This is a genomic window from Streptomyces sp. NPDC044003 (genome assembly GCF_056435185.1).
The window spans coordinates 1-56,407 of sequence record NZ_JBWKFA010000015.1 but is presented as its reverse complement, the minus strand read 5'-3'; the positions used below and the strand labels follow the sequence as shown (position 1 = coordinate 56,407).

50 protein-coding genes (1 of these 50 cut by a window edge) are annotated in these 56,407 nt (G+C 72.8%); 23 read left to right on the top strand and 27 right to left on the bottom strand.

All coding sequences use genetic code 11. The features are described from left to right. The 7 genes from AC07AW_RS37205 to AC07AW_RS37175 all read left to right on the top strand — a co-directional run. Positions 1-1,438 carry the 3' portion of a peptidoglycan D,D-transpeptidase FtsI family protein gene (locus AC07AW_RS37205; RefSeq protein WP_478819878.1) on the top strand. It extends 11 nt beyond the left edge of the window, so only the last 1,438 of its 1,449 coding nucleotides appear in the window; its start codon lies beyond the left edge, outside the window; its stop codon occupies positions 1,436-1,438. 169 nt (positions 1,439-1,607) lie between these two features. Next, complete coding sequence (locus AC07AW_RS37200) at positions 1,608-1,991, top strand: hypothetical protein (protein ID WP_478819958.1); 384 nt, start codon at positions 1,608-1,610, stop codon at positions 1,989-1,991. After that, positions 1,988-4,024 carry a hypothetical protein gene (locus tag AC07AW_RS37195; RefSeq protein WP_478819877.1) on the top strand — a complete coding sequence of 679 codons (2,037 nt, stop codon included), beginning with the start codon at positions 1,988-1,990 and terminating at the stop codon, positions 4,022-4,024. Before AC07AW_RS37200 ends, AC07AW_RS37195 begins: the two co-directional genes overlap by 4 nt. A gap of 48 nt (positions 4,025-4,072) precedes the next feature. Next, the gene (locus AC07AW_RS37190; protein ID WP_478819876.1) at positions 4,073-5,248 is read left to right on the top strand and encodes an MFS transporter; all 1,176 of its coding nucleotides are present in this window, start codon (positions 4,073-4,075) and stop codon (positions 5,246-5,248) included. A gap of 518 nt (positions 5,249-5,766) precedes the next feature. After that, a complete protein-coding gene (locus AC07AW_RS37185; RefSeq protein ID WP_478819875.1) occupies positions 5,767-7,833 on the top strand; it encodes a SpoIIE family protein phosphatase in 2,067 nt (688 codons plus the stop codon). Beyond that, on the top strand, positions 7,830-10,613 hold the full coding sequence (locus AC07AW_RS37180; protein WP_478819874.1) for a SpoIIE family protein phosphatase: 2,784 nt from the start codon (positions 7,830-7,832) through the stop codon (positions 10,611-10,613). Before AC07AW_RS37185 ends, AC07AW_RS37180 begins: the two co-directional genes overlap by 4 nt. A 199-nt stretch (positions 10,614-10,812) precedes the next feature. Then, complete coding sequence (locus tag AC07AW_RS37175) at positions 10,813-12,021, top strand: amidohydrolase (protein WP_478819873.1); 1,209 nt, start codon at positions 10,813-10,815, stop codon at positions 12,019-12,021. A gap of 42 nt (positions 12,022-12,063) precedes the next feature. Here the strand turns inward: AC07AW_RS37175 and AC07AW_RS37170 are convergent, their stop codons facing one another. Both AC07AW_RS37170 and AC07AW_RS37165 read right to left on the bottom strand, forming a co-directional pair. Beyond that, positions 12,064-13,536, bottom strand: coding sequence for an APC family permease (locus tag AC07AW_RS37170; protein WP_478819872.1), 1,473 nt, complete (start codon positions 13,534-13,536; stop codon positions 12,064-12,066). Continuing rightward, complete coding sequence (locus tag AC07AW_RS37165) at positions 13,533-14,774, bottom strand: amidohydrolase (RefSeq protein ID WP_478819871.1); 1,242 nt, start codon at positions 14,772-14,774, stop codon at positions 13,533-13,535. Before AC07AW_RS37165 ends, AC07AW_RS37170 begins: the two co-directional genes overlap by 4 nt. Positions 14,775-14,975: 201 nt before the next feature. On the opposite strand from AC07AW_RS37165, the gene AC07AW_RS37160 reads away from it, so the two are divergent. Then, positions 14,976-15,689, top strand: a complete 714-nt coding sequence (locus AC07AW_RS37160) for a GntR family transcriptional regulator (protein ID WP_478819870.1) — start codon at positions 14,976-14,978, stop codon at positions 15,687-15,689. On the opposite strand, the gene AC07AW_RS37155 is transcribed toward AC07AW_RS37160, so the two are convergent. Then, positions 15,686-16,825, bottom strand: a complete 1,140-nt coding sequence (locus tag AC07AW_RS37155) for a hypothetical protein (RefSeq protein ID WP_478819869.1) — start codon at positions 16,823-16,825, stop codon at positions 15,686-15,688. The genes AC07AW_RS37160 and AC07AW_RS37155 overlap by 4 nt on opposite strands. 74 nt (positions 16,826-16,899) lie before the next feature. After that, positions 16,900-17,832 (bottom strand): 5-dehydro-4-deoxyglucarate dehydratase, encoded by a 933-nt coding sequence (locus AC07AW_RS37150; RefSeq protein ID WP_478819868.1) that lies wholly within the window; start codon positions 17,830-17,832, stop codon positions 16,900-16,902. Positions 17,833-18,045: 213 nt separating this feature from the next. Here AC07AW_RS37150 and AC07AW_RS37145 point away from each other — a divergent pair, with 213 nt between their 5' ends. After that, entirely contained in the window at positions 18,046-18,855 is an 810-nt protein-coding gene (locus AC07AW_RS37145) for an NAD-dependent epimerase/dehydratase family protein (protein ID WP_478819867.1), read from the top strand. Positions 18,856-19,121: 266 nt separating this feature from the next. Here AC07AW_RS37145 and AC07AW_RS37140 read toward each other — a convergent pair whose 3' ends face one another. Beyond that, the gene (locus AC07AW_RS37140) at positions 19,122-20,126 is read right to left on the bottom strand and encodes an AraC family transcriptional regulator (RefSeq protein WP_478819866.1); all 1,005 of its coding nucleotides are present in this window, start codon (positions 20,124-20,126) and stop codon (positions 19,122-19,124) included. 55 nt (positions 20,127-20,181) lie between these two features. Between AC07AW_RS37140 and AC07AW_RS37135 the strand changes: the two genes are divergently transcribed. Next, positions 20,182-20,421, top strand: a complete 240-nt coding sequence (locus AC07AW_RS37135) for a hypothetical protein (protein WP_392153259.1) — start codon at positions 20,182-20,184, stop codon at positions 20,419-20,421. 36 nt (positions 20,422-20,457) lie between these two features. Then, complete coding sequence (locus AC07AW_RS37130) at positions 20,458-21,690, top strand: TerD family protein (protein WP_478819865.1); 1,233 nt, start codon at positions 20,458-20,460, stop codon at positions 21,688-21,690. 27 nt (positions 21,691-21,717) lie between these two features. Here the strand turns inward: AC07AW_RS37130 and AC07AW_RS37125 are convergent, their stop codons facing one another. The 4 genes from AC07AW_RS37125 to AC07AW_RS37110 all read right to left on the bottom strand — a co-directional run bounded on the left by AC07AW_RS37125 (position 21,718) and on the right by AC07AW_RS37110 (position 26,906). Beyond that, positions 21,718-22,734, bottom strand: a complete 1,017-nt coding sequence (locus AC07AW_RS37125; RefSeq protein WP_478819864.1) for a 1-aminocyclopropane-1-carboxylate deaminase — start codon at positions 22,732-22,734, stop codon at positions 21,718-21,720. Positions 22,735-22,787: 53 nt separating this feature from the next. After that, positions 22,788-23,720, bottom strand: coding sequence for a GntR family transcriptional regulator (locus AC07AW_RS37120; RefSeq protein ID WP_478819863.1), 933 nt, complete (start codon positions 23,718-23,720; stop codon positions 22,788-22,790). Positions 23,721-23,792: 72 nt separating this feature from the next. Continuing rightward, complete coding sequence (locus AC07AW_RS37115; RefSeq protein ID WP_478819862.1) at positions 23,793-25,217, bottom strand: alkaline phosphatase PhoX; 1,425 nt, start codon at positions 25,215-25,217, stop codon at positions 23,793-23,795. 219 nt (positions 25,218-25,436) lie between these two features. Then, positions 25,437-26,906, bottom strand: coding sequence for a hypothetical protein (locus tag AC07AW_RS37110; protein ID WP_478819861.1), 1,470 nt, complete (start codon positions 26,904-26,906; stop codon positions 25,437-25,439). A 219-nt stretch (positions 26,907-27,125) separates the two neighbouring features. On the opposite strand from AC07AW_RS37110, the gene AC07AW_RS37105 reads away from it, so the two are divergent. After that, positions 27,126-28,964 carry an endonuclease/exonuclease/phosphatase family protein gene (locus AC07AW_RS37105; protein WP_478819860.1) on the top strand — a complete coding sequence of 613 codons (1,839 nt, stop codon included), beginning with the start codon at positions 27,126-27,128 and terminating at the stop codon, positions 28,962-28,964. Positions 28,965-28,976: 12 nt separating this feature from the next. Here AC07AW_RS37105 and AC07AW_RS37100 read toward each other — a convergent pair whose 3' ends face one another. Next, the gene (locus AC07AW_RS37100) at positions 28,977-29,696 is read right to left on the bottom strand and encodes an antibiotic biosynthesis monooxygenase family protein (protein ID WP_478819859.1); all 720 of its coding nucleotides are present in this window, start codon (positions 29,694-29,696) and stop codon (positions 28,977-28,979) included. 88 nt (positions 29,697-29,784) lie between these two features. On the opposite strand from AC07AW_RS37100, the gene AC07AW_RS37095 reads away from it, so the two are divergent. After that, on the top strand, positions 29,785-30,228 hold the full coding sequence (locus AC07AW_RS37095) for an N-acetyltransferase family protein (protein ID WP_478819858.1): 444 nt from the start codon (positions 29,785-29,787) through the stop codon (positions 30,226-30,228). 5 nt (positions 30,229-30,233) lie between these two features. Here the strand turns inward: AC07AW_RS37095 and AC07AW_RS37090 are convergent, their stop codons facing one another. After that, entirely contained in the window at positions 30,234-30,989 is a 756-nt protein-coding gene (locus tag AC07AW_RS37090; protein ID WP_478819857.1) for an SDR family NAD(P)-dependent oxidoreductase, read from the bottom strand. Positions 30,990-31,122: 133 nt separating this feature from the next. On the opposite strand from AC07AW_RS37090, the gene AC07AW_RS37085 reads away from it, so the two are divergent. After that, complete coding sequence (locus AC07AW_RS37085) at positions 31,123-32,010, top strand: 4-hydroxy-tetrahydrodipicolinate synthase family protein (RefSeq protein ID WP_478819856.1); 888 nt, start codon at positions 31,123-31,125, stop codon at positions 32,008-32,010. Between the two features lie 15 nt (positions 32,011-32,025). Here AC07AW_RS37085 and dapD read toward each other — a convergent pair whose 3' ends face one another. The 3 genes from dapD to AC07AW_RS37070 are packed head-to-tail and all read right to left on the bottom strand — an operon-like array spanning position 32,026 to position 33,976. Next, positions 32,026-33,009, bottom strand: coding sequence for a 2,3,4,5-tetrahydropyridine-2,6-dicarboxylate N-succinyltransferase (dapD, locus tag AC07AW_RS37080; RefSeq protein WP_478819855.1), 984 nt, complete (start codon positions 33,007-33,009; stop codon positions 32,026-32,028). Positions 33,010-33,053: 44 nt separating this feature from the next. Beyond that, positions 33,054-33,656 carry a TetR/AcrR family transcriptional regulator gene (locus tag AC07AW_RS37075; protein WP_478819854.1) on the bottom strand — a complete coding sequence of 201 codons (603 nt, stop codon included), beginning with the start codon at positions 33,654-33,656 and terminating at the stop codon, positions 33,054-33,056. After that, a complete protein-coding gene (locus AC07AW_RS37070) occupies positions 33,656-33,976 on the bottom strand; it encodes a DMT family transporter (protein WP_392153237.1) in 321 nt (106 codons plus the stop codon). Before AC07AW_RS37070 ends, AC07AW_RS37075 begins: the two co-directional genes overlap by 1 nt. A gap of 63 nt (positions 33,977-34,039) precedes the next feature. Between AC07AW_RS37070 and AC07AW_RS37065 the strand changes: the two genes are divergently transcribed. Beyond that, entirely contained in the window at positions 34,040-35,089 is a 1,050-nt protein-coding gene (locus tag AC07AW_RS37065) for a DUF7847 domain-containing protein (protein ID WP_478819853.1), read from the top strand. A 76-nt stretch (positions 35,090-35,165) separates the two neighbouring features. Here the strand turns inward: AC07AW_RS37065 and AC07AW_RS37060 are convergent, their stop codons facing one another. The 8 genes from AC07AW_RS37060 to AC07AW_RS37025 all read right to left on the bottom strand — a co-directional run bounded on the left by AC07AW_RS37060 (position 35,166) and on the right by AC07AW_RS37025 (position 41,713). After that, positions 35,166-35,504: a metal-sulfur cluster assembly factor gene (locus tag AC07AW_RS37060; RefSeq protein ID WP_030205917.1), complete on the bottom strand. Its 339-nt coding sequence runs from the start codon at positions 35,502-35,504 to the stop codon at positions 35,166-35,168. Beyond that, positions 35,501-35,962, bottom strand: coding sequence for a Fe-S cluster assembly sulfur transfer protein SufU (gene sufU, locus AC07AW_RS37055; RefSeq protein WP_017238621.1), 462 nt, complete (start codon positions 35,960-35,962; stop codon positions 35,501-35,503). The genes AC07AW_RS37060 and sufU overlap by 4 nt, the downstream gene beginning before the upstream one ends. 11 nt (positions 35,963-35,973) lie before the next feature. Then, on the bottom strand, positions 35,974-37,242 hold the full coding sequence (locus tag AC07AW_RS37050; protein WP_478819852.1) for a cysteine desulfurase: 1,269 nt from the start codon (positions 37,240-37,242) through the stop codon (positions 35,974-35,976). Next, positions 37,239-38,003 carry a Fe-S cluster assembly ATPase SufC gene (gene sufC / locus AC07AW_RS37045; protein WP_478819851.1) on the bottom strand — a complete coding sequence of 255 codons (765 nt, stop codon included), beginning with the start codon at positions 38,001-38,003 and terminating at the stop codon, positions 37,239-37,241. The genes AC07AW_RS37050 and sufC overlap by 4 nt, the downstream gene beginning before the upstream one ends. Positions 38,004-38,010: 7 nt before the next feature. Beyond that, positions 38,011-38,328 (bottom strand): bifunctional 3-phenylpropionate/cinnamic acid dioxygenase ferredoxin subunit, encoded by a 318-nt coding sequence (locus AC07AW_RS37040; protein ID WP_030322524.1) that lies wholly within the window; start codon positions 38,326-38,328, stop codon positions 38,011-38,013. After that, a complete protein-coding gene (gene sufD / locus AC07AW_RS37035; protein WP_478819850.1) occupies positions 38,328-39,509 on the bottom strand; it encodes a Fe-S cluster assembly protein SufD in 1,182 nt (393 codons plus the stop codon). The genes AC07AW_RS37040 and sufD overlap by 1 nt, the downstream gene beginning before the upstream one ends. A gap of 66 nt (positions 39,510-39,575) precedes the next feature. After that, positions 39,576-40,991 (bottom strand): Fe-S cluster assembly protein SufB, encoded by a 1,416-nt coding sequence (gene sufB, locus AC07AW_RS37030; RefSeq protein ID WP_478819849.1) that lies wholly within the window; start codon positions 40,989-40,991, stop codon positions 39,576-39,578. Next, on the bottom strand, positions 40,988-41,713 hold the full coding sequence (locus tag AC07AW_RS37025) for a helix-turn-helix transcriptional regulator (RefSeq protein WP_478819848.1): 726 nt from the start codon (positions 41,711-41,713) through the stop codon (positions 40,988-40,990). Before AC07AW_RS37025 ends, sufB begins: the two co-directional genes overlap by 4 nt. Before the next feature lie 170 nt (positions 41,714-41,883). On the opposite strand from AC07AW_RS37025, the gene AC07AW_RS37020 reads away from it, so the two are divergent. The 3 genes from AC07AW_RS37020 (at position 41,884) to AC07AW_RS37010 (ending at position 44,616) form a co-directional block, all read left to right on the top strand. Beyond that, positions 41,884-42,819 carry an ABC transporter ATP-binding protein gene (locus AC07AW_RS37020; RefSeq protein WP_478819847.1) on the top strand — a complete coding sequence of 312 codons (936 nt, stop codon included), beginning with the start codon at positions 41,884-41,886 and terminating at the stop codon, positions 42,817-42,819. Then, positions 42,816-43,580, top strand: coding sequence for an ABC transporter permease (locus AC07AW_RS37015; protein ID WP_478819846.1), 765 nt, complete (start codon positions 42,816-42,818; stop codon positions 43,578-43,580). Before AC07AW_RS37020 ends, AC07AW_RS37015 begins: the two co-directional genes overlap by 4 nt. Positions 43,581-43,644: 64 nt before the next feature. Further along, the gene (locus tag AC07AW_RS37010; protein ID WP_478819957.1) at positions 43,645-44,616 is read left to right on the top strand and encodes a COX15/CtaA family protein; all 972 of its coding nucleotides are present in this window, start codon (positions 43,645-43,647) and stop codon (positions 44,614-44,616) included. Between the two features lie 119 nt (positions 44,617-44,735). On the opposite strand, the gene AC07AW_RS37005 is transcribed toward AC07AW_RS37010, so the two are convergent. The 3 genes from AC07AW_RS37005 to AC07AW_RS36995 all read right to left on the bottom strand — a co-directional run bounded on the left by AC07AW_RS37005 (position 44,736) and on the right by AC07AW_RS36995 (position 47,280). Continuing rightward, entirely contained in the window at positions 44,736-45,842 is a 1,107-nt protein-coding gene (locus tag AC07AW_RS37005) for an amidohydrolase (RefSeq protein WP_478819845.1), read from the bottom strand. A 70-nt stretch (positions 45,843-45,912) separates the two neighbouring features. Beyond that, positions 45,913-46,233: a hypothetical protein gene (locus AC07AW_RS37000; protein WP_478819844.1), complete on the bottom strand. Its 321-nt coding sequence runs from the start codon at positions 46,231-46,233 to the stop codon at positions 45,913-45,915. Between the two features lie 99 nt (positions 46,234-46,332). Continuing rightward, entirely contained in the window at positions 46,333-47,280 is a 948-nt protein-coding gene (locus AC07AW_RS36995; protein ID WP_478819843.1) for a heme o synthase, read from the bottom strand. A gap of 347 nt (positions 47,281-47,627) precedes the next feature. Here AC07AW_RS36995 and tkt point away from each other — a divergent pair, with 347 nt between their 5' ends. Genes tkt through pgl form a run of 5 tightly spaced genes read left to right on the top strand, consistent with a single transcriptional unit; the run spans position 47,628 to position 54,266 of the window. Then, positions 47,628-49,715, top strand: a complete 2,088-nt coding sequence (gene tkt / locus AC07AW_RS36990) for a transketolase (RefSeq protein ID WP_478819842.1) — start codon at positions 47,628-47,630, stop codon at positions 49,713-49,715. A 36-nt stretch (positions 49,716-49,751) separates the two neighbouring features. Beyond that, positions 49,752-50,870 carry a transaldolase gene (tal, locus tag AC07AW_RS36985; protein ID WP_478819841.1) on the top strand — a complete coding sequence of 373 codons (1,119 nt, stop codon included), beginning with the start codon at positions 49,752-49,754 and terminating at the stop codon, positions 50,868-50,870. Between the two features lie 5 nt (positions 50,871-50,875). Next, positions 50,876-52,408: a glucose-6-phosphate dehydrogenase gene (zwf, locus tag AC07AW_RS36980; RefSeq protein ID WP_369143601.1), complete on the top strand. Its 1,533-nt coding sequence runs from the start codon at positions 50,876-50,878 to the stop codon at positions 52,406-52,408. Then, positions 52,405-53,487: a glucose-6-phosphate dehydrogenase assembly protein OpcA gene (opcA, locus tag AC07AW_RS36975; protein ID WP_478819840.1), complete on the top strand. Its 1,083-nt coding sequence runs from the start codon at positions 52,405-52,407 to the stop codon at positions 53,485-53,487. The genes zwf and opcA overlap by 4 nt, the downstream gene beginning before the upstream one ends. Next, a complete protein-coding gene (gene pgl / locus AC07AW_RS36970) occupies positions 53,484-54,266 on the top strand; it encodes a 6-phosphogluconolactonase (protein ID WP_478819839.1) in 783 nt (260 codons plus the stop codon). The genes opcA and pgl overlap by 4 nt, the downstream gene beginning before the upstream one ends. A 22-nt stretch (positions 54,267-54,288) precedes the next feature. On the opposite strand, the gene AC07AW_RS36965 is transcribed toward pgl, so the two are convergent. Continuing rightward, positions 54,289-55,821 (bottom strand): PH domain-containing protein, encoded by a 1,533-nt coding sequence (locus AC07AW_RS36965; protein WP_478819838.1) that lies wholly within the window; start codon positions 55,819-55,821, stop codon positions 54,289-54,291. After that, a complete protein-coding gene (locus AC07AW_RS36960; protein WP_478819837.1) occupies positions 55,818-56,318 on the bottom strand; it encodes a PH domain-containing protein in 501 nt (166 codons plus the stop codon). Before AC07AW_RS36960 ends, AC07AW_RS36965 begins: the two co-directional genes overlap by 4 nt. Between the last annotated feature and the right edge of the window lie 89 nt (positions 56,319-56,407).

The window sequence follows — 56,407 nt, the reverse complement described above, 5'->3', positions numbered from 1 at the left end:
GATCAGGCACACGTCGGTCTTCGTCCTGATCCTGGTGCTCGCCCTCCTCGGACGGGCCACCTGGGTGCAGGCGTACGAAGGCAAGGCGCTCGCGGACGACTCGAAGAACCGGCGGAAGACCATCGCGCAGTACGCGCAGCCGCTCGGGAACATCGTCGTGGCCGGCTCCCCGGTCACCGGCTCGAAGAAGACGGAGGGCTCGGATCTCGCGTACAAGCGCACCTACACGGACGGCGAGCTGTACGCGGCGGTCACCGGCTACAGCTCGCAGGCATACGGCGCGACCCAGCTGGAGGGCATCTACTCCCCTGTCCTCGACGGCACCGACGACCGGCTGAAGAACCCCCTGGACGCCGTCACACGCAAGCAGCAGGAGCCGGGCACGGTCGTCACCACGATCGACCCGGACGTGCAGAAGGCCGCCTACCGGGCGCTCGGGAGCAAGAAGGGCGCGGCCGTCGCGATCGACCCGGCGACCGGCCGGATCCTCGCCATGGTCTCGACCCCGTCCTACGACCCGTCGAAGATCGCGGGGACGAACGACGGCGACGTCTGGAAGGAGCTGACCACCGACGAGGACAAGCCGCTGGTGAACCGCGCGCTCCGGCAGCCGCTGCCGCCCGGCTCCACCTTCAAGCTGGTCGTCGCGGCCGCCGCCCTGGAGGACGGTCTCTACGGATCCGTGGACACGGCGACGAAGAGCCCCGACCCGTACACCCTGCCGGGCACCCGGACCGTGCTGAGGAACGAGAACGCCTCCGCGCCCTGCGAGAACGCCACGATCCGCACCGCACTCCAGTACTCCTGCAACAACGTCTTCGCCAAGATGGCCGCCGACCTGGGGCAGGACAAGGTGAAGGCGATGGCGGAGAAGTTCGGCTTCAACGACGACGAGCTGGACGTCCCGGTCCGCGCCTACGCGAGCGTGTACCCCTCCGGCATGGACAAGGCGCAGACGGCCCTGACCGGCATCGGCCAGTTCGACGTGACCGCCACCCCGCTGCAGATGGCCATGGTGTCGGCCGCCATCGCCAACGACGGCCTGCTCGCCGCCCCGCACATGGTCTCGCAGGTCGTCGACTCCGACGGCGACACGCTGAACTCGTACGAGGACGGGGACACCGAGCGGATCGTCTCCTCCTCGACCGCCGAGCAGCTGCGCAGCGCGATGGTGACCGTCGTGGAGAAGGGCACCGGCACCAACGCGGCCGTGGACGGCGCCGAGGTGGGCGGCAAGACCGGCACCGCGCAACACGGCGAGAACAACAGCAAGACGCCGTACGCCTGGTTCACCTCCTACGCCAAGGACGCCTCGACCGGGAAGCAGGTCGCCGTCGCGGTGATGATCGAGGACTCGGGCGCGGCCCGCTCCGAGGTCAGCGGCAACGGCCTGGCGGCCCCGGTGGCGCAGAAGATGATGGAGGCGGCGCTGAAGTGACAGGGGGCGGGGGCCGATTGGCCGTCGGACCCCGTCACACGATATGCAGGGGCACACCCCATGATCCGATTACACATTCGAATCATGGGGTGTGCCCCTGCTCTTCGCCCCACCTCTCGTCCCACGGAGGACCGCCGTGCGCCTGCCCCGATCCCTGTCCGGCTGGACCATGGCGGTCTTCGGCGTGCTCGCCGCCGCCCTGGGGGTGGTGGGCCTGGTCGCCCCGGACGCCCTGCTCACCGTCATGGGCTTCGAGCCGGTGCCCGCGGGCCGGCGCGCGGACGGGGACCACACCCTGGTCTTCCTGACGGCCTCCTCGATGGCCGCGCTCAACATGGGCGTCTACTACGTGCTCGCCGCCCTCGCCGACTGGAAGCCGTTCTTCCGCTGGACGGTCCCCTTCCGGCTGCTCACCTGCGCCGTCTTCACCCTCGCGGTCGTCGGCGGCCGCGCCCCGGCCGGCTTCCTCGGCGTGGGCCTGTGGGAGGGGCTCGGCGCGGTGGTGACGGGGCTCGCGCTGCGGTACGAGAAGCGGGCGGCGGCCCCGGCATGAACGACGGCATCCTGGGCGGGCCCGACCCGCTCGCCGGGCTCCACGCCATCGACTGGGCGTCCCACCGTCACGCGTACGGACCGGCGGCGGACGTCCCCGGGCTGCTCCGCGCCCTGTACCGGCCGGACGAGGCCGCCGACGCGGCCGACACGCTCTTCATGAACGTGCACCACCAGGGCGGTTGCGTCGAGTCGGCCGCCGTGGCCGCCCTCCCGTTCCTCGTCCGCGCTGCCGCCGACCCCGCCGTCGCGGCGACGGTACGGATGGACCTGATCGATCTGGTCGCCTGCGTCGCCGCCGAGGGCAACCGGGTCGAGCCCCGCTGGATCGCGCCCGGCTGGGCCGAGGCCTGGGACGCGGCGGTCCCTCTTCTGCTGCCGCTGCTCCACGACCCCGACGCCGGGGTACGGACGGCGACCGTCTCCGCCCTCGGCGAGGCACACGGTCGGGCCGACGAGGTCCTCGCCGCTCTCTGGGCCCGCCAAGACTCGGAGACCGTGTCCCAGGTCCTGTACGGGATCGTGGAGGCGGCGGGCGAACTGACCCCGCACGCCGAACGGCAGCCGGAGCGGTCCGTGGCCCGGCTCCGGGAACTGACCGGCCCAGCTGCCCGGCCCGGGGAACGGCTGCGGGCGGTGGAGGCACTGCGCGCCGCCGCCCCGGGTGACGACGGTCCCGGCCACGACGTCCCTGGCATCGACGGCCCCGGCAGCCCCGGAGGCCATGCTGCCGATCACGCGCGCGTGGTCACCGAGGTGCTTGAAGGCGGCGACCTGGGCGGGCGCTCGGTGACCCAGGCCCTCGACCTCCTCGGCGACGACCGGGCCACCCGCACCACCCTCGTCACCCGGCTGCTCGGGCACCCCGACGCCCCGGTCCGGCGCGGCGCCATGGAGGCGGCGGCCGGGGAGCTGAGCCGCCGGCGCTCGACCGTGCCGCTGCTGCTGCCCGTCGTGGCGGAACTGCTCGACGACCCCGAGCCCGACAACCGGCTCTTCGCCGCCCGGGTCCTCGGCATGTGCGGAACCGCCGCCCTGCCGTGGGCGGACCGGCTGGCGGCCATGACCGGCGACGAGGGCGAGCCGTACCTGCCCGCCCAGGACCACGCCCTCTGGGCGCTCTCCCGGACCGGCGACCCGCGCTGCGCGGAGCCCCTGGCCCGCCGCCTCGCCGGGGAGCGGCTCGGCTTCGCCCTGTACTCGGTGCACTGCGAGGGCTGGTGGACGCACGAACTGAGTCTCCACGAGACGCTCGGTCCGCTCGCCGCCCACGCCGGGCTGCTGCTGCCGCCGCTGCGGGCCGCGCTCGCCGACGCCGGCTCCCTCGACGCCCGGCGCGCCCTCTGCCAGGTCCTGACGGACTGGGGGCCGGCCGCCGCGCCGGCGATTCCCGAGCTGATCGGCCTGCTGGAGACCGACGGCGCCGTCTGGGCGCTGGACGCGCTCGCGGCGATCGGCCCGGAGGCCGCGGCGGCCGTGGACCGGGCGCGGCTGCGGATCCTGCTGCGCGTCCGGCCCCCGGGCCAGCCGTTCGCGCCGGCCGCGCTGGCCATGGCGTACGGACGGCTGACGGGTGACCGGGAGCCGGCCCGCACGCTGCTGCTCCCGAGGCTCGCGGAGCCGTACGGGCAGGACCAGGCCCTGGCCCTGCTCGCCGAACTCGGCGCGGCGGGAGCGCCGTACACGGAACGGCTGCGGGAGCTGGTCCACCAGGACGGCACCGGCTGGCTGCCGCTGCGCGCCGGCGAGGCTCTGTGGCGGGTCACCGGCCGGGCCGACGAGGTGGTGCCGGCGCTGGTGGCGGCGATCGAGCCGTACATCGGCGGGGGCGCCACCCGGGCGGTCACCGAGACGGTGCGGCTGCTCGGCCGGATCGGCCCGGCGGCTGCGCCCGCCGTACCCGCCCTGCGCGCCCTCCTCGACGCCGACGAGCGGCCGGTGGAGCACGGCAGCTGGCGGTCCGTGCCCGACGACGACGCGCTGTGCGCGGCGGCGCGTAGGACACTGGGCGCCGTCTCCGGGGAAACGATCTAGGGCAACCGACCGATCCGGCCGGCCCGCCTCAGACGGCAGCCTTCGGCCATGCGTTGGTATCTGACAGGTGTCGTCGTGTCCGGATTCGGAACGACGGCGATGTGGCTGGTCTCCGGAATCTGGGTCAAGTCCCTCACGGGCTCGGACAGTCTGGCGGCCCTGGCCGCCTTCGCCCTCTGGGCGCCCGTGCTCCTCGGGCCGCTGCTCGGCACGCTCGCCGACCGCGTGCGGCGCAGGCCGCTGCTCGTCGTCCTGAACCTGGCGATGGCGGGCCTGCTGCCCGTCCTGCTGTGGGTGGAGTCGGCGGACAGGGTGTGGCTGCTCTTCGCGGTCCTCGTGCTGTACGGGGCGCAGGGCTCCGTCCATGACGCGGCCGAGCAGGCGCTGGTGGCCTCCGTGGTCGACGAGAAGCGGCTCGGCACGTTCAACGGGCTGCGGATGACCGCGAACGAGTCCATGAAGCTGATCGCCCCGCTGGTCGCCGCGGGCCTCTTCGCCGCGTACGGGGGCGGGCCCGTCGCCCTCCTCGACGCGGCGAGCTTCGCGGCCGCCGCGGTCCTGTTCGCCCTCATGCCGGTCCGGGAGGCGCGCCCCGCCCGGCCGGAGACCCGGAACTGGTGGCGGGAGACCGCCGAGGGCGTGCGGCTGCTCCGGGCCTCCCGGGTACTGCGGCCGCTGGTGGCGACGGGGGCGTTCACGATGCTGCTCGCCGGGGTGAACGGGGCCGCGATCTACGCCGTGGTGGACCGGGGGCTCGGGCACGCGCCCGCGTACGCGGGAGTCCTCTACGCGGTCCAGGGCGTGGGCTCGGTCCTCGCGGGCCTGGTCACCGGCCCGCTGCTCCGCCGGATCCCGGAGCGGGCCCTGGCCGCCGCCGGCCTCGCGCTGTTCGCCCTCGCCGTGGGCGTGCGGGGAGCGCTGCCGTACGAGGCGACGGCCCTGGCGGCAAGCGCGGTCATCGGCCTGGGAATGCCGTGGGTCCTGATCGCGGTGATGACGGCGGTCCAGAAGGAGGCCCCGGCGGAGGCGGTCGGACGGATGGCGGCGACCGCGAACACCCTGGTCATGGCGCCGAACGCGCTGGCCATCGCGCTCGGCGCGGGCCTGGTCGCGGTCACCGACATCCGCGTCCTGCTGCCGCTCCTCGCGGTGGCGGGCCTCGCCTGGGCGACGACGCTGGTACCGGGGGCGCGGCGCGTGCTCTTGACACGCAGCGACGGCTGAGGACGAAGCCCCACGTCACGGCTCCCCCTCCGACCCCTCGCGCGGGCCCGCGCCGTGCAGGGCGGCGCCCCCGCCCGTGTGCGCCCGCGCCCCGGCGGGGCGATACCCCCGCCCACCCGCCGTGTGGGCAGTCGTCCCGCACCCCACCCCCCGTGTGGGCAATCGTCCCGCTGGGGCGGGACGGGTGGGCACACGGGACGGCGCCCTCTAGCGGCGCCTCCGCCTTCCGCGCCCGGACCCGCACCACGTCGTGCGCCGTACCTGCGGGGTGCGGGTCCAGGCTCGGGAGCCTCTGGCGCCGGCAGGGCGCGGGTCCGTTGTGCCCACCCGTTCCGCCCCAGCGGAACGATTGCCCACAACGGGGTGGGCGGGGGCACCGCCCCGGCGGAACGACTGCCCGCAACGGGGTGGGCGGCGCCCGGCGGAGTCACTGGTCACAAGGCCCGGCCTCGCGGTGCGGTGCAGCCGGTGGGCGGGGAGCATGGAGACAGGCGCGCGGCGCGGCGGGAGGAGGCAGTGTGACGGCCGGTTCGTTCCCGGGGACCGCGGGGCGGGTCGGTGTGCCCCTGGACGGCAAGGGACTCCTCGACGTGCTCGGCGTCGCGGCCGTCGTCGTGGACGCCCGCGGCCGCATCGTGCTGTGGAGCCCGCAGGCGGAGACCCTCTTCGGTTTCCGCGCCGACGAGGCCCTCGGCCGCTACGTGGCCCGGCTGATCGTCGGCGAGGATCACCGCGAGGAGGCGAAGCGCCTCTTCGGCGAGGTGCTGCGCGGCGGCCAGGCCTGGGCCGGCACCTTCCCCGTACGGCACAAGGACGGCTCGGTCCGGCGGGTGGAGTTCCGGAACATGCGGCTCACCGACGACCTGGGCGATATGTACGCCCTGGGGATCGCCGCCGACGCCGCCGCCGTCGAGCGGATCGAGACCGAGCTCGCGCTCTCCGACCGGCTGGTCTCCCAGTCGCCGATCGGCCTCGCCGTACTCGACACCGAGCTGCGCTACGTCCTGGTGAACCCCGCCCTGGAACGGATCAACGGCATCCCGGCGGCGGAGCACCTCGGTCGGCGGATCGCCGACATGCTCCCGCAGGTCGACGCCGAGGCCCTGGAGGCGGCGCTGCGCGGGGTGCTGGCCACCGGGACGCCCGTCCTCGACCACTCCGCGGTGGGCCGGACCCCGGCGGATCCGGAGCACGAGCACAACTGGTCGCTCTCCTTCTACCGCCTGGAGGGATCCGACGGCCGCGTCCAGGGCGTCGCGGCCTCGGTGATCGACGTGACGGAACGGCACCGCGCGGACGCGGACGCCGACCGGTCCCGGCGGCGGCTCGCGCTCATCGCGGACGCCTCGGCCCGGGTGGGCACCACCCTGGAGGTGGAGCGGACGGCCGACGAGCTGGCCTCGGTGGTGGTGCCGGAGCTCGCGGACATCGCCGCCGTCGACGTCCTCGACTCCGTCCTGGCGCTGCGCAGGCCGGGCGCGCCCGAGGAGGGACCGGAGCTGTTCCGGGCGCTCGCGGTGAAGGCCGAGGGCCGCACGGACGCGCTCCCGGCGGCGGACCCGCCGGGGGAGGTCGCGATGTACGGCGCGGACCGGCTCGTCACCCGGTGCGTGCACACGGGTCTGCCGGTCCTGGTGGAGCACGTGGGCCCCGGCGACCTGTCGCGGATCGCGCGCAGCCCCGAGGCCGCGGAGCTCCTCGCGCGCGCGGGGGTCCACTCGTACCTGGCGGTGCCGCTGATCGCGCGCGGCGAGGTGCTCGGCGCGCTCGACCTCAAGCGGGACCGCAACGCGCTGCCCTTCGACGGGGACGACGTCCTGCTGGCGACGGAGCTGGCGGCCCGCGCGGCCGTCAGCATCGACAACGCCCGCTGGTACCAGAGCGTGCGGAACTCGGCGGTGACGCTCCAGCGCAGCCTGCTGCCGGGGTCTCCGCCGCAGCGGGCGGGCCTGGAGGTCGCCGCCCGCTACCAGCCGGCGCACGCGTCGAGCGAGGTCGGCGGCGACTGGTACGACGTGATCGCGCTGCCCGACGACAAGACGGCGCTGGTCGTCGGGGACGTGATGGGCAGCGGGATCGACGCGGCGGCGACGATGGGCCGGCTGCGGACGGCGACCTGCGCGTTCGCGGACCTCGACCTGTCCCCGGCGCAGGTCCTGCGGCATCTGGACCGGATCACGGCGGGCCTGGAGCACTACATCGCGACCTGTCTCTTCGCCGTGCACGACCCCGTGCGGCAGCGGTGCCGGATCGCGAACGCGGGCCATCTGCCGCCCGTCCGGGTCCCGGCGGACGGACCGGCCGAGCTGGTGCGGCTCTCCACGGGGGTGCCGCTGGGGGTCGGCGGCGGCGTCTTCCGGACGGCCCGGGTGCCGTTCCGGCCCGGTGACCTGCTCGTGCTGTACACGGACGGTCTGATCGAGACGCGTACGGAGTCGATCGACGAGCGGCTCGCCCTGCTCGTAAGCCTCCTCGACGAGGAGCGCGGACCGCTCGAGGAGACCTGCGACCGGCTCCTCCGGGCGCTGCGCCGGCCGGGCGCGCCGGACGACGTGGCGCTCCTGATCGCCCGGAGCACGGGATGACGGCGCGCGACCGGGGAACGGGGCGGGGTCGGCCCCAGGCGCAGGGCAAGGGACGTCGTACGGGGACGGGGCTGCGGAGCGTCGCCGGGCAGGTGTTCGCCCTGGAGGCGCTGATCGCGCTCCTGGTGATCGCCGCGGCCGTGTTCGTGACCTTCCATCAGGCGAGCCGGGACACCGATCGGGACGCCCGGATCCGTTCGCTCGCGGTCGCGGAGGCCTTCGCCCACGCGCCCGGCGTCGACGACGCCCTGACCTCGTCCGATCCGACGGCGCAGCTCCAGAGCCGGGCGGAGGCGACCCGGAGGGCCACGGGCGTGGACTTCATCGCGGTCCTGAGCCCCTCCGGGGTGCGCTACACCGACTCGCAGCCGGAGCTGATCGGCCAGAAGGCGACCGGGGACCTCTCGCGGGCGGCCGTGGACGGCGAGGCGTTCACGGAGCTCTTCCACGGCGCGCCGAACGACGCGGTGCGGGCGGTGGTCCCGGTGTTCGACGACCGGGGCCGGCTCGTCGGCATGGTCAGCAGCGGCATCGAGGTGGAGAGCATCTCGCACGCGGTGCAGGGCCGGCTGCCGCTGCTCATCGGAGCGGCGGGCGGCGCCCTGGCGGCGGCCGTGGGCGGGGCCGCGCTGGTGAGTCGGCGGCTGCGGCGGCAGACCCACGGGCTCGGTCCCGCGGAGATGACCCGGATGAAGGAGCACCACGAGGCGGTGCTGCACGCGGTGCGCGAAGGGGTCCTCATCGTGGACGCCGACCACCGGCTGCTGCTCGCCAACGACGAGGCGCGCCGGCTGCTCGGTCTGACGGCGGAGGCGGAGCGGCGGCACGTCTCGGAGCTCGGCCTCGATCCGCGGACGGTGGAGCTCCTGGAGTCGGGGCGGGCGGCGACCGACGAGGTGCACCGGGCGGGCGACCGGCTGCTCGCGGTGAGCGTGCGGCCCACCCTGCAGCACGGCTCGGAGTCCGGGTGCGTGATGACGATGCGGGACACCACCGAGCTGGCGGCGGTGACGGGCCGGGCGGCGGTGGCCCGGGGCCGGCTCCAGCTGCTGTACGAGGCGGGGGTGCGGATCGGGACCACGCTGGAGGTCGTACGGACGGCGGAGGAGCTGGCGGAGGTGGCGGTCCCCCGGTTCGCGGACTTCGCGACGGTGGAGCTGCTCGAACCGGTGCTGCGCGGGGAGGAACCCCCGGAGACGGCGGCCACGTCCACGGAGATGCGGCGGACGGCGCTGAGCGGGCTGCGCCCGGACCAGCCGCTCCAGCCGGTCGGGGACACCGTCCACTTCCACGTCTCCAGCACCCCGATGGCGAAGGCCCTGCACGCGGGGCACGCGGTGGTGGAGCCGGTGCTCGCCGGGGCGGAGGGCTGGCGGGCGCAGGACCCGGAGGGGGCCGCGCAGGCCCTGGCGTACGGGATGCACTCGCTGCTCACGGTGCCGCTGCTCGCCCGTGGGGTGGTCCTCGGGATGGCCAACTTCTGGCGCGCGGACACCCCGGAGCCGTTCGGGGAGGAGGACCTGTCGTTCGCGGAGGAGCTGGCGGCGCGGGCGGCGGTCGCGATCGACAACGCGCGCCGGTTCACGCGGGAGCACGCGATGGCGGTGACGCTCCAGCGGAGCCTGCTGCCGAGGGCCCTGCCGGAGCAGAGCGCGGTGGAGGTGGCGTACCGCTATCTGCCGGCGAAGGCCGGGGTGGGCGGCGACTGGTTCGACGTGATCCCGCTGCCGGGGGCGCGGGTGGCGCTCGTGGTGGGCGACGTGGTGGGGCACGGCCTGCACGCGGCGGCGACCATGGGGCGGCTGCGGACGGCGGTGCACAACTTCTCGACCCTGGACGTGCCGCCGGACGAGCTGCTCGGCCATCTCGACGAGCTGACGGGTCGGATCGAGGACCGGGAGTCGGAGGGGGCGGACGGCGAGGTGCGGCGGCGGGACGAGGGCATCACCGGCGCGACCTGTCTGTACGCGATCTACGACCCGGCGTCCGGGCTCTGCCAGGTGGCGAGCGCGGGGCATCCCGGTCCGGCTCTGGTGGGTCCGGACGGAGGGGTGGAGTTCCCGGAGCTGTCGCCGGGGCTGCCGCTGGGGCTGGGTCTGGGGGATGTGCCCTTCGAGTCGACGGAGCTGCGGCTGCCGGAGGGCAGCAAGCTGGTGCTGTTCACGGACGGGCTCCTGGAGGACCACGGACGGGACCTGGACACGGGGCTCGGGCTGCTGCGGTCGACGCTCGCCCGGCCGGACCGGAGCCCGGAGCAGACCTGCGCGGACGTGCTCGCGACGCTCCTGTCGCCCGCGCCGCGCGACGACATCGCGCTGCTCGTGGCGCGGACCCGGCTGCTCGACCGGGACCGGATCGCCGAGTGGGAGGTGCCCCGGGACCCGTCGGCGGTGTCGCCGGTACGGAACGCGGCGGCGGAGAAGCTGTCGGAGTGGGGGCTCGACGGGCTGGCGTTCACGGCGGAGCTGATCCTCAGCGAGCTGATCACGAACGCGGTGCGGTACGGGGCGGATCCGGTGCGCGTACGGCTCCTCCACGACCGGACGCTGATCTGCGAGGTCTCGGACGGCAGCAGCACCTCGCCGCATCTGCGGCACGCGGCGACGACGGACGAGGGCGGGCGCGGGCTCTATCTGGTCGCGCAGTACGCGGAACGCTGGGGCACGAGGTACGCCCGGCGCGGCAAGACGATCTGGGCGGAACTCCGGGTAGGCGCGAACGACGAACCGGTGGCAATGGCGGTACCGGACCTGGACGCCTTGGAGGACCTGGCGTGGTGAGCCCCCCGTTGTGGGCAGTCGTTCCGCTGGGGCGATGGGGGTCCCCCTGCTCGAGCGAAGCCGAGAGCTTGGGGGAGGGTGGGCACAACGGAACGGCGCCCCCTTGCCGCGCCTAGGCCTCCGCGCCTGAACCCGCACCACCCGAGCGGCACATGGTATACCAAATGGAGCCCCAGTCGCCGCGCCCGAGGGAGACCCCGTGACCCCGCCGCCACCCCACCGCACCGCCACCCTGTTCCACGACGTCCGCCCCTTCGGCGGCCCGCCCCAGGACCTGGTCGCCGTGGACGGGCTCCTGACGGCCGAGGTCCCGCAAGACATCGAGGTCGACCGCATCGACGGCGCCGGCCGCCTGGCCCTGCCCACCCTGGTCGACGCGCACATCCACCCCGACAAGACCTCCTGGGGCGAGCCCTGGCACAGCCGCCGGCCCGCGCACGGCATCACCGAGTACGTCGCCGGGGACGTGGAGCTGGCCCGCGCCCTGCCGACCCCGGTGGCCGAGCGGGCGCTGCGGCTGATGTCGCACGCCGCCGCGCAGGGCACCCGGGCGGTGCGGGCCCACGCGGACGTGGCCCCGGCGTACGGGCTGAGCGGGATCGAGGGGGTCGCCGAGGCGGCCCGGAAGCTCGCCGCGATCGTCGACGTGGAGCTGGTCGCCTTCCCGCAGCACGGGGTGGTCCGCACCCCGGGGGTGGCCGAGCTCCTGGCGGAGGCCGCGGCGAGCGGGCTCGTCACCCACGTCGGCGGCATCGACCCGGCCGGTTTCGACGCGGAGGGCGGCCGGGAGGGCGACCAGCTCGGCACGGTCTTCGCGCTGGCCGAGAAGCACGGGCTCGGGCTCGACATCCACCTCCACGACCGGGGCGAGCGGGGTCTCGCGCCGCTGCGGGACATCGCGGCCCGCACGCGCGCGCTGGGGCTGCAGGGCCGGGTGAACGTGGGCCACGCCTTCGCGGTCGCGGCTCTCTCGGAACGCGAACTCGACGAGACGGCGGACCTCCTGGCGGAGGCCGGCATCTCGCTCACGACGGTCGCCCTCTCCGCGACGACGATCCTGCCGTTCCGGCGGCTCGCCGAGCGCGGGGTGACGGTCGGTCTCGGCTCGGACGGGGTCCGGGACAGCTGGAGCCCGTTCGGCAACGCGGACATGCTGCACCGCGCCTGGCTCGCGGCCTGGGCCCTGGACGCCCGGCTCGACTCGGACCTCGAGGCCTGCTTCCGGCTCGCGTCCGACGGCGGCGCGGACCTCCTGGGCCTCCCGAAGTCCGACCTCCTGCCGGGCTCCCCCGCCGACTTCATGCTCGTCGACGGCGAGTGCCTGCCACAGGCGGTGGTGGACCTGCCCCGCCGTGACCTGGTGGTCCGCGCGGGCCGGGTGGTGGCGCGGGACGGCCGTCTGGTGTGACGGCTCACGGGGCGGGGGCCGGCCCCCGCCCCGTAGGCGCGATCAGTCCCGCTCCACGTCCACCGTCGTGAGCGAGGCGTACCGCTCGGGATCCCGGCGCCGGATGCGGAGGGCCACGAGGAGGCCGGCCGCGAGGACCACCGGCAGCGGCACCAGGAGGGCCGTGTTCACGGCGCCGGTGCGGCCGGTGAGCAGGTCGAAGTGGACCACGGCGAGGACGGTGAGCAGGGCGAGGCCCGCGCAGGAGATCAGCGGCGCCCAGACGACCCGGGCGGCCGAGAGGCCCATCCGGTCGCGCCGGAAGTAGGCCCAGACGGCGAGCGCGGCGAGGGCCTGCATGCCCATGATGCCGAGGACGCCGACGCTGTTGGTCCAGAGGAAGACCTCGCCGTACGGGTCGGCGGCGAGGAGGGCCCCGGCGCCGACGACGGCCAGGTTGAAGCCGGTCTGGGCGACGACGGCGCCGCCGGGCGAGCCGTGCTTGCCGGAGACCGTGCCGAGGCGGCGGGGCAGCAGGCCCTCGCGTCCGAGGGCGTACAGGTAGCGGGCTCCGGCGTTGTGGAAGGCGAGGGTGGCGGCGAAGGCGCTGACGATGATGAGGCCGTGCATGGCGTCCGCGAGCCAGGGTCCCGCGTACAGTTCGGCGGCCTTGAAGGTGAGTTCGGGTCCGTCGGCGGCGCGGGCGAGCTCCACGGCCCTGTCGGTGCCGAAGGCGCCCATGATCAGCCAGCAGCCGAGGGAGTAGAAGACGGCGAGGAAGCCGATCGCGATGAAGGTGGCCCGGGGCACGGTCCTGCGGGGCTCGCGCACCTCCTCGGCGAAGATCGCGGTGGCCTCGAAGCCGGTGAAGGCGCCGATGACCAGGACGAACATGCCCGCGACGCCGCCCGCGGCGAGGGTGGAGGGGGCGAAGGACGCGGTGTCGAGGGCGGCGGTGCCGCGCTCGCCGAGGATGCCGCCGTCCATGACGACGAGCGAGAGGACCTCCAGGACCAGGGCGATGCCGAGGACCTTGGCGCTGAGCGTGACCTTCAGCCAGCCGAGCACGCCGACGGCGAGCACGCAGAGCCCGGAGAGCAGCCACCAGGGCACGTCGGCGCCGGTGGCGTCGCGTACGGATCCGGCGGCGAAGTAGCCGAAGGCGGCGGCGACTCCGGGGGTGACGAGGTTGTACGAGACGACGGCGACGTAGGCGGTGCCGACGCCGAGGGTGCGGCCGAGGCCGCGGGCGACGTACGCGTAGAAGGCCCCGGCGTTGCGGACGTGCAGGCTCATCGCGGTGAACCCGGCGGCGAAGAGGGCGAGCAGGGCGCCGGAGACGAGGTAGGCGAGCGGGGCGCCGGGGCCGCCGATGCCGATGGCGAAGGGGGCGACACCGGCGAGGACGGTGAGCGGCGCGGCGGCGGCCACGACGAAGAAGACGAGGTCGAAGGTGCCGATGCGGCCGGCGGCGAGCCGGCCCGCCGTCTCCTGTGCCGTTCCCGGCGTCGTACGAGGGGTGGTGTCGGTGGTCATGCGGGCGCTCCGGCGGACGGGACGAGCGTGGGGTACGTGTCGTCGGCGAAGGGTCCGACGACGTTTCCGGCGTGCAGCACGAGGAGCCGGCGGGGGTGGGCGGCGACGGCCTCGGGGACGGAACCGGCGGCGACGGCGACGAGGTCGGCGCGGGCGCCGGGGGTGATGCCGTAGTCGTCGAGGCCGAGGGCTGCGGCGGCCTCGCCGGTGACGAGGGAGGCGGCGAAGGACAGTTCGGGGTCGGTCATGAGCCCGGTCCTGAGGCCGATGATCGTGGCGCGTTCGAGCATGTCGGCGGTGCCGTAGGGCCACCAGGTGTCGCGGATGTTGTCGGAGCCCGCGAAGACCCGGACGCCGTGCTCGCGCAGCCGGTGGACGGGCGGTACGGGACCGCTCGGACCGTTGGTCATGATCGCGACGCCGGCGGCGGCGAGGGCGGTGGCGGTGCGGTCGAGTTCGGTGTCGTCGACGTCGCCGAGGGCGTAGGCGTGGCTGACGGCGACCTTGCCGCCGAGGCCGAGGGCGGCGGTGCGGGCGGCGATGTCCCGCAGCTGGGCGGTGCCGGTCTCGCCGCCGTCGTGGAGGTGCAGGTCGATGCCCTTGCCGTGGCGCTCGGCGAGGCCGAAGACGGTGTCGAGCTGGCCGGCGGCGTCGCCGTCGAAGCCCACCGGGTCGAGGCCGCCGACGAGGTCGGCGCCGTCGGCGAGGGCGGCGTCGAGGAGGTCGGCGACGCCGGGCGCGGTGACGACGCCGGACTGCGGGAAGGCGACGAGCTGGATGCCGAGCCGGTCGCGGAACTTCTCGCGGACGCCGAGGAGGGCGTGCAGGTGGTCGAGGCCCGTGTCGGGGTCGACGTCGACGTGGGAGCGGACGTGTCCGGTGCCGAGCGAGACCATCCGGCGGGCGAGGGCTGCGGCCCGCTCGGCGACGGGCACCTCTTCGGTGTGCCGGGAGGCGCGCTCGGCGGCGATCTGCTCGTGCAGGGTCGCGGTGGTCCGGTGCGGGCGCCAGGGGGCGCCGAGGAGGGTCTTGTCGAGGTGGGCGTGGCCGTCGACGAGGGCGGGCAGCAGCAGGGCGCCGCCGAGATGGAGCGCGCCGGGCGGGGTGGGGCGGTCCGGGACGTGCGCCTCGACGGCGCTCACCCGGCCGCCCTGGAGGTGGACGTCGGCGGTGCGGCCGTCGGGGAGGGTGGCCCCGAGGAGGGCGGTGGGCCTGGGCGGGGCGGAGGCCTCGCTCATGGTGTCTCCTTCGCGAAGTGCGGACGAGTGGCAGGGGCGCGCGTCGGGATCCCCCTGGTGACCGCGGTGTGGCGCAAAGGTAATTGGTATACCGAATACCAGGCAATGCCTGGAGGCACCTCAGTTCGGCACACGCCCGAACCGGTCTGCGAAGATCGGGGAACCACCACCGTCTCCGCCCTCCCGACTGGAGCCCGCCCGATGAGCACCCCCCGCCCCACCGGCCCCGGCACCGCCATCGGGGACACCCACCTGTCCCTGCGGGAGCGGGTGTACGTGGAGCTGCGCGAGCGGATCATCGAGGGCGACTACCCGTCGGGGCTCCGGCTCGTGGAGCGGGAGATCGCCGACGAGCTGCGGGTCTCCCGGGTGCCGGTGCGCGAGGCGATGCAGCGCCTGGAGTCGGAGGGCTTCCTCTCGGTGCAGCCGCGCCGGGGGTCGGTGGTGGCGGAGTTCGGCCCGGAGGACGCCGAGTACCTCTTCGACGTGCGGGAGAACCTGGAGGGCCTGGCCGCACGGCTCGCCGCCCGGCACGCGACCCCCGAGCGGCTGCGGGACCTGGAGCGGCTCCTGGCCCGGGGGCGGAAGGCGGCGGAGTCCGGGCGGCTCCGCGAGGCCGTCTCGCTCAACGCCGACTTCCACCGCCGGATCGTCGAACTCTCCGGGAACCCGCTCCTGGTGGACCTGATGACCCCGCTCGACTCCCGGCTGCGCCGTCTCTTCCGGCTCACCTCGGCACAGGCGGACGGCGAGCCGATGTGCGGTGCGCACGAGCGGCTCTACGAGGCCGTCCGCGACCGCGACGAGGACGGCGCGGAGGCCCTGGCCCGCGCCCACGTCGCCGACACCCGCGCCTCGACGCAGCGCCTCCTGGCGGCGCTGCCGGACGCTCCCCAGCCGCCGGACGCCCCCTAGGAGGGCTGCAGTTCCCGCAGGGCCGTCCGGACGGCTGCCAGGTCCTCGTCCGAGGCCAGGCCCGCGTGGTAGAGGCGGAGCTCGGTCGCGCCCGCCTCGCGCGCGTGCTCGGCGTCCCGGGCCAGCGACTCGGGGGCGCCGCCCATGCCGGCGACGATCGGGAGGTTGGCGGCGAGGACGGTCCCCGCGCGCGCGTGGCCGACGAAGTCGGCCAGCTTCGGCGGGCGGGCGACGACACCGTCCGCGAGGCCCAGGACGTGCGCAGGGTCGGTGCCGGCGTCGGCGCCGCAGCGGTACGGGTCGGGGTCGGCGTGCAGCAGAACGCGGAAGCCGGGCGGGGCTGCGGCGCGCACGGCGGCGACGGCGGCCTCCTGGAAGGCACGGGCGGTCCGCGCGCGCCAGGCGAGGGCGGGGGCCTCCAGGGCGCCGAGCCCGCCCGCCGGTCCCGCGCCGGTCCACACGGGCTCCAGCGCGGCGCGCACGGCGGCGGCCAGTTCACCGGGGTCGGCGCCCTCGTCCCCGTACCCCTCGCGACAGGAGGGGCAGAAGCAGAGCGACATCAGGAGCTGCTCGCGCTCCCCCAGGGCGATTCCGGCGGTCTTGTCGTGGGCGTGCAGGTGGGCGAGGCCGTACCAGCCGCAGGACTCCAGTTCCGTGCCGGCCGCGCCGGGCCGGACGGCGGCCTCGGCGGCGAGGTCGACGAGGAGGGCGCGGACCTCGGGGCGGGCGATGCAGGGGGCCCACGGGTAGCGGTCGCCGTGGGCGTTGACGACGGAGGTCTCGGGATGTTCGGCGCCGAGGCGGGAGTTGTGCGCGAGGACGACCCAGCTGTGCACCTCCAGGCCGGTGGCGGCGAGGGCCTCGGCGGCCCGTCCGTAGGCGTCGCCGGGGGCCCACTCCCCCGCCGGGTACGGGCGGAGCGCGCGGCCCGCCCAGCGGCCGGGGTCCGGCGGGTAGAGCACGGCGGCGTGTCCGGCGGTGACGATCCGGTGGGCCGGGTGACGGGGGCTCAGCGCCCGGGTGGAGTGGTAGGCGGCGGCGAGGGTGACCTGCGCGAGGCCGAGGTCGGCGAGGAGCCCGGGCGCGCCCGGGTCGCCGTCGACGTCCCAGGGGTAGAGGAAGGCCCCGGCTCTCATGCTTCCCGCGCTCCCGGCTCTCGTGCTCCCCGCGCTCCCGGGGCTCGTGCTTCCCGCGCTCCCGCGGCTCGTGCTCACGCGCCGAGCTCCTTCACCAGGGCGCGGCCGCGCTCGACGAGCCGGGCGAGCGCGTCGAGGTGCTCGGGGGCGGGCTCGCTGAGCGGGGGCCGCACCGGGCCGACGTCGAGGCCCTCCATCCGTACCGCCGCCTTGACGAGCGAGACGGCGTATCCCCTGCCCTGGGCACGGAGCTCGACGAACGGCCGGTAGAAGCCGTCGACGAGCAGGTTGACGGTGGTGTCGTCGCCCGAGGCGAGGGCGCGGTGGTAGGCGAGGGCGAGGTCGGGGGCGAAGCAGAAGACGGCGGAGGAGTAGAGGGTGACACCGATGCCCCGGTAGGCGGCGCCGGTGAGTTCGGCGGTCGGCAGGCCGTTGAAGTAGAGCAGGTCGAGCCCTTCGGCGCGGACGGCGCTGACGATCCGCTGCATGAGGCCGAGGTCGCCGAGGCCGTCCTTGAGGCCGATGATGCCGTCGGTGCGGGCGAGGGCGACGGCGGTGTCGGGGGTGAGGACCGCGTTGTCCCGCTGGTAGACGATGACGTCGAGCGAGGTGGCGGCGGCGAGTTCGGTGTAGTGGCGGAGCAGCCCGGCCTGGTCGGCGACGACGAGGTACGGGGGCATGGCGAGGAGCCCGTCGGCGCCGGCCTCCTCGGCCAGGCGCGCGTACCGGACGGCGAGGGCGGTGCCGTAGCCGGCGCCGGCGACGACGGGGACGCGTCCGGCGGTCTCCTCGACGGCGGCGGCGACGCAGTCCCGGAACTCCTCGGGGGTGAGGGCGTGGAACTCGCCGGTGCCGCAGCAGGCGAAGACGGCCGCGGCGCCCGCGTCGACGCCGGCGCGGACGTGGGCGCGGAAGGTGTCGAGATCGACGGAGCCGTCGGGTGCGAAGGCGGTGACGGGGAAGAACAGCAGGCCGTCGAGGCGGCCGGCGAGCGGGGCAGTGGTCACGGGCGCTCCCAGGAGTCCGTCGTGCACAGTTATGACTTTCATCCATATGCATGAACGCTGACCTCACGCACGCTAGAGCAGCGCCGATCGGCCGGTCAAGGCGATTGCCCACCTCCGTCAAGGATCTTGACGCTCCGTCGGACGCCTCCCTAGCGTGTCCACGGTTGTGAACGACACTCAAGTGACTGGTACTCGACGGAGGAGACCCGCTCCATGACCGCACCCCGCACCGTCCTGCTCACCGGCGCCGCCGGGGGCGTCGGCACGCTGATGCGGGAGCTGCTGCCCCCGTACGGCTACGAGCTCCGCCTCCTGGACGTCCAGCCCGTGCAGGGGGCTCCCGACGCGATCGTCGCCGACCTCGCGGACCGCGCCGCACTGCGCGAGGCGGTCCGGGGCGTCGACGCGATCGTGCACCTGGCGGGCATCTCCCTGGAGGCCGACTTCGAGAAGATCCTGGCCGCCAACATCACCGGCACGCACCACCTCTACGAGGCCGCCCGCGAGGAGGGCGTCCGGCGCGTCGTCTTCGCCTCCAGCAACCACGCCGTCGGCTTCACCCGGCGCCCGCGCGACGGCGAGCCGCCGATCCCGGTCGGCACCCCGCACCGGCCCGACACCTTCTACGGCCTCTCCAAGTGCTTCGGCGAGGACCTGGCCCAGCTCTACTGGGACCTGCACGGCGTCGAGACCGTCTCCCTCCGCATCGGCTCCTGCTTCCCGGAGCCCACCTCGGTACGGATGCTCTCGATGTGGCTCAGTCCCGCCGACTGCGCCCGCCTCCTGCACGCCGCGCTCACCGCCGAGGACGTGGCCCACACGGTCGTGTACGGCTCCTCCGCCAACACGCGCGCGTGGTGGGACCTCTCCACGGCCCGGGCGCTCGGCTACGCGCCGCAGGACGACTCGGAGGCGTACGCGGAGAAGCTGATCGCCGAGAAGGGCCTCCCGGCGGAGGGCAGCGCCGACGACCTCTACCTGGGCGGCCACTTCTGCGTGGACCCGCCCCGCTGGCCGCACTGAACGGGCCGCACCGCACTGGGGATACGCAGGACCCGGCCGGACTGATACGGGGGAGCCGGCCGGGGCCCGGGTCACCGTGCGCCTCGGCGCACGTGACCAGCTCACCGTAGGCGCGGCCGAAGATCATCGCGAGCCACGGAACGCGACACCTGTCCGGATTGCGCGGTGGGTTGGCGCAAAGAAGCGGGTGCAGACGCGCCCCCTGCGCCCCTCCCGGTGGGGCGCCCGCCCCCGTTCCCGGTCGGGCGCCCGCTTGCTGTTCCCGGTCAGGCGCCCGCTCTGAGCGTCCGGGACGGGGACTCGCCGAACTTCTCCCGGTAGCGGGCCGCGAACCGCCCCTGATGGGCGAAGCCCCAGCGCCAGGCCACCTCGCTCACGCTCACCTCGTCCGGCGCGGCCGCCCGCAGCTCCTCGCGGACCCGGTCGAGCCGCACCTCCCGCACGTACGCCATCGGCGACATCCCCACGTACTCCCGGAAGGACTCCTGGAGGCGGCGGACGCTCACCCGGCCCAGGGCGGCGAGTTCGGTGGTCGTGAACGGGTGCTCCGGGCGCTCCCGCACCGCGTCCATCGCGCGCTTGACCGGGGCCGGGCGCAGCGCCTCCCCCGGGTGGGCGAGCGCCTCGCGCCAGGGGTGCTCGGCGGCCAGGAGCAGCCCGTTGAGCAGCGCCTCCTGCAGGGGCCGCGCGACCAGCTCGTGCGTGGCGAGCCCCTCCCCGGCGAGCGCCTCGGCGGCGACCTGGCGGGCGAAGCGCACCCAGCTGAGGCCGGGGCCGCGCGTGATGTCCAGGTGGGGTGCGAAGACGAGCGGGCCGCGCGGCGCCCGGCCCATCAGCTGTTCGAGGCGCTCGCGCAGCTCGGCCGCCCCGACCTTCACGGACAGGCTCCGGCAGTCCCCGGTCCAGCGGTCGAGGAAGGTGTCCCCGGCCGGGTCGAGCAGCAGCGCCTCGCTCGCCGTCGCGACGATCGGGGAGCCGCCGCCCTGGCGGATCTCCATCCTCCCGCTCAGCGGCGCGTTCAGGTGGTACGCGCCGAGCTCGCCGAAGCTCATCCGCACATCGGCGCCGCAGCTGAGGTCGCCGATGACCAGCGGCCCGAGCGTCACGGTGTCGAAGCGGGCCGCGAAGGGCCGCCGCTCCCGGTCGACGACGGCCATGCGGTTCGCGTAGTACCGCGCGTCGAGCTCCTCGCGCGCCTCGTCCACGTCGTCCGTCCGGAACGAGTTCCCGCCCTCAGCACCCGCGCCGCGCGCGGCCCCCACACTCCCCATGGGCCACAAGAATATTCATATGACGGATCTGACCGGGAACGGCAGGATGCGCGGCATGCCACGACCCCATGGATTCGCCTACGAGCAGCGTCGCGACGGCTCCGTCGTCCTCACCCACCAGGGCCGCGCCGCGGGCGTGCTGCGCGGTGGGCGGGCCGGGAAGTTCCTGGCGGAGGTGGAGGCGGGCGACGCCCAGCTGGTCATGGCCCGCTGGACGGGCTCGTACCGCTTCGGGAACGAACGGCAGGCCAGGAGCCACCCGCGTAACCAGGGTGGCCGAACCGGTCGCGGGTAAGGGAACGGCAAAGGGGGCCGGATCGTTAGCCCTGGCATGACCGCTATGACCCCCGGCTCGAACATCCCTCTCACCGCCGCGCGCGTGGCGGTGGACGTGGCCGCCCCCGTGCGGCTCGACGTCTCGGGCCTGCTGCTCGGCGCCAACGGCAAGGTGCGCTCGGACGACGACTTCATCTTCTACAACCAGCCGGCCGGGCCCGGTGTCACCTACCGCTCCGGCGGCGGGGCCGCGCCCGACGCGATCCTGGTGGACACCGGCGCCCTGCCCGCCGGCATCGAGAGGATCGTCGTCACCGCGAGCCCGGACGCCGCCGGCCAGACCTTCCAGGGCATCGAGCCCACGGCCACCCTCCGCAACGCGGACGACGGCTCCGTGATCGCCACGTTCACGCCGCCGCAGCTGGCCACGGAGACGGCGCTCGTGGTCGTCGAGATCTATCTGCGCAACGGCGCGTGGAAGGCCCGCGCGGTGGGCCAGGGGTACGCGAACGGGCTCGCCGGCATCGCGACCGACTTCGGCGTCTCGGTGGACGACGAGCCCGCCGCCACCCCCGCCCCGGTCGCGCCGGCGCCGGTCGCCCCGGCCCCCGTCGCCCCGCCGGTGCCGCCCGCGCCGCCCGTCGCCCCGGTCGACCCGCGCATCGCGGCCCCGGTGCCGCCGGCCCCGGCCGCCGCCCCCGTCTCCACGGGCAAGATCAACCTCGACAAGGGCCGGGTCAGCCTCCAGAAGAACCAGACGGTGTCCCTGGTCAAGGGCGGCCGCCCGCTGCTCTCCCAGGTCAAGATGGGCCTCGGCTGGGAGCCCGCCTACCGGGGCAAGGACATCGACCTGGACGCCTCCGTCATCGCGTACGGTCCGCAGCGCAACCACCTGGACAGCTGCTACTTCGGCAAGCTGACCATCCTGGGCGGCTCGGTCAAGCACTCCGGCGACAACCTCACCGGCGAGGGCGCCGGCGACGACGAGGTGATCACGGTCGACCTCGGCCGGCTCCCCGCCGACGCCACCGGCCTGGTCTTCACGGTCAACTCCTTCTCCGGCCAGAAGTTCACCGAGGTCGCCAAGGCCTACTGCCGGCTGATCGACGCGGCGACGGGCGAGGAGCTGGTCCGCTTCGACCTCACCTCCGCCGAGCCCCAGACCGGCGTGATGATGGCCAAGCTGATCAAGCAGTTCTCCGGCGAGTGGGAGATGACGGCGATGGGCGAGTTCGTGAAGTCGCGGACCGTCCGGGGCATGGTGAAGCCGGCCGCCCAGGCGCTGTAGGCCTCGGAGAAGCGCGCGCTGCGGACCTCAGAACAGCGCGCTGTAGGCGTTGAGGGCGGGCTGGCCGCCGAGGTGGGCGTAGAGCACGGTCGAGTCCCGGCCGATCTCTCCCCGGCCCACCAGATCGACCAGACCCGCCATCGACTTCCCCTCGTAGACGGGGTCGGTGACCATGCCCTCGGTGCGGGCGGCGAGCCGCATCGCGTCGAGGGTGGTCTCGTCCGGGACGCCGTACACCCCGGCGTGGTAGCGCTCGTCCAGCTCGACGTCGGCCACCGTCACCTCGCGCTCGACGCCGATGAGGGCGGCGGTGTCCCGGGCGATCCGGGTGATCTGCTCGTGCGTCTGTACGGGCTTCGCCGAGGCGTCGATCCCGATGATCCGGCGGGCCGGGCCGCCCTCCTCGGCGAGCGCGGCGAAGCCCGCGACCATGCCGGCCTGAGTGGAGCCGGTCACCGAGCAGACGACGACCGTGTCGAAGAAGACGCCGAGCTCCCGCTCCTGCTCGGCCACCTCGTACGCCCAGTTCGCGAAGCCGAGGCCGCCGAGGCGGTGGTCGGAGGCGCCCGCCGGGATCGCGTACGGCTTCCCGCCGCCCTCCTCGACCTCCCGCAGGGCCTGCTCCCAGCTCTCCTTGAAGCCGATGCCGAATTCGGCCTTCACCAGGCGCACGTCGGCGCCCGCGAGGCGGCTGATGAGGATGTTTCCGACCTTGTCGTAGACGGAGTCGGGCCAGTCGACCCAGCTCTCCTGGACGAGGACGCACTTGAGGCCGGCGCGGGCGGCGACGGCGGCGACCTGGCGGGTGTGGTTGGACTGGACCCCGCCGATGGAGACGAGGGTGTCGCAGCCCTGCGCGAGGGCGTCGGCGACCAGGTACTCCAGCTTGCGGGTCTTGTTCCCGCCGTACGCGACACCGGAGTTGCAGTCCTCGCGCTTGGCCCAGAGGGCGGCGCCGCCGAGGTGATGGGTGAGCCGTTCGAGCGAGTGGACCGGGGAGGGCCCGAAGAGCAGCGGGTAGCGGTCGAAGTCGGTGATCGGCAAAGCGGCTCCCGGTGAGTGCGACGACGGTCGAAGATCCTGGACGCGCTGCGGACCTACGGAGCCGAGGGCTCCCCTGGTGCCGGCTCCACAGGCGCGGGCTCCACGTGCCCGGCCTCTACGGGCACGGGCTCCACGGGCGCGGGCTCCATGGGCACGGCCTCCCCGGGCGCAGGCTCCACGAGCACGGCCTCCTCTCCCGCCCGGTCCCCGGCTGCGGAGGGCTTCGCCTGCGCGGGCTCCCCGACGCCGGGCCCGCAGGCCCCGGAGGGCCTCCCGCCCGCGATCTCCCCGGCCCCCGAGGACGGCGCCGCAGGGATGCCGGTGACCTCGGCCACCTCGATGGCGTCGTCCGCGAGTTGCTCCAGGGCCGCCCAGATCTCCGTGGTGACCCGCACCGCCGCCTCCGCGTCCCCCGCCGCGCACGCCTCGATGAGCCGGGCGTGCAGTTCGGCCGATCCGCAGCTTCCGGCGTCGCCGAAGAGGCGCCGCTCGACGCGGCGGATCAGGGGGGTGTAGCGCGCGATCGTGGCGGCGGCGGCGTGGTTGCCGCTGGCGACGACGAGGACCTCGTGGAGCTCGTCGTCGGCGCGGAGCGCGGCCTCGACGTCGGAGGCGCGGACGGCCGCGGCGAAGCGCTCGTTGGCCTCGCGCATCGTCCGGATGCCCTCGGGGCCGAGCAGCGGGACGCCGGTCCTGGCGGCCAGCTCGTGCATCACCCGCACCACCGAGGCGGCGTCCCGGACGACCCGGCTGACGGGCCGGGTGACCCGGGTGTAGCTCTGGGGCTTGGACTCGACGAGCCCCTCGTCGCCGAGCCGGGCCAGGGCCTCGCGCACGGGTGCGCGCGAGAGCCCGAGGCGGTCGGCGAGATCGGCGTCCTTGAGCGAGGCGCCGGGCGCGAGGTCACCGCGCACGATGGCCTCGCGCAGCGCCTCGTACGCCCGGTCACGCAGCAGGGTCCGGCCCACGGGCCGCAGTGCGTCCATGGACTGACATGTTAGATGTCAGTCCATGGAGCTGACCAGAGATCAGTTTCGGCCTCAGCGGCCTCCCTTGGCTCAGCGACGGGGCTGGCGGCGCCAGGGGCCGGTGATCGCGACCATGATGCCCGGCGTCTGGATGTTGGCGAACAGCGTGTCGCCGTCGGGCGAGAAGACGACGCCGGTGAACTCGCTGTCGTTGAGGTCGTTGCGGGCGATCGGGTAGGTGCGGCCGGAGTCCGTCGCGCCGAAGAGGTGCTGGACGCCCTCGCCGTCCTCGGCGATGACGAGCCCGCCGTACGGGGAGACGGTGATGTTGTCGGGGCCGTCGAAGGCGCCGTCCTCGTCCGGGGCCGTGTTCACCCCGAGGAGCACCTTGAGGGTGAGGGTGCGGCGCTTGGGGTCGTAGAACCAGACCTGGCCGTCGTGCGCGGTGCCGGGGCTCTCCTCGCGCGCGTAGGAGGAGACGACGTAGGCGCCGCCGTCGGCCCACCACATGCCCTCCAGCTTGCGGGCGCGGGTGACCTGGCCGTCGGTGAACTGCTTGCGGACGGGGGTGGTGCGGGCGTCGCGGTCGGGGACGTCGACCCAGTCGACGCCGTAGACGGTGCCGATCCGGGTGGCGCGGGACAGGTCGTCCACGAAGCGGCCCGAGGCGTCGATGCACTTGAAGGCCTGGAGCACACCGGCGTCGTCGGCGAGGGTACGGAGCTTGCCGCGGCCGTGCTCGAAGTCCTGCGGCGGCACCCAGCGGAAGAGCAGCCCGTTGGGGCCGGAGGCGTCCTCGGTGAGGTAGGCGTGGCCGTGCTTGGGGTCGATCACGACGGCCTCGTGGGCGTACCGGCCGAAGGCCTTGACCGGCTTCGGGTCGAGGTTGGCGCGGACGTCGCGCGGGTCGACCTCGAAGATGTAGCCGTGGTCCTTGGTCATGCCGTTCTTGCCGGCCAGGTCCTCGGTCTCCTCGCCGGTCAGCCAGGTGCCCCAGGCGGTGCGGCCGCCGGCGCAGTTGGTGGAGGTGCCGGCGATGCCGACCCACTCGGCGACGGTGCCGTCGCGGTGCACCTCGACGACGGTGCAGCCGCCGGCCGCGGCCGGGTCGTAGACGAGGCCCTCGGCGAGCGGGACGGGGTGCTCCCACTTGGCGCGGGGGCCCTTGAGCTCGTGGTTGTTGACCAGGTACGTGGCGCCGCGCGGGCCGGCGAAGGCGGCGGTGCCGTCGTGGTTGGAGGGCGTGAACTCGCCGGACTCCAGGCGGGTCACGCCGCTGTGGGTGACGACGCGGTACGAGAACCCCTCGGGCAGGGCGAGCATGCCGTCGGGGTCGGCGACGAGCGGCCCGTACCCGAGCTCGTGGCCGTGCCCGTGGCCGGCCCCGAACGCCTCCGGCTCGTCGGAGGCGAGCGCCTCGGGAGCGGTGGCGAGAGCCCCGACGACACCGGTGAGGGCGAGGCCCGCACCGGCGACGGCGGACTGCTTGGTGAACTCTCTGCGGTTGAGCGGCATGGTGGTGGGGTCTCCCTGTGATGGCCGATTCTCGCGGGCCACCCTCCCGTGCCGCCGAGAACACCGCCTGAACACCACGGGAACACCACCGGGCATCCCGCACGAGGCGTGCCTGCCTGTCGCCCGGCGTCAGGCGCCTGCCGACCCCGCGCGGGGCGTCCCGGCCCGGCCACCCGGGGGCCCGATTCAGGCCGCGACGCCTCGCGGGAGCAGGCCCCGTCAGGCCCCAGCCGACCCCGCCCGGGAGCGTGCCTTGAAGGCCGCCTTGCGGGCCTCCTTCGCCGCCGCCTTGTCGCGGTGCAGGCGGCCCATCGCCTCCAGGACCTCCGCCGTCGCCGGGTGTTCCACCCGCCAGGCCGCCTCGAAGAAGCCGCTGTGGCGGCCGGCCAGGCCCTCGATCAGTTCCTGGAGCTCCTCCAGGTCCCCGTCCGAGTCGAGCTGGGCGGCGATCGTGTCGATGGCCAGCCAGAAGATCATCGACTCCGGCGGCGCGGGCACGTCCACCGCGCCGCGCTCCGCGAGCCAGACCCGGGCGAGGCCGCCGAGTTCCGCGTCGTCGAGGACCTCCCGGACGGCGGGCTCCGCCTCGGCGCCGACCAGGGAGAGCGTCTGCTGGCAGTGGAGGCGGCGGAGCGGGGAGCCCGCGTCGGAGCCCCGCGCGGCGTACAGCAGCTCGCGTGCCGCGCCGAGCGCGTCGCGGCCGGCCAGCCACGCGGCGGTCTCCTCGCGGGCCGCGGCGGCCGGGTAGCCGGCGATTCCGTCGAGGAGGGCGTCGGCGCCCTTGTCCGTCAGGTCGCCGACGGCGGGCGCGTCCACCCCCGCCTCCAGCATCCGGGCGCGGACGCCGTAGAGCCCGAGCGGGGTGAGCCGGACCATGCCGTAGCGGCTGACGTCCTCGTCGTCGACGGGCGGCGCGGGCTCCTCGCCCTCCTCGGCCATCAGGGCCTCGTCGACGGGCTGGTACTCGACGAGCCCGATCGGTTCGAGCAGCCGGAACTGCTCGTCGAGCCGCATCATCGCGTCCGAGACCTGCTCCAGGACGTCGTCGGTGGGCTCGCCCATGTCGTCGGGGACGACCATCGAGGCGGCGAGCGCGGGCAGCGGTACGGGGCCTTCGCCGGCGCCGCCCTCGCTGACGGTCAGGAGGTAGAGGTTGCCGAGGACGCCCTCCAGGAACTCGGCCTCCGCCTCGGGGTCCCAATCGAGCGCCTCGATGTCGATCTCGCCGTCCTCGCCGACGATCGCGTCCAGGTCGTCGAGCACGGGCGCGACGGCGTCGGCGAACACGGCGTCGAAGCCGTCCAGCCAGAGCGCGAGGACGTCCTGCGGCGAACCGCCCGTGACCAGCGCGAGGTTCTCCCCGGGCCCGGCCCGCCCGGGAAGGTCCTCGTTCTCGGCGCCCTCCGAGGCCTCCCCGTCCTCGACGGCGACGAGTCCGGTGTCGACGGCGAGCCGCCAGGCGTCGCCGGCCCACGTCTCGCCGTCCTCGTCGTCGGCGAGTCCCAGGAGCTCGGCGGCCTCGGGGAGTTGTTCGTCGACGAGTTCGCCGCCCGCGTCGACCCGGGTCTCGGGCCCGGCCCAGCGGGCGAGCCGTACGGCCTGGGCGAGGAGGGGGGCGGCCAGGGCGTCCCGCGCCAGCTCCGCGTCCGCACGCAGCCGAACGGGGGGAAGGGTGGGGTGCTCTGACATCTGGGGGGTCTCCTCGACGCGTACGTGGGTGAATCGGGTGAAGGTGAAGGGGCTCGGAGAGCGGTCCTCAGGGTAGACGCATCCGGGACCCCGTCCGCCGGTTCACGGATCCGTCAGCCTTCGTACACCCGTCGACTCTTGACAAGTGCACTGCTCGCACAAGAGATTGACGCGCGTAGATCCATCTGCCGATCCTCCAAGCACCCCCCGGAGCCTCTGATGTCTTCCTCCATACCGAGATCCGCCGCGGTCTCCGCCGTCGTCGCCGCCGCCCTCGCCTCCGGTCTGCTCGCGGGTTCGGCGAACGCCGCCGCGGAGGACGCCACCGCCGGCGTCCGCATCCACGACATCCAGGGCACGACGCGCGTCTCCCCCCTCGTCGGCAAGCAGGTCACCGGCGTCACGGGCATCGTCACCGGCGTCCGCACCTACGGATCGCGCGGATTCTGGATCCAGGACCCGCAGGCCGACGACGACGCGGCCACCAGCGAGGGCATCTTCGTCTTCACCAGCTCCGTCCCGACCGTCGCCGTCGGCGACGCGGTCAGCCTGAACGGCACGGTCACCGAGTACGTCCCCGGCGGCCTGAACTCCGGCAACCAGTCGCTGACCCAGATCTCCAAGCCCGTCGTCACCGTCGTCTCGAAGGGCAACCCCGTCCCGGCTCCGGTGACGATCTCCGGCTGGTCCGTCCCCGACGAGTACACCCCCGAGGGCGACCCGGCCGCCGGCGGCTCGATCAACGGCCTGGCCCTGGACCCCGAGACGTACGCCCTGGACTACTACGAGTCCCTGGAGGGCACGAACGTCCGGATCGACTCCTCGCGGGTGGTCGGGCGGACCGACGAGTACGCCGAGCTCTGGGTGACGGTGAAGCCCTGGGAGAACGACAACGAGCGCGGCGGCACGGTGTACGGCTCGTACGAGTCCCAGAACACCGGCCGGCTCCAGATCCAGTCGCTGACCCCGCTGGCCCAGCAGCCGTTCCCGAAGGCGAACGTGGGCGACCGGCTGACCGGCACCACCGAGGGCCCGCTCGACTTCAACCAGTTCGGCGGCTACACGCTGACCGCCCGCACCCTCGGCACGGTCGTCGACGAGGGCCTGGAGCGCGAGACCACGGACAGGCAGCACAAGAACGAGCTGGCCGTGGCGACGTACAACGTCGAGAACCTCGACCCGACCGACCCGCAGGAGAAGTTCGACTCGCTCGCGAAGGCGGTCGTCGAGAACCTCGCCTCGCCCGACATCGTCGCCCTGGAGGAGATCCAGGACAACAACGGCGCCAAGAACGACGGCACCGTCGCCGCCGACGTGACGGTGAAGAAGTTCACGGACGCGATCGTGGCGGCCGGCGGACCGGCGTACGAGTGGCGCTCGATCGACCCGCAGAACGGCAAGGACGGCGGCGAGCCCGGCGGCAACATCCGTCAGGTCTTCCTCTTCAACCCCGAGCGGGTCTCCTTCGTGGACCGCGCGGGCGGCGACGCGACCACCCCGGTCGCGGTCACCGGTGAGAAGGGCGACGCCCACCTCACCCTGTCCCCCGGCCGCATCGACCCGGCGAACTCCGCCTGGGAGAGCAGCCGCAAGCCGCTCGCGGGCGAGTTCCGCTTCCGCGGCCGCACGGTGATCGTGGTCGCGAACCACCTCACCTCGAAGGGCGGCGACGAGTCGATCGTCTCCCACCACCAGCCGCCGAACCGTTCCTCCGAGGCCAAGCGACTGCTCCAGGCGCAGGCCGTCAACGCCTTCGTCAAGGACATCGAGGCCGTCGACAAGCAGGCGGACGTGCTCGTGGTCGGCGACATGAACGACTTCGAGTTCTCCGGCACCACGCAGGCGATGACGGACGGCGGCGCGCTGTACCCGGCCGTGAAGTCGCTGCCGCTCAGCGAGCGCTACTCGTACGTGTACCAGGGCAACAGCCAGGTCCTCGACCAGATCCTGACCAGCCCGGGCGTCCACCACTTCGAGTACGACAGCGTCCACATCAACGCCGAGTTCGCCGACCAGGACAGCGACCACGACCCCCAGGTCCTGCGCTTCCGCCCCTGACGGCCCGCCGCGTCACACGCCCGCGCTCAGGCTGAGCGCGGGCGTGTACCGCCGCACCCGCCCGCCCACGAGCCGCGGGTCGTGCTGGACCCTCCTCCAGGCCTCGCTGAGCGGGGCGTCGTCCGCCAGCCAGTCCACATGGGCCTGCTCGCTCTCCCACTCGGCGTAGTTCAGGACCCGGCCGCCGTCGACGGACAGATGGAACTGGCCGCTGATCCCGCCGGGCGCCGGCCGCGTCGCCGCGTCCTCGTCCAGGGCGGCGAACACACCGTCCACCCAGTCCTCCCGGTGCCCCGCGTCGGACCCGGCCCCGTCGAAGTCCGCCTCGACGATGACGACGACACCGGGCAGCTCCCCCGTGCTCGTCGCGCCGCGGACGGTGGAGCGGTGGATCGGCCCGTAGCGGCGGAGTTCCACCCGCTCGATGCCGGGCACGGCGGCGTCGATCTCGGCGTTCCGGTCGTCGCGGTAGGTGCGGACGAAGTCGTCGTAGGCCTTCTGCCCGGTCCACTGCGAGTAGTGCAGCAGCGTGTCCCCGTCGGTCCCGGCGAGGACGCTGTACGAGAGCAGGCCGAGGTCCGGCCATGCGCGGCTCTCCCAGGCCGTCCGGATGGCCTCGACGGCGGCGCGCTGGCGCTCGGGGGTGCCGACCCTCCAGGTGCTGACGAGGACGGCGCCGACTCCGGGGCGGTGGAGGTCGGGGCGGGCATCGGGGTGCGCGACGGCGTTCATGGTGGGTCTCCTGTTCCTCGGGTGGTTCCACCGTCCTCCCTCAACCATGGTTGAGGTCAAGGGTCTTCTCCGTGGGAGACTTCGCGCCATGATCCTTCGCCCCGCCACCCGCGCCGAACTGCCCGCCGTCCTCGCCCTGCTCGCCGACGAGGACCGGGTCGTGGACCCCGCGTCGGTCCTCGTCACCGAGGCGTACGAGCGGGCCTTCGCGTCCATCGAGGGCGATCCGCGCAACGAGATGCTCGTCCTGGTGGACGGTGACCTCGTCCTGGGCTGCCTCCAGGCCACGTACATCCCGGGGCTCGGCAAGGGCGGCGCCGAGCGGGCCCTGATCGAGGCGGTCCGGATCAGGGCCGACCGGCGCGGCGGCGGGCTGGGCCGGGAGCTGATGGAGCGGGCCGTGGCGCGTGCGAAGGAGCGCGGCTGCGCGCTCGTCCAGCTGACCAGCAACAAGCAGCGGACGGAGGCCCACCGCTTCTACGCCTCGCTGGGCTTCGCGCGCAGCCACGACGGCTTCAAGCTGGCGCTCTAGCCGGTCTACCCGAGCAGGTGTCCGCCGCCGTCGACGAGGAGCACCTCGCCGGTGATGTACGAGGCGTGGGCGAGGTCGAAGACGGCCCCGGCGATGTCCTCGGGGCGGCCGACCCGGCGCAGCGGGACGACGCCGGCGACGTGCTCCTTGGCGGCGTCGGCGCCCGCCACCCCGTCGAACCAGGGGGTGTCGATGAGGCCGGGCGCGACCGCGTTGACGCGGATGTCGGGGCCGAGGGTCTTGGCGAGGAGCTTCGTCATGTGGTTGACGGCGGCCTTGGAGACGGAGTACGGGATGGAGCTGCCGCCCGGCCGGACGCCGGCCTGGGAGGAGATCGTCACGATGGTGCCGCGGGTCTTCCGCAGGTGCGGGACGGCGGCGGTGACGGTCTGCCAGACGCCGATGACGTTGACGTCGTAGAGGTGGCGCCAGACCTCGGGCGAGGCGGCTTCGAGGTCGTCGTGCGGGATGAAGCGGGTGGTGCCCGCGCAGTTGACGAGGAGGTCGAGGCGGCCGTAGGCCTCGACGGCGGCCGCGACGAGGGCTGCGGCCTGGGTCTCGTCGGAGACGTCGGCCTGTACGTAGACGGCGTCCGGCAGTTCGGCGGCGAGGGCCTCGCCCGCTTCGACCGACCGCCCGGAGTTGACGACGACCCGGTAGCCGGCCTCGGCGAGGCGGCGGGCGACGGCCGCCCCGATGCCCGAGGACGAGCCGGTGACGAGTGCGACGCGCTGTTCGGCGGCCGTGTGGTGTGCGCTCATGCTGTGCTGTTCTCCATGTCCCCCTGTCGCGCCCGGCCGATCATGCCAGACAGCCATCGTTCACAGAAACTGAATTCTCGAACCAAGCAGATCTAAGTGGACCTTCACGGTCGCTCGCGCACAGACTGCTCGGATGAACACTGGACGCCCCTTCGGCCGCGCTCTCTGCGCGATGGTCACCCCGTTCACCCCCGCCGGCGCGCTCGACCTCGACGCGGCGCGGAAGCTCGCCGTCCGGCTCGTCGGGGAGGGCTGCGACGGCCTGGTCCTCAACGGCACGACGGGCGAGTCCCCCACCACCGGCGACGCCGAGAAGGCCGCGCTCGTCCGCGCCGTCCGGGAGGCGGTCGGCCCCGGTCCCTCGGTCCTCGCGGGGGTGGGCACCGCCGACACCCTGCACACCGCGGAGCTCGCCCGGCAGGCCGAGGCGGCGGGGGCGGACGGGCTGCTCGTCGTCACCCCGTACTACAGCCGTCCCCCGCAGGCGGCCGTCGAGGCGCACTTCCTGAAGGTCGCGGACGCGACCGGTCTTCCGGTGATGGTGTACGACATCCCGGGCCGCACCGGCACCCGGGTCGAGCCCGCGACGATGCGGCGGCTCGCCCGGCACCCGCGGATCGTGGCGGTGAAGGACTGCTCGTACGACCTGCTCGGCTCGGCCCGGCTGATCGCGGAGACGGGGCTCGCGTACTACTCGGGCTGCGAGGAGCTGAACCTGCCGCTGTACGCGGTGGGCGGCGCCGGCTACGTCAGCACGGTGGCCAACGTGGTGCCCCGCGGGCTCCGGGCCGTCCTCGACGCCTTCGACGCGGGCGACACCGCGGGCGCGGCCCGGCTCAACGCCCTGGCGCTGCCGCTGGCCGAGCTGATGATGGCCTCGGGCCTGCCGGGCACGGTGACCGTGAAGGCGCTCCTCGGCGGCCCGGTGCGCGAACCGCTGCAGCCCGCCGACCGGGAGACGGCCGACGGGCTGCGGGCGGCGCACGAGGCGCTGGTCCGGGCGGACTCCGCGTTCCGCTGACGCGGAGTCACCGGCTCAGTTGTGGCTGTGCAGGATGTCGTTCAGGCCGCCCCAGACCGCGTTGTTCGGGCGGGCCTCGACGGCGCCGGTGACCGAGTTGCGGCGGAAGAGGATGTTCGAGGCGCCGGAGAGCTCGCGGGCCTTCACGATCTGGCCGTCGGGCAGGGTGACCCGGGTGCCGGCGGTGACGTAGAGACCGGCCTCGACGACGACCTCGTCGCCGAGCGCGATGCCGACGCCCGCCTCGGCGCCGATCAGGCAGCGCTCGCCGATGGAGATGACGACGTTGCCGCCGCCGGAGAGGGTGCCCATGGTGGAGGCGCCGCCGCCGATGTCGGAGCCGTTGCCGACGACGACGCCGGCCGAGATGCGGCCCTCGACCATCGAGGTGCCGAGGGTGCCGGCGTTGAAGTTGACGAAGCCCTCGTGCATGACGGTGGTGCCGGCGGCGAGGTGGGCGCCGAGGCGGACGCGGTCGGCGTCGGCGATGCGGACCCCGGCGGGCACGACGTAGTCGGTCATGCGGGGGAACTTGTCGATCGAGGTCACCTGGAGGTGCAGGCCCTCGGCGCGGGCGTTGAGCCGGACCTTCTCGATGTCGTCGACGGCGACCGGGCCGAACGAGGTCCAGGCGACGTTGGCGAGCAGGCCGAAGACGCCGTCCAGGCTCTGGCCGTGCGGCTTGACCAGCCGGTGGCTCAGCAGGTGGAGGCGGAGGTAGGCGTCGTGGGCGTCGAGCGGCTTCTCGTCGAGCGAGGCGATGACGGTGCGGACGGCGACCACCTCGACGCCACGGCGGGCGTCCACGCCGAGGGCCTTGGCGGCGCCTTCACCGAGGGCGTTGACGGCCTCGTCGGGGCTGAGACGCTCGGTGCCGGCGGGGCCGGCCGCTTCGGTGAGCTCGGGGGCGGGGAACCAGGTGTCGAGAACGGTGCCGTCGCCGGCGATGGTGGCGAGGCCGGCGGCGACGGCGCCGGTGGTGCGAGGAGCAGTGGTCATGACGGAAAACCTAACCGGCGGGCCCCCGCCCGGGCCAACCGGTCTCAGGTGTCGGTCGAGTCCGTCGGCGATTCCGACGAGGCCACGAGCGGCGGATTCGGTCCTTCGTTCAGGACCCGCGCGAGGATCACCCGCGCGAACTCCTCGTCGTAGGTGCCGTCGGTGAGCAGGACCTGGAGGCAGATGCCGTCCATGACGGCGACCAGGGCCCGGGCGCCGGCGGGGTCGGTGCGGTGGGCCAGGGCGGCGACGACGGACTCGGTCCACTCGGCGGCGACCGGGCGCAGGGCGGGGCGGCGCAGGGCGGCGAGGTAGAGCTCGTACTCCAGCTCCACGCGCGCGCGTTCGCCGCCCAGCCACTCCCCGAGGAGCCGGGCGACGGCGGTGGCGAGGCCGAGGTCCGGATCGGTGAGGGCGGGGTGCTCCCGGAGCAGCCGTCCGAAGCCCTCGTTGGCCTTGCGGAGCGCCGCGACGAGGAGTTCGTCGAGGGAGGCGAAGTGGTACGTGGTGGAGCCGAGCGGCACGTCGGCCTCGGCAGCCACCGTGCGGTGGCTCAGGCCCCCGATGCCGGCGCGCCCGACGACGGTGAGGGCGGCGTCGACGATCCGCTCGCGCCGGTCGGGGTCGTACCGCCGGGCCCGGGCCATCAGTGCGCGCCGCCGAGGTTGAGGACGGCGACGCCCGCGATGATGAGGACGATTCCGGCGATCTTGGCGGGGTTGAGGCTCTCGCCGAGGAAGAGGAAGCCGATGACGGCGACGGCGGCGGTGCCGACCCCGGACCAGATGGCGTAGGCGGTGCCGACCTGGAGGGTCTTGAGGGCCTGCGCGAGGAGCGCGAAGGCGATGAGATAGCCCGCGCCGGTGACGAGGGAGGGCCAGAGCCTGGTGAAGCCCTCGCTGTACTTCATCGAGGTGGTGGCGAGTATCTCCGCCGCGATGGCGCCCGCAAGGAGTCCGTAACCCATGCGTACGAGCGTACACACGGTTGCGTACGGGCGTACACATCGCTGCCCGATACGGTGTCCCGCATGACGTACCCCCCTGGTCCCCCGGGACCGCCCTACGGCTACGGCTACCCGCCGCCGCCCCCGCCGCCGAAGCCCGGCGTGATACCCCTGGCGCCGCTCGGTTTCAGCACGATCCTGACCGGCGCCTTCGCCACGCTCGGCCGCTACTGGAAGCAGCTGCTCGGGGTCGCGGGAGCCGTCTACGGCGGCGCGACCCTGATCGTCGGCGCGGCCGTCGGCATCGGATACGCGGCCGTCGGCGACCGCTTCCCCGCCGTGTTCGACCTGCCGGAGGGCCAGGAGCCCCCGTGGGAGGACGTCCGCCCGCTACTCGTCGCCTTCGTCTGCGTCTGGGCCGTCGCCATGATCACGATCATGGCCGCCACCATCGTGGTGGCGGCCGCCTGCCCGGCCGTGGTCCAGGAGGCGGTCCTCGGCCGGCCCACCACCTTCGGCGCGATCTGGCGCCGGTCCTGGTCCCGGGTGCCGGCCGTGTTCGGCACCGTGGTGCTGACCTCGCTGGCGCTGCTGCTCCCGGCCGCGCTCTTCCTGGGGGGATTCGTCGCCCTGACCGTGGCGCTGCTCGCGATGCGGACCGGCCCGCTGATCGCGCCGTTCCTGGCGCTCGCCGGTGCGACGGTCACCCTGCCGCTCGCGCTCTGGATCTGGGTGAAGTTCAGCCTGGCCCCGGCGGCGGCGGTGATCGAGGGCCAGGGCGCCCTCGCCTCGATGCGCCGCTCCTCGTCCCTCGTCCGGGGCGCCTGGTGGCGCACCTTCGGCTACCTGCTCGCCGCCGGCGCCCTGGCCTCCATGGTGAGCTGGCTGATCCAGCAGATCCTCTCCCTGGCGCTCTCGGCACCGCTGGCGACGACGGACTTCTCCGGCGACGATCCCAACGCCCTGATCGCCTCCTTCCTGGTCCTCTTCGGCGTCCTCGCCGTGGGCCAGCTGATCAGCCAGGGCATCGTCTCCGTCTTCCCGCCCCTGGTCACCGCCCTGCTCTACGTCGACCAGCGCATCCGCAAGGAGAACCTCGCCCCGGAACTGGCCCGCGCGGCAGGTCTGTACTGAGACGCGGCAGGTCTGCGCCGAGAGACGAGAACGGCCGCGCCCCGAAGGGCGCGGCCGTTCTCGTGTACTCCTGCGATCAGACGTTGAAGCCGAGCGCGCGAAGCTGCTCGCGGCCGTCGTCCGTGATCTTGTCCGGGCCCCACGGGGGCATCCAGACCCAGTTGATCTTCAGCTCGCTGACGATGCCGTCCGTCGCGGACTTCGCCTGGTCCTCGATCACATCGGTCAGCGGGCAGGCCGCCGACGTCAGGGTCATGTCCAGCGTCGCGACGTTCGAGTCGTCGATGTGGATGCCGTAGATCAGGCCCAGGTTGACGACGTCGATGCCCAGCTCGGGGTCGACGACGTCGTACAGGGCCTCACGGACTTCTTCCTCGGAGGCCGGCTTCATCGTGGCCTCGGCGTTCTCGGTCATGCCGACTTCCTCTCCGCGTCACCCAGCGCCTGGGCGGTCGCGTCCTTCCACGCCATCCAGCTGAGCAGCGCGCACTTCACACGGGCCGGGTACTTGGAGACCCCGGCGAACGCGACAGCGTCCTCCAGGATCTCCTCCATGGCGTCATCGGGCTCGATCTGACCCTTGGACTGCATCAGCTCCAGGAAGGTGCCCTGGATCTTCTGCGCCTCGGCCAGCTCCTTGCCGACGAGCAGCTCGTTGAGGACGGAGGCCGAGGCTTGGCTGATGGAGCAGCCCTGGCCCTCGTACGACACGTCCTCGATGCGCGAGCCGTCGTACTTCACGCGGAGCGTGATCTCGTCGCCGCACGTCGGGTTGACGTGGTGCACCTCGGCGTCGCCGTCCCGAAGACCGCGCCCGTGCGGGTGCTTGTAGTGGTCCAGGATGACGTCCTGGTACATCGAATCCAGCTTCACGAGCCGTTCCCCTAGCCGAAGAAGTTACGGACGTGCTCCAGCCCCTCGACCAGGGCGTCGACCTCGGCCGGAGTGGAGTACAGATAGAACGACGCTCGCGTGGTCGCGGGAATTCCGTACCGCAGGCAGACCGGCCGCGCGCAGTGGTGGCCGACCCGGACCGCGATGCCCTGCTCGTCGAGGACCTGGCCCACGTCGTGCGGGTGGATGTCGCCCAGCGTGAAGGAGATCGCCGCGCCGCGGTCCTCGGCCGTGGTGGGGCCGATGATCCGCAGGTCCGGGACCTCCTGGAGGCGCCGGACGGCGTACTCGGTGATCGCGTGCTCGTGGCGCGCGATGTTCTCCATGCCGATCGCCGACAGGTAGTCCACGGCCGCGCCGAGGCCGACGGCCTGGGCGATCGGGGGCGTACCCGCCTCGAACTTGTGCGGGGCCGGCGCGTACGTCGAGGAGTGCATCGAGACGGTCTCGATCATCTCGCCGCCGCCGAGGAAGGGCGGGAGGTCCTCCAGGAGCTCCTGCCGTCCCCACAGCACGCCGATGCCGGTCGGGCCGCACATCTTGTGGCCGGTGAAGGCCACGAAGTCGGCCTGGAGCGCCTGCACGTCCAGGACCATGTGCGGGGCCGCCTGGGAGGCGTCGATGCAGACGAGCGCACCGACCTCCTGGGCGCGGCGGATGATCGTCTCCACCGGGTTGATCGTGCCCAGCAGGTTCGAGACCAGCGTGAAGGAGACGATCTTCGTCTTCTCGGTGATGACCTCTTCGATGTTCGAGAGGTCGAGCCGGCCGTCGTCGGTGAGGCCGAACCACTTCAGCTTCGCGCCCGTGCGCTGCGAGAGCAGCTGCCACGGCACGATGTTGGAGTGGTGCTCCATCTCCGTGATGGCGATCTCGGTCTCGTGGTCCACGCGGTAGGGCTCGTCGGCCCAGCCCAGCATGTTGGCCACGAGGTTGAGCGACTCGGAGGCGTTCTTGGTGAAGATCACCTCGTCGCGGCTCGGCGCGTTGATGAAGGCCGCGACCTTGTCACGGGCGCCTTCGTACAGCGCCGTCGCCTCCTCGGCGACCGTGTAGACGCCGCGGTGGACATTGGCGTTGTGACGCTCGTAGTACTGGTTGAGCGCGTCGAGGACCTGGCGCGGCTTCTGGGAGGTCGCCGCGGAGTCGAGGTACACGATCTTCTTGCCGTCGTGGACCACGCGATCCAGGAGCGGGAAGTCCTTGCGGATCGCCTCGGTGTCGAGGAGGCCGGAGAGCCCCTGATGGGCAGAAGTCACGCGGATGCGCCACCCTTCACGTACTTGTCGTAGCCCTCGTTCTCCAGCTGGTCGGCGAGCTCGGCGCCGCCGGACTCGACGATGCGGCCGTTCGCGAACACGTGCACGAAGTCGGGCTTGATGTAGCGCAGGATGCGCGTGTAGTGGGTGATCAGCAGGGTGCCGACCTCACCGGTCTCGCGGACGCGGTTGACGCCCTCGGAGACGATGCGCAGGGCGTCGACGTCGAGACCGGAGTCGGTCTCGTCGAGGATCGCGATCTTCGGCTTGAGGAGCTCCAGCTGGAGGATCTCGTGGCGCTTCTTCTCACCGCCGGAGAAGCCCTCGTTGACGTTGCGCTCGGCGAAGGCCGGGTCCATCTGGAGCTGCTCCATCGCGGACTTGACCTCCTTCACCCAGGTGCGCAGCTTGGGCGCCTCGCCACGGACGGCGGTGGCGGAGGTGCGCAGGAAGTTGGAGACCGAGACGCCGGGGACCTCGACCGGGTACTGCATGGCGAGGAAGACGCCGGCGCGGGCGCGCTCGTCGACCGACATCTCCAGGACGTCCTCACCGTCGAGGGTGACGGTGCCGCCGGTGACCTTGTACTTCGGGTGACCGGCGAGGGAGTACGCCAGGGTCGACTTGCCGGAGCCGTTGGGGCCCATGACGGCGTGGGTCTCGCCCTGCTTGATGGTCAGGTCGACGCCCTTGAGGATCTCGCGGGGGCCGTTCTCCGCCTCGACGGAGACGTGCAGGTCGTGGATTTCAAGCGTAGCCATGGGTGACTCAGGACTCCTGGGTGACGGAGACGAGCACATCGTCCCCTTCGATCTTTACGGGGTATACGGGGACGGGGCGCGTCGCCGGAAGGCCGGAGGGCTTGCCGGTGCGCAGGTCGAAGCTGGAGCCGTGCAGCCAGCACTCGATCGCGCAGTCCTCGACCTCGCCCTCCGAGAGGGAGACGTTCGCGTGCGAGCAGATGTCGTTGATCGCGAACACCTCGCCCTCGGTGTGCACGACCGACACCGGCGTGCCGTCGACCTCGACCCGCTTCGGGGTGTCGGCCTCCAGCTCGCTCAGCGCGCAGACTCGGACGAAGGCCATCAGACGGAGGCCTCCAGCTCGGCCTCGATCTTGGCGAGGAGCCGCTCCTGGACGTCCGGCAGACCGATCTGCTGGACGAGCTCCGCGAAGAAGCCGCGGACGACGAGGCGGCGGGCCTCGGCCTCCGGGATGCCGCGGGCCATCAGGTAGAAGAGCTGCTCGTCGTCGAAGCGGCCGGTGGCCGAGGCGTGACCGGCGCCGGCGATCTCGCCGGTCTCGATCTCCAGGTTCGGCACGGAGTCGACCCGGGCGCCGTCCGTGAGGACCAGGTTCCGGTTGAGCTCGTACGTGTCGGTGCCCTCGGCGGCGGCCTGGATGAGCACGTCACCGATCCAGACGGCGTGCGCGTCCTGGCCCTGCAGCGCGCCCTTGTAGGCCACGTTGGACTTGCAGTGCGGGGTGTTGTGGTCGACGAAGAGACGGTGCTCCTGGTGCTGACCGGCGTCGGTGAAGTACAGACCGAACAGTTCGGCCTCGCCGCCGGGGCCCGCGTAGTCGACGCGCGGGTGGATGCGGACGACGTCGCCGCCGAAGGTGACGACGACCGACTTGAAGGAGGCGTCGCGGCCGACCAGCGCGTTGTGCTGGGCGACGTGGACGGCGTTCTCGTCCCAGTCCTGGACGGAGACGACGGTCAGCTTGGCGCCGTCGCCGAGGACGTAGTCCACGTTGACGGCGAGCACGGCGTCACCGGTGTGGTCGAGGACCACGACGGCCTCGGCGAAGGCGCCGAGCTCGATCACCTGGTGGCCGAAGGCGACGCCGCCCTGGCCGTGCACGGAGATGCGGATCGGCTCGGTGAGCACCGCCTCCTTGGCGACCGTGATGACGCCGGCCTTCTCGAAGGAGGAGTACGCCTGGGCGGCGACGCGGTCGACGGGCGTGCCGGCCCTGCCGAGGCGCTCGTCGTCGCGGCCGACGGTCTCCACGGTGACGCCCTCGGGGGCCTCGACCTCGACCTTGACGCCCTCGCCGGAGGCGACGGCGGTGCCGTCGTGGAGTCCGCGCAGTCGAGCCAGCGGGGTGAACCGCCACTCCTCCTCACGGCCGTGCGGGACGGGGAAGTCCGCGACGTCGAAGGACGGGGGCGCGCTCATGCGCGTGGCGACGGTGGACTCGGCGGCCACCGCGATCGAGCCGGCGGTGGTGGAGCCCGCCGGGATGTTCTGAGCCTCAGCCATGGCTGTCGTCTTGCTCTCTTCCTGCGTACGTAAAGAAAATCGGTCGCTGCGGGACGGTGCGGGGCCTTAGCCGACCGCACCCTCCATCTGCAGCTCGATCAGCCGGTTGAGCTCCAGGGCGTACTCCATGGGGAGCTCCTTGGCGATGGGCTCGACGAAGCCGCGGACGATCATCGCCATGGCCTCGAACTCGGTGAGGCCGCGGCTCATCAGGTAGAAGAGCTGGTCCTCGGAGACCTTGGAGACGGTGGCCTCGTGGCCCATGGAGACGTCGTCCTCGCGCACGTCCACGTAGGGGTACGTGTCGGAGCGGGAGATCGTGTCGACGAGCAGCGCGTCGCAGAGCACGTTGGACTTCGAGCCCGCGGCACCCTCGCCGATCTCGACCAGGCCGCGGTACGAGGTGCGGCCGCCGCCTCGCGCCACCGACTTGGAGATGATGTTCGAGGAGGTGTTCGGCGCCATGTGGACCATCTTGGAGCCGGCGTCCTGGTGCTGACCCTCGCCCGCGAAGGCGATGGACAGGGTCTCGCCCTTGGCGTGCTCGCCCATGAGGTAGACGGCCGGGTACTTCATGGTGACCTTGGAGCCGATGTTGCCGTCGACCCACTCCATGGTGGCGCCCTCGTAGGCGACGGCGCGCTTGGTCACCAGGTTGTAGACGTTGTTCGACCAGTTCTGGATGGTCGTGTAGCGGCAGCGGCCGCCCTTCTTCACGATGATCTCGACGACCGCGGAGTGCAGCGAGTCCGAGGAGTAGATCGGGGCGGTGCAGCCCTCGACGTAGTGGACGTAGGCGTCCTCGTCGACGACGATCAGCGTCCGCTCGAACTGGCCCATGTTCTCCGTGTTGATGCGGAAGTAGGCCTGGAGCGGGATCTCGACGTGCACGCCCTTCGGCACGTAGATGAACGAGCCGCCGGACCAGACGGCCGTGTTCAGGGAGGCGAACTTGTTGTCGCCGACCGGGATGACGGTGCCGAAGTACTCCTTGAAGAGCTCCTCGTGCTCCTTCAGCGCGGTGTCGGTGTCGACGAAGATGACGCCCTGCTCCTCCAGGTCCTCGCGGATCTGGTGGTAGACGACCTCGGACTCGTACTGGGCGGCGACACCGGCGACGAGGCGCTGCTTCTCCGCCTCCGGGATGCCGAGCTTGTCGTACGTGTTCTTGATGTCCTCCGGCAGGTCCTCCCAGGACTCGGCCTGCTTCTCGGTGGACCGCACGAAGTACTTGATGTTGTCGAAGTCGATGCCGGAGAGGTCGGAGCCCCAGGTCGGCATGGGCTTCTTGTCGAAGAGGCGCAGACCCTTGAGACGCAGCTTGAGCATCCACTCGGGCTCGTTCTTCTTCGAGGAGATGTCGCGGACGACGTCCTCGTTGAGTCCGCGCTTGGCGGCGGCACCGGCCGCGTCGGAGTCGGCCCAGCCGTACTCGTACCGACCCAGGCCCTCGAGCTCGGGGTGGCTGATCTCGGTGGTCATGCGGGGTTCCTCCCGGCCGTGCTTGCGGATGCTGATTCGATGGTCTGTGGGGCGCCGTGCGGGATGAACGTGGTGCAGACGCCGTCACCATGCGCGATGGTGGCCAGACGCTGGACGTGCGTTCCCAAGAGGCGGGAGAAGAACTCCGTCTCCGCCTCGCACAGCTGGGGGTACTGCTCGGCGACGTGGGCGACCGGGCAGTGGTGCTGGCAGAGCTGCTCGCCGACCGGCGCGTTCCGCGCAGTGGCAGCGTACCCGTCCGCCGTGAGGGCCTTGGCAAGCGCCTCGGTCCGCTGGGCGGGCTCGGCCGACTCGACGGCCTCCCGGTACGCCCCGGCCTGGGCCTCGATCCGGTCGCGGGCGAAGGCGGCGACGGCCGCCTCTCCGCCGGCGTTGCGCTCGATCCAGCGGAGCGCCTCGACGGCGAGCGAGTCGTACGACTGGTCGAAGGCGTCCCGGCCGCAGTCGGTGAGCGCGAAGACCTTCGCGGGGCGGCCACGGGTCCGGGTCCCGTAGACGCGCTTCTCGCGGGCTTCGACGACGTTCTCGGCGACCAGCGAGTCGAGGTGGCGGCGGACGGCCGCCTGGGTGAGGCGGAGCCGTTCGGCCAGGTCGGCGACGGTCGAGGGACCGTGATCCAGGATCGACCGCGCGACCCGGTTGCGCGTAGAACGCTCTCGGGTCGCGAGTTCCTCCACCGGAGCCGCGCCAACGTTTTTCACAACGCCATTGTTGCGTAATTAATCGCGAGGTGACAAGCGACGTCCGGGCCGGTCACGGTGCTGTGCATCACTCAGGTAAGGCTTACCTGACCTGCGGAAACGATCATTGGTGGGATGAATCCACCGCCCCGCGCACCGGGACCCCCGGCGGGCTCTCTAGACTTCCCGGCATGTCAATCGAGTCCGTCGGCAGCGTCGTCCAGGTACGCGGCCTGCTGAAGCGGTACGGAAACAAGACCGCCGTCGACGGCCTCGACCTCGACGTGCGCGCGGGCACCGTCACCGCCGTCCTCGGCCCCAACGGGGCCGGCAAGACCACCACCATCGAGACCTGCGAGGGCTACCGCAGGCCCGACGGCGGCACCGTCCGCGTCCTCGGTCTCGACCCGGTCGCCGACGCCGCGGCCCTGCGCCCCAGGATCGGCGTGATGCTCCAGTCCGGCGGCGTCTACTCCGGCGCCCGCGCCGACGAGATGCTCCGCCACATGGCCAAGCTGCACGCCCACCCGCTCGACGTGGACGCCCTGATCGAGCGGCTCGGCCTCGGCTCCTGCGGTCGCACCACCTACCGGCGCCTCTCCGGCGGCCAGCAGCAGCGCCTCGCGCTCGCCATGGCCGTCGTCGGCCGCCCCGAGCTCGTCTTCCTCGACGAGCCCACCGCCGGCCTGGACCCGCAGGCCCGCCGCGCCACCTGGGACCTGGTCCGCGAGCTGCGCGCCGACGGCGTCACCGTGGTCCTCACCACCCACTTCATGCAGGAGGCCGAGGAGCTCGCCGACGACGTCGCGATCGTCGACGCCGGGCGGGTCGCCGTCCAGGGCAGCCCCGAGGAGCTCTGCCGCGGCGGCGCCGAGAACACCCTGCGCTTCACCGGCCGCCCCGGCCTCGACCTCGGCTCCCTGCTCAAGGCGCTGCCGGACGGCTCGGCCGCCGCGGAACCGCTCCCCGGCACGTACCGGATCACCGGCACCGTCGACCCCCAGCTGCTCGCCACGGTCACCACCTGGTGCGCCCAGCACGGCGTCATGCCGGACGGCATCGCCGTCGAGCGCCACACCCTCGAAGACGTCTTTCTGGAACTGACGGGCAAGGAACTGCGGTCGTGAGCACTGGTACGTACGCCCCGAAGCCCGGAGCCGCCCCCGTCGGGCGGATGATCGCCGCGCAGACCGCCCTGGAGACCAGGATGCTGCTGCGCAACGGCGAGCAGCTGCTGCTGACGGTGATCATCCCCTCGCTGCTCCTGGTCCTGTTCTCCACGGTCGACATCGTCGATACGGGCACGGACAAGGCCGTCGACTTCCTCGCCCCCGGCGTCCTCGCGCTCGCCGTGCTCTCCACGGCCTTCACCGGCCAGGCCATCGCGACCGGTTTCGAGCGGCGGTACGGGGTGCTCAAGCGCCTCGGAGCCTCACCGCTCCCCCGCTGGGCGCTCATGACCGCCAAGACGCTCTCCGTCCTCGTCACCGAGATCCTGCAGATCGTGCTCCTGACGGCGATCGCCCTGGCCCTCGGCTGGTCCCCGCAGGGCAACCCCGCGTCGGTCCTGCTGCTCCTGGTCCTCGGCACGGCCGCCTTCTCCGGACTCGGCCTGCTGATGGCCGGCACCCTGAAGGCCGAGGCCACCCTGGCCGCCGCGAACCTGGTCTTCCTGCTGCTCCTGGTGGGCGGCGGGGTCATCGTCCCGCTGGAGAAGTTCGGCGCCGCGGGCGACGTGCTCGCGCTGCTCCCGATCTCGGCCCTCTCGGACGGGCTCCGGGACGTCCTCCGGGACGGGGCCGCCATGCCGTGGGGCGATGCGCTGATCCTGGCCGTCTGGGCGGTCCTGGGGCTCGGAGCGGCGGCGAAGTTCTTCCGCTGGGAGTAACCGTAAGGTTCCGTTCGGCCACATACGCCCCCCTCGTGAAAGCGCGCACAAGCACCGTCCTACGATAGGGCCCGTGCTGACCCCCCTCGCATACATCGCCCAGCGCTGGACCCCGTCCCCCCGGACGCTCCGGCGCGCCGCGCTCGCCGCCGTCGTGATGAGCGTGCTCATCATCGTCACCGGCGGCGCGGTCCGGCTGACCGGCTCCGGTCTCGGCTGCGACACCTGGCCGAAGTGCACGGACGACAGCCTCATCGTGACGCCCGAGCAGGGCTACCGCGGCGCGATCGAGTTCGGCAACCGGATGCTGACGTACGTCCTGTCGGCGGCGGTCGGCTGGGCGATCGTCTCCGCCCGCTCCACCAAGCCCTGGCGCCGCGGACTCACCCGGCTCGCCTGGGCCCAGTTCTGGATCGTGATGAGCAACGCCGTCATCGGCGGCATCACGGTCTGGATGGGCCTCAACCCGTGGACGGTGGCCGGCCACTTCCTCGCCGCGAACTCCCTGCTCACGGTCGCCGTCATCACCTGGCACCGCACCGGCGAGGGCGACACCGCCCCCCGCCCGCGCGTGCCGCGCCCGGTCCGCAAGCTGTCCTGGGCGATCACGATCGTCTCCGCGCTGCTGATCGTGCTCGGCACGACGGTCACCGGCGCCGGCAAGCACGCCGGCGACAGCAGCGACGTCCCGCGCATGCCGTGGGACTGGACGAACGCCGCCCACGTCCACGCGATCGCCGCCTGGGTGGTCTGCGCCCTCGCGCTGGCGATGTGGCTGGTCCTGCGCGTGGTGGACGCCCCGCTCGACACCCGGGCCCGCGCCCGCGACCTGCTGATCGTGCTGCTCGCGCAGGGTGCGATCGGTTACGTCCAGTACTTCACCGGGGTCCCCGAGCTCCTGGTCGCCGCGCACATGCTCGGCTCCTCGCTGATGTGGATCGCGGTCCTGCGCCTGGCCCTGAGCCTGCGCGAGCGCCCGCTCGCCACGCCCGGGATCCCGGCCCAGGCCGACCCGGAACTGGCGGCCACGGCCTGACGGCCTCTGGATCCAACATCCTGGATCCGAATCCACGATCCACGATCCACGATCCAGAATCCTGGATCCAGGATTCTGGATCGTGGATCGTGGATCGTGGATCCAGGATCCCGACGGGTCTACCTGCTCCCCGCGAGCCGGTAGACCCGTTTCGCGTTCTCCGCCGCGATCATCGTCGCCACCCGCTGCGCGTCCGTACGGGACCAGGCGCCGTCCATGACCCACTCGCCGAGCACCCGGCCGAGGGCGGACCGGAAGGTGCTCGCCGCGACCACGTGCAGCTCGGGCAGCCCCTGGGCACCGCTGGAGAACAGCAGCTTGCCGAACGGCGCGCGCTCCAGGACCTCGGCGAGGACGGCCGCCGCCCGGGCCCCCGTGTGGGCGAGGACGGGGCCGAGGTCGGCGTACACGTGCGGGTGAAGTCCGGTCAGGTGCGCGGCCGCGCGCTGGTGCGGGTAGCGGTGCAGCAGCACCAGGTCCGCGCCGAGCCCCGCGGTGGCGGCGGCGAAGCCGTGCAGGGCGGCCGGATCCTCCGTGTGCAGCTGGAGGGGGCGCCCGGCCGTGACCGCGATCCAGAGCAGATGACGCAGCAGGACGGGGTCGGTGACCGGGCCGCCGGCCGTGCGGTGGGCCAGCCAGCGTCCGGCGGCCCCGCGTACCTCTCCGGGGCCCGGCGGTTCGGGCAGGGCCGCGAGCCCGCCCCGTACCCCCGACGCCGAACTGAACGCGACCGCGCCGGCGGCGGCCCCGTGGACGGCCTCGGCGAGGTTGGCGAGGAAGGCCTCGGCGGTGCCCGAGGTGTCGGCGACCTGTTCGGCGAGGGGTTCGAGACGGACGATCTCGTGGGCCTCGGCGGCGCCCGCGGCGCCGAGCTCGGCGGGTCGGGTGAGGTCGCCGGGGAGCCCGGTGTCGACGAGATAGGTGGAGATCCCGGAGGCGCGCAGCAGCCGGCGGCCGGCCTCGGCGGCGCCGAGTTCCCGGCGGCGGGCGAGGTAGCGGGCGGGCGGGCAGTGCGGTTCGAGGCCGAGGAGCGGCGGGCACCAGCGGCGCACGGCGAAGCCGGTCTGGGTGTCGAAGAAGGTGGTGCCGGCGGCGGGCAGCACGGCGACACCGCCCGGATGGCCGCCCAGGTGGGCACCGAGGTGGGCCTCGAAGGTGCCGAGGCCGAGCTCCGTACGGAGCACCCCGTGGCAGTACTGGTCCACCAGGTGCGGCGTGTCGATCATCTCGGGGGGCTCCCTGTGTGGACGTGTCTCCACACGTCCTAACGGGTGAGCCCCGCGCGAGGTTGTTGCCTCAGCTGTTGGAGGGGCCGCCGATCTGGATACCGGCCATCCGGGTCCACTCGTACGGGCCGGTGGCGACCTTGGCGGCGAACTCGCCGTCGAACTCCTCGTGGAGGGTCAGACCGGCCTTCTCGGCGGCCTGCTGCGCGATCGCGTACGACTTCGCGACGAGGTCGCCCCAGCCGCCGTCCGTGCCGACCAGGACGATCCGGGTGCCCGCCTGGCCGATGTGCGCGAGGTGTCCCTCGGCGCCGCCGTGCGCCTTGGAGAAGGCCTTGATCTCCTTGGCGAGCCTGGCCGCCCTGCGCTCTTCCTGCTTCGTTTCTGCCATGACACGGATGCTACCGAGGGGTAGAACGAACGGCGACGGCCGGGTCACGTGGCCTATCCCACGTGACCCGGCCGTCGGACCGGTCTGATCATCTGAGCGCTAGCGGAGGAAGGGATCCACCGCGACCGCCACGAAGAGCAGCGAGACATAGGTGATGGACCAGTGGAAGAGGCGCATCTCCTTGAGCTTGGCGCCCGTCACCTCCGCCTTGGCGCGGTTGAGGAGCGCGTGCGCCTCCCACAGCCACCAGCCGCCGGTGACCAGCGCCACCGCGGTGTAGAACCAGCCGGTGTAGCCGAGCGGGGTCAGCAGCAGGGAGACGGCGACCATCACCCAGCTGTAGACGACGATCTGCTTGGCCACGACCTTGTTGGAGGCGAGGACCGGCAGCATGGGCACGCCCGCGCGTGCGTAGTCGTCCTTCACCTTCATCGACAGCGGCCAGTAGTGCGGCGGCGTCCAGAAGAAGATGACGAGGAAGAGGATGATCGCGGCCCACGACATCGAGTTGGTCACGGCCGACCAGCCGATGAGCACCGGCAGGCAGCCGGCGATGCCGCCCCAGACGATGTTCTGGGCGGTGCGCCGCTTCAGGATCATCGTGTAGACCACGACGTAGAAGAGGAGCGCACCGAGCGAGAGCGCGGCGGACAGCCAGTTGACCAGCAGGCCGAACCAGAGCGTGGAGACCACGGCGAGGGTGAGCCCGAAGACCAGGCCCTCGCGCGGGGTGAGGACGCCGGTGACGAGCGGACGCTGAGAGGTGCGGTCCATCAGGGCGTCGATGTCGCGGTCGATGTACATGTTCAGCGCGTTGGCGCCGCCCGCGGACAGGTAGCCGCCCAAGCAGGTGGCGAGCACCAGCCACAGGTCGGGCACGCCCTGCTCGGCGAGGAACATCACCGGAACGGTCGTGATGAGCAGCAGCTCGATGATTCGCGGCTTGGTCAGCGCCACGAATGCCTTGACGCGGGCCCCGAACGGCCGATGGCCCCCCGGGCTGGGAGTCAAGACGACCCCTGCGGGTCGGGACTCGACGGCCGTCACGCACACCCCTGACAGAGAAATTCCCAGCAAGCTCCCCGGGTGAAGACGGGGTAAAGCTTGCGCGTACCACGCCACTGTAGACGTTGCCCAGACGCCGATCTTCGCGGGGGTGGGGTCGTGTTGGTGCGGTACGTCCCAAGGGGTGGACACGTTCGGAGGCGGCTCCGGGCGTGGCTCGGGAGGCGAACTCCCACGACCACCGGCACTCTTGCTGTGTCCTTTCATTTCTCCGCTCATTTGAGGGGCATGGACACGAAAAGAGGGGCGTTCCGCGGGGGTAGGCTCGACAACGCCGGTACACCCTCAGTCACCGGCTTCAGACATGTGGAGAGGAGCCCTGACCCAGGGTGAGCACTAAGCCGACCACCACAGACCTCGAGTGGACCGAGTTGGACCAGCGGGCTGTCGACACCGCCCGCATCCTGGCCGCGGACGCCGTACAGAAGGTCGGCAACGGCCATCCCGGTACGGCGATGAGCCTGGCGCCCGCCGCGTACACCCTCTTCCAGAAGGTGATGCGGCACGACCCGGCCGACCCCGAGTGGGTCGGGCGCGACCGGTTCGTCCTCTCCGCGGGCCACTCGTCCCTGACCCTCTACACCCAGCTCTACCTGGGTGGCTTCGGTCTCGAGCTGGACGACCTCAAGACCTTCCGCACCTGGGGCTCGAAGACCCCCGGCCACCCGGAGTACGGCCACACCGCCGGCGTCGAGACCACCACGGGCCCGCTGGGCCAGGGTGTCGCCAACGCCGTGGGCATGGCGATGGCCGCCCGCTACGAGCGCGGTCTGTTCGACCCGGAGGCCGCCACCGGCGCCTCCCCGTTCGACCACCGGATCTACGTGATCGCCGGTGACGGCTGCCTCCAGGAGGGCATCTCCGCGGAGGCGTCCTCGCTCGCCGGCCACCAGAAGCTCGGCAACCTGATCCTGCTGTGGGACGACAACCACATCTCGATCGAGGGTGACACCGAGACGGCCGTGTCCGAGGACACGATGAAGCGGTACGAGGCGTACGGCTGGCACGTCCAGCGCGTCGAGCCGCAGGCCAACGGCGACCTGGACCCGGCCGCGCTGTACACGGCGATCAAGGCCGCCGAGGCCGAGACCGAGCGTCCGTCCTTCATCGCGATGCGCTCGATCATCGCCTGGCCCGCCCCGAACGCGCAGAACACCGAGGCCGCGCACGGCTCGGCCCTCGGCGACGAGGAGATCGCGGCCACCAAGCGCGTCCTGGGCTTCGACTCGGAGCAGACCTTCGAGGTCGGCGACGAGGTCATCGCGCACACCCGTGCGCTCGGCGACCGCGGCCGCGAGGCCCGCGCCGCGTGGGAGAAGCAGCTCGCCGAGTGGCGTACGGCCAACCCGGAGCGCGCCGCCGAGTTCGACCGCATCCAGGCGAACGAGCTGCCGGCCGGCTGGGCCGAGAAGCTCCCGGTCTTCGAGCCGGGCAAGGGTGTCGCCACCCGTGCCGCCTCGGGCCAGGTCCTCAAGGCGCTCGGCGCGGTCATCCCGGAGCTGTGGGGCGGCTCGGCCGACCTCGCCGGCTCGAACAACACGACGATCGACAAGGACTCGTCGTTCCTGCCCGAGGGCAACCCGCTGCCGGAGGCCGACAAGTACGGCCGCACGATCCACTTCGGCATCCGCGAGCACTCCATGGCCGCGGAGATGAACGGCATCGCGCTGCACGGCAACACGCGCATCTACGGCGGCACCTTCCTGGTGTTCTCCGACTACATGCGCAACGCGGTGCGTCTGTCGGCCCTCATGCACCTGCCCGTGACGTACGTCTGGACCCACGACTCGATCGGTCTGGGCGAGGACGGCCCGACGCACCAGCCGGTGGAGCACCTGGCCTCGCTGCGCGCGATCCCGGGTCTGAACATCGTCCGTCCGGCCGACGCCAACGAGACGGCCCTCGCCTGGCGCGAGATCATGCAGCGCCACACCAAGGTCTTCGGCAAGGGCGCCCCGCACGGTCTGGCGCTCACCCGCCAGGGCGTGCCGACGTACACCCCGAACGAGGACACGGTCAAGGGCGGCTACGTGCTGTTCGAGGCCGAGGGCGGCTCGCCCGAGGTCGTGCTGATCGGCACCGGTTCCGAGGTGCACCTGGCCGTCGAGGCCCGTGAGCAGCTCCAGGCCGCCGGCGTCCCGACCCGTGTGGTCTCGATGCCGTCCGTCGAGTGGTTCGAGGAGCAGGACCAGGCGTACAAGGACTCGGTCCTGCCGCCGTCGGTGAAGGCCCGGGTCGCGGTCGAGGCCGGCATCGGTCTCACCTGGCACAAGTACGTCGGTGACGCCGGCCGGATCGTCTCGCTGGAGCACTTCGGTGCCTCGGCGGACGCGAAGGTCCTCTTCCGCGAGTTCGGGTTCACGCCGGAGGCGATCGCCGCCGCCGCGCGGGAATCCATCGCCGCCGCCGCGCGCTGACGTCCATACGTACGACTTAATGGAGATGCAATTCTCATGACAGACGCTCTCAAGCGCCTCTCCGACGAAGGCGTCGCGATCTGGCTGGACGACCTCTCGCGCAAGCGGATCACGTCCGGCAACCTGGCCGAGCTCATCGACCAGAGCCACGTGGTCGGTGTGACCACGAACCCGTCGATCTTCCAGAAGGCCATCTCCTCGGGTGACGGTTACGAGCAGCAGCTCGTGGACCTCGCCGCCCGCAAGGTGACCGTCGACGAGGCCATCCGGATGATCACGACGGCGGACGTCCGCGACGCCGCCGACATCCTGCGCCCGGTCTTCGACGCGACGGACGGCCAGGACGGCCGGGTCTCCATCGAGGTCGACCCCCGTCTCGCCCACGAGACGGCCGCCACCATCGCCGAGGCCAAGCAGCTGGCCTGGCTGGTGGACCGCCCCAACACCCTGATCAAGATCCCGGCGACCAAGGCGGGTCTGCCGGCGATCACCGAGGTCATCGGCCTCGGCATCAGCGTCAACGTCACGCTGATCTTCTCGCTCGAGCGCTACCGCGCGGTCATGGACGCCTACCTGGCGGGTCTGGAGAAGGCCCGCGAGCGCGGCCTCGACCTGTCGAAGATCCACTCGGTGGCGTCCTTCTTCGTGTCCCGCGTGGACACGGAGATCGACAAGCGCCTGGACGGCATCGGCACCGACGAGGCCAAGGCGCTCAAGGGCAAGGCCGCCCTGGCCAACGCCCGTCTGGCCTACGAGGCGTACGAGGAGGTCTTCTCCTCGGACCGCTGGGCCGCCCTCGACAAGGCGCAGGCCAACAAGCAGCGTCCGCTGTGGGCCTCGACCGGCGTCAAGGACCCCGCCTACAAGGACACGCTGTACGTCGTGGACCTGGTCGCGCCCGGCACGGTGAACACCATGCCGGAGGCCACCATGGAGGCCACCGCCGACCACGGCGAGGTCACCGGTGACACCATCCGCGGCACGTACGAGCAGTCGCGGGCCGAGCTGGCGGCCGTCGAGAAGCTGGGCATCAGCTACGACGACGTCGTCCAGCTCCTGGAGGACGAGGGCGTCGAGAAGTTCGAGGCGTCCTGGAACGACCTGCTCAAGTCCACCGAGGCGGAGCTCGCGCGCCGCGGATCTTCGGAGGCGTAAGCACTTTGAGCGCAGTCCACGGAGCCAACCCGCTCCGTGACGCCGCAGACCGACGGCTCCCGCGCATCGCGGGGCCGTCGGGTCTGGTGATCTTCGGCGTCACGGGCGATTTGTCCCGTAAGAAGCTGATGCCTGCCGTCTACGACCTGGCCAACCGCGGCCTGCTGCCGCCGGGCTTCTCGCTCGTCGGCTTCGCCCGCCGCGAGTGGGCGGACGAGGACTTCGCGCAGGAGGTCTACGAGGCCGTCAAGCAGCACGCGCGCACCCCCTTCCGCGAGGAGGTGTGGCAGCAGCTCATCCAGGGCATGCGGTTCGTCCAGGGCGACTTCGACGACGACACGGCCTTCGAGCAGCTCAAGTCGACGATCGAGGAGCTGGACAAGGCGCAGGGCACGGGCGGCAACTTCGCCTTCTACCTGTCCGTGCCGCCGAAGTTCTTCCCCCTCGTCGTCCAGCAGCTCAAGAAGCACGGCCTGGCCGACCAGAAGGACGGCTCCTGGCGCCGCGCGGTCATCGAGAAGCCCTTCGGGCACGACCTGGTCTCCGCCAAGGAGCTCAACGAGGTCGTCCACGAGGTCTTCCCGCCGGATGCGGTCTTCCGCATCGACCACTACCTCGGCAAGGAGACCGTCCAGAACATCCTGGCGCTCCGCTTCGCCAACACCCTCTTCGAGCCGATCTGGAACCGGTCGTACGTCGACCACGTGCAGATCACCATGGCCGAGGACATCGGCATCGGCGGCCGCGCCGGCTACTACGACGGCATCGGCGCCGCCCGTGACGTCATCCAGAACCACCTGCTCCAGCTGCTCGCGCTGACCGCGATGGAGGAGCCCGCCTCCTTCGACGCCGACGCGCTGGCCGCCGAGAAGACCAAGGTCCTCGGCGCGGTGAAGCTGCCCAAGGACCTGGGCAAGTCCACGGTCCGCGGCCAGTACGCGGCCGGGTGGCAGGGCGGCGCCAAGGCCGTCGGCTACCTCCAGGAAGACGGCATCGACCCCCAGTCGAAGACCGACACCTACGCGGCCATCAAGCTGGAGATCGACAACCGCCGCTGGGCGGGCGTCCCGTTCTACCTGCGGACCGGCAAGCGCCTGGGCCGCCGCGTCACCGAGATCGCGGTCGTCTTCCAGCGCGCCCCGCACTCCCCCTTCGACCACACCGCGACCGAGGAGCTCGGCCGCAACGCCATCGTGATCCGGGTCCAGCCGGACGAGGGCGTGACGGTGCGGTTCGGCTCCAAGGTGCCCGGCACCCAGATGGAGATCCGGGACGTGTCGATGGACTTCGCGTACGGCGAGTCCTTCACGGAGTCCAGCCCCGAGGCGTACGAGCGGCTCATCCTCGACGTCCTGCTCGGCGACTCCAACCTCTTCCCGCGCGTCGAGGAGGTCGAGCTGTCCTGGAAGATCCTCGACCCGATCGAGCAGTTCTGGGACACGCACGGCAAGCCCGCGCAGTACCAGTCCGGGACCTGGGGTCCGGTCGAGGCGGACGAGATGCTCGCACGAGACGGCAGGAGCTGGCGCCGGCCATGAAGACCGACCTGACGGACACCACGTCCTCCAAGATCAACAAGGCGCTGGTGCTCGGGCGGCGGGCGATCGGCACGCCGGCCGTCGGCATGGTGCTCACCCTCGTGATCGTCACCGACGAGGAGAACGCCTACGACGCGCTGAAGGCGGCCAACGAGGCGTCCCGCGAGCACCCCTCGCGGACCCTCGTCGTCATCAAGAGGGTCTCGCGCTCGCCGCGGGACCGTGCCAAGGCACGGCTCGACGCCGAGGTCCGCCTCGGCGCCGACGCCAGCACCGGCGAGACGGTGGTGCTCCGGCTGTACGGCGAGGTCGTCGACCACGCCCAGTCGGTGGTGCTGCCGCTGCTCCTCCCGGACGCCCCCGTCGTCGTCTGGTGGCCGGTGAACGCGCCGTCCGACCCGGCGAACGACCCGCTGGGCGCGCTCGCCCAGCGCCGGGTGACCGACACGTACGCCGCCGAGCAGCCCATCCAGGAGCTGTCCGCGCGCGCGGACGCGTACACCCCCGGCGACACGGACCTCTCGTGGACCCGGATCACCCCGTGGCGTTCGATGCTGGCCGCCGCGCTCGACCAGGTCGTCTGCGAGGTCACCTCGGCCGAGGTCGAGGGCGAGGAGTTCAACCCGAGCGTCGAGCTGCTCGCGATGTGGCTGGCGGACCGGCTGAAGGTGCCGGTGCGGCGCGCGAAGTCGGCGGGCCCCGGTCTCACCTCCGTACGGATGGAGACCAACGCCGGACCGATCGTGCTCGACCGGCCGGACGGCTCGCTCGCGACGCTCTCCATAGAGGGTCAGCCGGACCGTGCGGTGGCGCTCAAGCGCCGCGACACGGCCGAGCTGATCGCGGAGGAGCTGCGCCGGCTCGACCCGGACGACACCTACGCGACGGCGCTCAAGTTCGGTCTGGAGCGGCTGGACGAGGAGGCGGCGGCGACCGCCCCGGAGCCCGTCGTGGAGACGGTCGTGGAGACGGTCGTGGAGACCGTGACGGAGACGGAGACGGAGGCGGTCGTGGAGACGGCCCCCGCCGCCAAGCCCGCCGCGAAGAAGACCCCGGCCAAGAAGGCGGCGGCCAAGTGAGCACCCCTCAGCTGGTCGTCCACCGCGACAAGGAGCTGATGGCCGAGGCCGCCGCGGCCCGGCTCATCACCCGGATCGTGGACGCCCAGGCCGCCCGTGGCTCCGCCTCGGTCGTGCTGACCGGCGGCCGCAACGGCAACGGCCTGCTCGCGGCGCTCGGTTCGGCGCCCGCGCGGGACGCGATCGACTGGTCGCGGCTCGACCTGTGGTGGGGCGACGAGCGGTACCTGCCCGAGGGCGACCCCGAGCGGAACGTCACCCAGGCCCGTGCGGCGCTGCTCGACGGGGTGCCGCTCGACCCGGCCCGGGTGCACGCCATGCCGGCCTCGGACGGGCCGTACGGCTCCGACGTCGACGCCGCGGCCGCCGCGTACGCGGAGGAGCTGGCCGCCGCCGCGGGTCCCGGTGACCACGGTGGGGTGCCGACCTTCGACGTGCTGATGCTGGGCGTCGGCCCGGACACGCACGTGGCCTCGCTCTTCCCGGAGCTGCCGGCGGTCCGTGAGACCGAGCGGACGGTGGTCGGGGTGCGCGGCGCTCCGAAGCCGCCGCCGGTCCGCGTCTCGCTGACGCTTCCGGCGATCCGGGCGGCGAAGGAGGTCTGGCTGCTCGCGGCCGGGGAGGACAAGGCGAAGGCCGCGGCGATCGCGCTGTCGGGCGCGGGCGAGGTGCAGGCCCCGGCGGCCGGTGCCTACGGCCGCTCGCGGACGCTGTGGCTGCTCGACGCGGCGGCCGCGTCGGAGCTGCCGCGGAGCCTGTATCCGCCGGCCTCGGCCTGACGCATCCGTACGGAGGCCCGGTTCACCTTGCGGTGGGCCGGGCCTCCGGCGTGTGTACGGGCTCCGCGGAAGGCTCCAGGAACGGCGCGAGGAGCCCCGGTACGGCCTCGGCGGCGAAGGTGAGACCCTGACTCTCGCCCGCGTCGAGGATGTCGTACGCGCCCGCTCCGGCCGCCGTGGTGGCGGTGATCGTGAGGATCCCGGCCCGGCGCTGGAAGTACGACTGCTTCACCGTCCAGCCGATGACCCCGGAGCGCTGGAGCGCCACGGTCGCGCGCCGGACGGTACCCGAACGGGTCACCAGGTAGGCGCCGCTGACGGCGTGTCCGAGGCCGCGGTAGGCGTCGCGGGCGAGCAGCGCGGCGACCGGGGTGAGGACGAGGGCGCAGCCGGCCGCCACGTACAGCAGTACGGGGGTGAGGAGGGCGCCGAGGAGGGCGAGGAGCGCCACGGGGCCGAGCACGCTCCACGCGGCCCAGCGCAGCCGTCGGGTGCGGGCGGCCCGGGGGTGGGCGGCGAGCGGTGCGGCCGTGGGCGGCTCCGGCTCGCGGAGCACCTGGGCGGCGACCCGGTCGGCGACCTCGCGGGGCACGGCCGGCAGCAGGTTCTTGAGGTCGGCGTGCTTGTCGTCGTCGTGCTCGGCGAGGCCGGTGGCGACGGCGTCGACGCGGGCGGCCCCGAACAGCCGCACCCCGAGGGGCTGGACCAGTTCGATCCCGCGCAGCCGGCGCTCCTCGATGGAGACCGAGCGGGCGGTGAACAGGCCGCGGCGGACGCGCAGGGTGCCGCCGGGCTCGCGCTCCAGGCGGTAGTTCCACCAGCCCTCGATCCAGAGGCCGAGCGCGCCGACCGCTCCGGCGGCGGTGGCGAGGAGGACGAGGTCGACGACTGTCCAGGTCAGGGAGGTGTCCTGGAAGCGGTCCCCTATCCAGTGGATGACCTCGCCCTGGGCGCCGAACCACTCGCTGACCTGGAAGACGGCTCCGACGGCGGCTCCGCCGAGGGCGGGGGCGAGGAAGGAGACGGGGGCGTAGCGGATCCAGCGCGGGTCGAGGCCGGCGAGGGCCCCGTCGTGTTCCTTCGCCGTGGCGCCGGCCCGGGTGAGGAGCTCCCGGCGGAGCCGCTCGCCCTCGGCGCGGGTGACCAGGTCGAGTGCGAGGGTGGACTCGCCGCCGGTGTGCTCGCCGGTGCCGATGCGGACCTTGACGAGGCCGAGGACGCGCTGGAGGGGGTTGGCGGTGAGGTCGACGCTGCGGATCCGCTCACGGGCCAGGGAACGGTGCTTGAGGAGCAGGAGCCCGGTGTGGAGGTCGACCTGCTCGGGGCCGACGCGGTAGCGGGTGCGGCGCAGCCGGACCCAGTCGGCGGCGGTGCCGGCGAGGACGAGCAGCACGGCGCCCGCGAGGACCCAGGCGACGGCCTGCCACAGGGGTCTGCCTCCGGAGAGGCCGGCCACGGCCGGGAGGGCCGCGCCGCCGGCCACCCCGCAGAGGACGGCGGCGCCGGCGACCAGAGTGCGGGGGTCGAGCCGCCGCCACTGCTCCTCCTCGCTCATGTGGCGTCTCCGGGGGTGGCCCGGGTGAGGAGGGTGAGCCGCTCGGCGAGTTCGGCGGCGAGCTCGTGGTCGAGGCCCTCGATGCGGATCGCCCCTTTGGAGGAGGCGGTGGTGACGGTGACGGTGGCGAGCCGGAAGGCCTGCTCCAGCGGGCCGCGTTCGGTGTCGACCGTCTGGATCCGGGACATCGGGGCGATCCGCCACTCCTGCCAGAGGGCGCCGGTGCGCACGTAGACGGCCTCGTCGGTGACCTCCCAGCGGTGCACCCGGAACCACCAGGCGGGGAGGAACGCGGTGCAGCCGAGGCCCAGGGCCGCCACGGCCCCGGCCGCGAGCAGCAGCCAGGACCTGGCCGGCCCGATCAGCGCGCCGAGCACGGCCAGGACCGCCACCGGCACGGCGGTGGCCACGAGCAGCCGGCCCCGCCACCAGGTGACGGCCCGTGCGTCGACGGCGTTCCTGGGCGGCCGCAGCCGCACCGCGTCCTCCCCCGTCATGCGGTCCTACCTTGTTCGCGGGTTGGACGGGCCGTCGTAAGGTCCAGAGGCCCAGAGACGCCGGGTATGGCTTTCATGCGGTTGCCCTC

Bases quoted from the DNA above. Each gene is read 5' to 3' on its own strand.
- AC07AW_RS37200 (WP_478819958.1), top strand. From the start codon at position 1,608: ATGGCGGTCTTCGGCGTGCTCGCCGCCGCCCTGGGGGTGGTGGGCCTG.
- AC07AW_RS37195 (WP_478819877.1), top strand. From the start codon at position 1,988: ATGAACGACGGCATCCTGGGCGGGCCCGACCCGCTCGCCGGGCTCCAC.
- AC07AW_RS37190 (WP_478819876.1), top strand. From the start codon at position 4,073: ATGCGTTGGTATCTGACAGGTGTCGTCGTGTCCGGATTCGGAACGACG.
- AC07AW_RS37180 (WP_478819874.1), top strand. From the start codon at position 7,830: ATGACGGCGCGCGACCGGGGAACGGGGCGGGGTCGGCCCCAGGCGCAG.
- AC07AW_RS37170 (WP_478819872.1), bottom strand. From the start codon at position 13,536: ATGACCACCGACACCACCCCTCGTACGACGCCGGGAACGGCACAGGAG.
- AC07AW_RS37165 (WP_478819871.1), bottom strand. From the start codon at position 14,774: ATGAGCGAGGCCTCCGCCCCGCCCAGGCCCACCGCCCTCCTCGGGGCC.
- AC07AW_RS37160 (WP_478819870.1), top strand. From the start codon at position 14,976: ATGAGCACCCCCCGCCCCACCGGCCCCGGCACCGCCATCGGGGACACC.
- AC07AW_RS37155 (WP_478819869.1), bottom strand. From the start codon at position 16,825: ATGAGAGCCGGGGCCTTCCTCTACCCCTGGGACGTCGACGGCGACCCG.
- AC07AW_RS37145 (WP_478819867.1), top strand. From the start codon at position 18,046: ATGACCGCACCCCGCACCGTCCTGCTCACCGGCGCCGCCGGGGGCGTC.
- AC07AW_RS37140 (WP_478819866.1), bottom strand. From the start codon at position 20,126: ATGGGGAGTGTGGGGGCCGCGCGCGGCGCGGGTGCTGAGGGCGGGAAC.
- AC07AW_RS37135 (WP_392153259.1), top strand. From the start codon at position 20,182: ATGCCACGACCCCATGGATTCGCCTACGAGCAGCGTCGCGACGGCTCC.
- AC07AW_RS37130 (WP_478819865.1), top strand. From the start codon at position 20,458: ATGACCGCTATGACCCCCGGCTCGAACATCCCTCTCACCGCCGCGCGC.
- AC07AW_RS37120 (WP_478819863.1), bottom strand. From the start codon at position 23,720: ATGGACGCACTGCGGCCCGTGGGCCGGACCCTGCTGCGTGACCGGGCG.
- AC07AW_RS37115 (WP_478819862.1), bottom strand. From the start codon at position 25,217: ATGCCGCTCAACCGCAGAGAGTTCACCAAGCAGTCCGCCGTCGCCGGT.
- AC07AW_RS37110 (WP_478819861.1), bottom strand. From the start codon at position 26,906: ATGTCAGAGCACCCCACCCTTCCCCCCGTTCGGCTGCGTGCGGACGCG.
- AC07AW_RS37105 (WP_478819860.1), top strand. From the start codon at position 27,126: ATGTCTTCCTCCATACCGAGATCCGCCGCGGTCTCCGCCGTCGTCGCC.
- AC07AW_RS37100 (WP_478819859.1), bottom strand. From the start codon at position 29,696: ATGAACGCCGTCGCGCACCCCGATGCCCGCCCCGACCTCCACCGCCCC.
- AC07AW_RS37095 (WP_478819858.1), top strand. From the start codon at position 29,785: ATGATCCTTCGCCCCGCCACCCGCGCCGAACTGCCCGCCGTCCTCGCC.
- AC07AW_RS37090 (WP_478819857.1), bottom strand. From the start codon at position 30,989: ATGAGCGCACACCACACGGCCGCCGAACAGCGCGTCGCACTCGTCACC.
- AC07AW_RS37085 (WP_478819856.1), top strand. From the start codon at position 31,123: ATGAACACTGGACGCCCCTTCGGCCGCGCTCTCTGCGCGATGGTCACC.
- dapD (WP_478819855.1), bottom strand. From the start codon at position 33,009: ATGACCACTGCTCCTCGCACCACCGGCGCCGTCGCCGCCGGCCTCGCC.
- AC07AW_RS37075 (WP_478819854.1), bottom strand. From the start codon at position 33,656: ATGGCCCGGGCCCGGCGGTACGACCCCGACCGGCGCGAGCGGATCGTC.
- AC07AW_RS37070 (WP_392153237.1), bottom strand. From the start codon at position 33,976: ATGGGTTACGGACTCCTTGCGGGCGCCATCGCGGCGGAGATACTCGCC.
- AC07AW_RS37065 (WP_478819853.1), top strand. From the start codon at position 34,040: ATGACGTACCCCCCTGGTCCCCCGGGACCGCCCTACGGCTACGGCTAC.
- AC07AW_RS37060 (WP_030205917.1), bottom strand. From the start codon at position 35,504: ATGACCGAGAACGCCGAGGCCACGATGAAGCCGGCCTCCGAGGAAGAA.
- sufC (WP_478819851.1), bottom strand. From the start codon at position 38,003: ATGGCTACGCTTGAAATCCACGACCTGCACGTCTCCGTCGAGGCGGAG.
- AC07AW_RS37040 (WP_030322524.1), bottom strand. From the start codon at position 38,328: ATGGCCTTCGTCCGAGTCTGCGCGCTGAGCGAGCTGGAGGCCGACACC.
- sufD (WP_478819850.1), bottom strand. From the start codon at position 39,509: ATGGCTGAGGCTCAGAACATCCCGGCGGGCTCCACCACCGCCGGCTCG.
- sufB (WP_478819849.1), bottom strand. From the start codon at position 40,991: ATGACCACCGAGATCAGCCACCCCGAGCTCGAGGGCCTGGGTCGGTAC.
- AC07AW_RS37020 (WP_478819847.1), top strand. From the start codon at position 41,884: ATGTCAATCGAGTCCGTCGGCAGCGTCGTCCAGGTACGCGGCCTGCTG.
- AC07AW_RS37005 (WP_478819845.1), bottom strand. From the start codon at position 45,842: ATGATCGACACGCCGCACCTGGTGGACCAGTACTGCCACGGGGTGCTC.
- AC07AW_RS37000 (WP_478819844.1), bottom strand. From the start codon at position 46,233: ATGGCAGAAACGAAGCAGGAAGAGCGCAGGGCGGCCAGGCTCGCCAAG.
- tal (WP_478819841.1), top strand. From the start codon at position 49,752: ATGACAGACGCTCTCAAGCGCCTCTCCGACGAAGGCGTCGCGATCTGG.
- opcA (WP_478819840.1), top strand. From the start codon at position 52,405: ATGAAGACCGACCTGACGGACACCACGTCCTCCAAGATCAACAAGGCG.
- AC07AW_RS36965 (WP_478819838.1), bottom strand. From the start codon at position 55,821: ATGAGCGAGGAGGAGCAGTGGCGGCGGCTCGACCCCCGCACTCTGGTC.
- AC07AW_RS36960 (WP_478819837.1), bottom strand. From the start codon at position 56,318: ATGACGGGGGAGGACGCGGTGCGGCTGCGGCCGCCCAGGAACGCCGTC.